The sequence below is a fragment of the Zooshikella sp. RANM57 genome (genome assembly GCF_050749885.1).
Taxonomy (GTDB): domain Bacteria; phylum Pseudomonadota; class Gammaproteobacteria; order Pseudomonadales; family Zooshikellaceae; genus Zooshikella.
The window spans coordinates 346,029-403,699 of the sequence record NZ_JBOIUB010000004.1 but is presented as its reverse complement, the minus strand read 5'-3'; the positions used below and the strand labels follow the sequence as shown (position 1 = coordinate 403,699).

The window sequence follows — 57,671 nt, the reverse complement described above, 5'->3', positions numbered from 1 at the left end:
TTTAATTTCAAGACACTTGATATCGATACCACGCTTAACCATACGGGTTTGCAGTAAGTCAATCATTTGCTGTAATTGAAAGTCGGCATCGGCAGTAAGAGATACTGTCTCATCCTGCAACTTATATGATGCTTCAACACCTCTAAAGTCATAGCGTTTATCCAGTTCTCGATTAGCTTGATCTACTGCATTGTTAAGTTCATGCAAATCTACCTCAGATACAATATCAAACGAAGGCATTAACTATTTCTCCATTCACCAAATAAAAGTAAGGTCTACACCTATTTATAAACCAACAGTCGTTCTAAAATTTTTTACTACTGCTCAAAGATATTCTATGAATCTGCTCAACAATTCACGACAGGAACCCGTTAAACAACAGACAGCACAACATTTACAAAGTGCTATCTGGCCTATAATGCACACATAATACAAACCTAGCTTTTACACAACGAGAACAAAATAAAAGCAAAAATAGCTCCACCAATTAGCAGTAAATTGGCTAAACTTAGAGCCAATACAATAATTTGACAGATATCACGGCCTGTTATTATATCTTAATAATCAGCTTTTCTGTCGAATTTCAGCAGTTTATGCTGCCTCTTAAGCTATTGTAAAACGAATGCTCAAGCGTTTTCTAAAGTAAACAACAATAAAGCGGTACATAAGAAGTATATTATGGCGAATCTGAATACCCCTATTCTTGTGGTCGATGATGCAAAGTTCAGTAGCATTATGATAGGACGCGCCTTAACGGCTGCCGGTTTCAAAGATATTCGTTTTGCCAGCAGTGCTAACGAAGCCTTAAAACAACTTGAAAAACGAGCCGCCAATATTTTGATTGCTGACTGGCTAATGCCTGAAATGGATGGGCTTGAACTTACGGATCAAGTGCGCATACTCGACAGTAATCTACATCACTTTACGTATGTCATGCTGCTTACAGCGAAGGAAGGTGTCAGTGCATTAAAAGAAGCATTTGACCGAGGAGTTGATGATTTCATCAATAAGTCCGTCATGAATGACCAGTTACTACCCAGAATTTACGCAGCTGACCGCATTTCCTCCATGCAAAACCGCTTATTAGAAGAAAATAAGCTGCTGACTGACAATATGAATGTGCTGGAAAAACGCAATCTGGTTGACCCTCTGACGGGGCTGGGTAATCTGCGTTACTGCCTGCAACGGTTGAGTGATGCCCTACGACATGTGGAGTCTCGTGAAGCAGCTTGCTGCTTACTCGTAGTCGCACTGCAAAACGGTAAAGACATTCAAGAAAAATATGGCTTAGCGATTTATCAAGAAATTATCCGTGGTATGGCACGCCGATTACACCAGCTGATCCGTCCAATGGATATTTTATCGCGAACAGGAGAAGAACAGTTTGCAGTCATTACAACGCATGATGATCTGGAAGCATTTAATGTCAAAGGTTTTAGGCGACTTCATGCGGGACTAAACCTGAAAGCATTTAAAACATCTGTCGGCTATTTGTCTATCAAAGTAGGCATCAGTATTTGTATAGCCGATAACAAACAGAAATTACCTACTCATGAACAAATTCTGGTTATTGCACGTAGCCAGTTAGCAAAGTCATTTGAAACCGGTATGATTACAGTTACACATTGGAAACCAGAGCTAATAGCCAATAAATCCTCTGGTACGTAATGACCAAAACAAATGTCCCCTCCTCCCCTGAGCATTTCCAGACTGCCCCTTGGTTTATATTAGGAGGTGGCGCTATGGGGTGCTTATGGGCCTATGACCTTGCACCAAACAGTATTATTCTGGTTAAGCCTGAGCGCTACCTTCAATATACAAATGACCCAAGTACTGCCCTAACAGCCACCAAACTCTCTTATCAAAAAACCTCCCAGAATATTCCCTGCATTCGTGAATGTCGACTCGCGAATATTCGAAGTTACTCATCACCTATTCTCAAGCTAATCGTCACCACAAAAGCACAAGATACATTAAGCGCCTTAACAGCTATTCAACACACCCTCCACCCTCAAGCTCATATATTACTGTTACAAAATGGCATGGGTAGCCAGCAGGCTGTAAAAGAGCAGTTCCCTATGCATACACTCTGGTGTGGCTCAACCACTCAAGGAGCTTATACTACAGACTTCCTGCATGTGGTTCATGCAGGGTTAGGCCAGACCACAATTGGTCCCTGGCATACCTCATCTGATACTCACCCGCATTTTTCTGCTATTTTTCAACAGCAATTAATAACATATGGTCAGCAAGTAACATTTATTAATGAAATTCAGCCTCTTCTATGGCAAAAACTTGCAATCAATGCTTGTATCAACGGCTTAACTGTTTTATTTGAATGTAAAAATGGCGAATTACTTACCAGCCCCAATCGACTAAAATGGGTAGAAAAACTTTGCCAAGAAACAGAGCAATTTTTAGATAACAAGCAAATAGCACTAACAACACCACTCTTTCAACATGTTTGCCATGTACTAAAACAAACTGCTGAAAATTACTCATCAACGTATATGGACGCTACCCACCAACGTCCAACAGAACTGATGTATATCAATGGTTTTATCCTATCAGAAGCAAAGCAGCTTGGGTTATTATTACCCTCACATACAGCATTAATGGTGCAGCTGGCACAAAAAGGCATCTTTTAAGACGTGAATTCAGCTAATAGGGACAAAAAAATTATCCATAGCAAAAGGCATTGCATATTTGAGCAACTATCCTACCTTGAAAAGCATCTTATGCGTTTTATGTTGTAAAATATCACAGTATACAAAAGCTGTTCATCGTAAATACATTAATAGTAAACAGCGCCTTTATATGGCAATAATGGTCTATTTTTCTAGGTATTTTTCATTTATGGCTAGTTTTCGCCGATACTTAGCAAATGACTCAATCAGCGGCAAGTTGCTCATGCTGCTGATTTCTGTAACGACCTCGTTAGTGCTTATTGCCTGTGGCGCACTGACCATCACCACCTATTTGATTTCACGAGAATACAACATCACCCAACCGTTACACCAAATTGAAGCATTATTTGGTAATCCTGTTTTAGTTGCATACCTCTTAGACTCTCCTCAGACAAGTCAAAGCTTTCTTGCCAATCTCAGCTCTCTCACTTCGTTACAATCAATCAATATACTTGACTCAAATAAACAGTTATTACTTTCGTTTCAAAATACGGAGAGCCAGCCAGAACTCAGTACCGAAAAAAGTCAGTTTATGGTTCATCTTCCTCAAAAACAACAAACAGTTACCCTGATACTTACCGCCAAGCCTTCACTATCCAATGTATTAGTACTTGCAATTCATATTGCCATTCTAGCGATAATAGCCACTGCCGGACTGGTTTGTATTTTAGCAATACGTCGAGTGAAGCATATAATTATTCACCCAATCCTCCATTTAATTGAGCAAGCCCATACTATCTCAGACTTTGAAAACTACAATGTACGAGCAACTAAGTTTAATAATGACGAACTTGGTATCTTAGCTACGGCATTCAATAAAATGCTCAACAAAATTCAAGCCCGAGATCAACAATTGATCAATGCCCGAGATCAAGCAGAAAAAGCCCGTCAGCAAGCACAGACCCTTGCCCTGGAAACCCAGCGCACAAATAAAAAACTGGCACTAGAAGTACAAGTACGCACACATATTGAGCAAAAACTGACAGACTTAAGAAAATATTTAAGTGATATTATCGACTCAATGCCTTCAGCACTGATCGCTATTGAACAATCCCAACATATTCAACAATGGAACAAACAAGCCTGTTTGCTCTTTGGTATTAGTGCAAATGATGCCTATGGTAAGTCGGTTTACCAGGTCATTACCTTTTTAGAAAAGTATCAGGATACGATTAACAAGGCTCTAGCTGTTAATCAAACACAAACTATTGAAAAAGTCGCTATAACACAACCCAGCCAGGAAATTCATTATTTCGATATTGTTGTTTACCCTCTTACCAGTTCACCAGAGATCAATGCCTCTTCGAAAAAAGGGGCTGTTATTCGGTTGGATGACATTACTCAACGACTGTTTATTGAAGAAGCCATAGTACAAAATGAAAAAATGATATCTGTTGGGGGACTCGCCGCAGGGATGGCTCATGAAATCAATAATCCTCTGGGTGGCATAGTGCACAGTGCGCAGAATATTCAACGACGCCTCTCCCCTAATTTAATAAAAAACCAAGCGCTAGCTGAAAAGTTACACATTGATATACAGTCGTTAAACCAGTATCTGGAAGAAAGAGGCATATCTCGCTTTTTGAGTAATATACAAGATGCCGGACAACGCGCATCAAAAATAGTCAATAATATGTTACAGTTCAGTCGAAGAAGTAACCGTGAGCTGCAACCTACTCAATTACACGCACTCATTACACGGACCCTTGAAATTGCTCATAGTGACTTGGCAATTAAACAAAGTATTGAGCTCAACACTATAAAAATCAGAACTTACTTTGACCCACAGTTGGATAAGATACCTTGTATTAGCAATGAAATTGAGCAAGTTTTATTAAACTTAATTAAAAATGCTGCCTATGCTATACACCAGCGCTCTCATCCGCTCACAGATGGATTGATAAACATAAAAACAGAACGAAAAGACCAGCAAGCACTCATTATCGTAGAAGATAACGGTGTGGGGATGACCGCCGATGTGAGAACCCGCATTTTTGAACCTTTTTTCACTACAAAAGAAGTGGGTTCAGGAACAGGTTTAGGATTATCAGTTTCCTATTTTATTATCACGAATAATCACAAAGGCAAAATGCAAGTTAGATCTACCCCCACTGAAGGCACACGGTTTACCATTAGCTTGCCTTTGGCAACATCAATTGCAGCATAAATTAATTTAGAACCTTCATTATTTTGATAGTCATGTTGATAAGCTAAAGTGCCAGCCTATGACAATAATCGCCAACCCAGTCCCCCACACCACCAGCGTCCTCATCAAAAGCTCCCGAATAGCCATAAGCTCTTCTACAGCAAGTTGTTGCTGTTCCTGCCACTCATTCAACTCTAAAAACTCCTCCAGATTCAGCGGTAAAGACAATGCTTGGAGTCCACATCGGGCTACAAATTCTCCTGGCTTTTCAGTCCAATGTGTCCAAATATGTCTTAACTCATGGTATGCACCTGCGAAATTTCCTGAAAGCGTAAATGAGGCTGCTAGCAGCCTGGCGGGTAACCACTCCAATAGATAAAGACAGTCCCAAGCAATTGAAGCTCGCGCCAAGGCAGGATTATGCTTTTCCATGTAGTCGATATACAGTGCATTAAGTCTATATAATAATGCAGCCCAAGGGCCAAGTAATACAAACCAAAAGACAACGGTTATTAACTGCTGAAGCGCATCATAAAACAGTTGACGCCTTAATAAGATGTATTGATTTTCTAGCCCAGTAATTTTTTGTTGCGCAAACTCTGGAAAAATTTGTTCGGTCCGAATAAAAAGTGTCTCAGGGTTAACCGTACGCATAATGGCTAACACGCGATCAAGCCGCTTAACAAATCCTTGCCGACCAAAACTATAAAGTAAAATCAGAACATTTAATAAAACTAAAGGGCCATTCCATAAAATATCTTCAAGCAGCCACGTTAAAGCCGCTAATAGGAGTAATGGAATACTCCAGGCAAGACACCAAATGCGAACATCAGGCACCAGCTTTACCTTAAGCCATCGCGTCAAAAAGCTTAACCAGAGAAAATACCAATGGTCATGATGGATAGACTCACGCCATCGTTTTAATTGACAACACCCAAAGGCAATAAATATTTCCAAGAAAAGCATCGTCGCCTCGCCAGTTTTATCATTCGTTTTTTTTCAGCAAGTGTTTATAAAACTTCCAGTCAAACGCAGGTCCAGGGTCCGTTTTCCGTGCTGGAGCAATGTCACTATGCCCAACTATTCTATCCAGAGAAATCGCAGGATAATAATTCATTAATACCTGTGTTATTTTAGCTAACTGCTGATACTGAATAATCTCATAAGGTTGATGATCTGTACCCTCTAGTTCAATACCTATCGAAAAATCATTACAGTTTTGTTGTCCCAAAAATGCAGACTCACCTGCATGCCATGCTCTTTTATTAAAACTAACAAATTGAAGTACTTCACCTTGTCGACTAATCAACAGATGAGCGGATACTTTTAAACCGGCGATTTGAGCAAAATAAGGGTGATCATTAGGATCAAGCTGATTAGTAAAGAATTGGTGGATATAGCCATTATTATACTGACCTGGCGGTAATGAAATATTATGAATAACAAGTAAGTCAATAATGACTGAGGCAGGACGGTTGTTATAGTTTGGGCTAGGACAAAACGTTGCGCCGTCAATTAACCCACTTTCAATTGTTTCAAACACAACAAAGCCACCACACATGATTAGACATCATGTGTTAGGCTATCATAAGCGAAACGAAGATTCTCTCAAATAAAACCGAAAAATATACACAACGTGTTTACTTCTAGCACCGTAACACGTTGTTACGCTTTCATTTTACGTAGGTTACCAATAACTGACTGAAGCGCGCGATCAAATAACAGATCATCATCTAGCAAGGTAATATTGCCGTTTTCAATATCTAAAGCCAAATCCAAGTGAGTCTTTTCAGCCACTTTGACTCCCGTACGGTTAACAAAAATATACTTACCATTAGGCTTGATATAAGCGGCTAACTTAGCACGATACCGGTTCTCGGTTGATTGACCAAACTCGACCCAACTACCCACTTTCAATCTTTCGAGTTTAGCTAAGCTTGCATCACTGACCAAAGGTTTTTGTTTATCCTGTAGTTTATTGTCTTCCTCCTTGATTTCCATGGCCGTCATATTGGCTGTTTGCACTTGCTCAAGTGACTGCCCACTTTCTACTGACGTCATTGCTTGCCCCTTTTCATTATTATCTTGAGCTTTTTCAGCTTCTTGCCTTGGGGACTCAGGCGCAGTGGGTAACTGTTTGGGAGCCTCTGAAACTGTAGGTTGTTTAGGCTGAGACGGGTCAGAGGTTACCGGACTTACTTCAGTTTCTTGCGTTGGTCGAGGAGTCCTCAGGCTTTTAATTTGCAAATTTCTAATCTGCACAAAAAGCTCTTTCATGTTGAAAGGATCATACGCAATACTGGTCAAACCTTCCTTGATCTTTTTCATTAAAGGAGGGACAAGTCTCAATAATTCTTTACGCTCTTCTACACGCTGATGTGGCGTAATACTCCATAACAATTGATCCATGGTCTTGATTGCATCCTGCCAAGTCTCTGACTTTTCACCTTCTTTAAGGTAAGCCAGAAACATAACCTTGCTCCAAGCATCATTCAGTAAGCTTGCCACAACCTCTGGAACATTTTCTTTAATCAATCGAGCTTGTATTGTCTTATCAACAGTATCTCTAGCAACTTCAGATCTTGCCTTACCTTCTTCAGCATCTTTTGTACGCTGCTCAAGAATGCCTGCACGATGACGCTCTTTTTCAAGAAAAAGATTAAAGTCATCAAGCAGTTCTTGAAAAAGATCCACATTATCAGTGAAGTCGTTAAGTACCCGCTGAACAATTTCGTCTGTTTTATTATAAAGTGCCTGCTGGGCCTGATCATCACGTTCATCGCACCCTAACGCGGCTGCAGCCATTTCATTCAGTAATTTTCTAGCCGGATGAGCCCCTTTACAAAATACGGCCTTATCAATGATTGCTACTTTCAGAATAGGAATTTGTAAGCGTCCAATGAGTGCCTTAAATTTCTCAGGTAAATTCCGGTCATCAAGGATGTACTCAAATACCAAAGATACCAGGTTAATCACATCCTCATTAACTTCGCCAAGTGACTTATGAGCTTGCTGCTGAACAAGCCCTCTCACCTGAACAGCAAGATCTGTATTCTGCATGTCATCCAAGCGACCAACCTGAAAAATAGGTTGATGTTGCAGCTGTGAAAGTGCAGACATAAGTTGCGCATGGTCGATTACAGGCTGATCAGATGAAGCCGCTGGCTGAGGATGATAGTGGCCTAATAATCCACGTAACTCACTGAAGAACTCCTGAGCAAGCTGGTACTCTGTTCCTCCATCCACCTCTGAGGCAGCAAAATCTGAACCTGCCCCACCTGTCGTTTCACTCCCTTGGGGCTGTGTCCTTCTAGAAGATGATAATGATGGCCGTTGACCAGTAGGTCGACGAACTGCATTTGCTGCAGTCAGGTGAGGCATGACCCCAGAGGTTTTCAATAAATTATTCGCATCACTGTAATACTTGTCTAGCTCACCAAGCACATACTTTTCAAAAAGCTTAAATATGACGAGCTTAATTTTAATTTCAGCATCAACCGATTTACACGCATGAACAAAAGCTGTGCAAAGGCTGTGAGGTCCTAACGGATTACTCTTATCATTTATAGTTTGTTGGGGGACTAAACTGTCAAGACGGAGTGTTAAGTGCATCAAGTTCATGCTGACATCATGATTGAGCACCTTAGAAACCATTGTTTCAACCGCAACAGCTTCTTCTAAATCATCATTTTGTACTAAGGAAAGTGCATCAGCACTAAAGCTATCATAAGCCAGAGTGGCAGACTGATCTTTTGTTTTGGCAAGTTGCGAGAAGTTACGTTTATACTCATCGTGAAATGTTGAAATGATAGAGGTACGCTTTAAACGTATTTCACGCATAGCTTCGAAAAATGCGTTTTGCTCTGCATTGCTCTCTGCTCGGTCAGCACGCTCAAATAACACATCATCAACATTTTCAAATAAGTTGCCTAATGCGCCACGAAGATGATTATTAAAGCTTTCAGCAAGCTGATTGAGAAGCGGTGAAAGTCTTGCATTCAATGCAGTTGAACCACCCTGATTAGAAATCTTACTTATCGGTACAACTTTAGACTCATGGTTCATATTCTGCATCTCCGTACTAAACCAAGCACTACTTTGAAATGATGCGTTGCTTACAGATTTGTTTCACTACATAAGCAAGTATACGTTATTAGCGCCACATTCCTTGAAGTATCCCATTCCCAACAAAGCAGGCTCATACCCTCCCGATAGATTCATTTCCCGGACTAATTAGGAGAAAAAAGTAAACTGCCTAGTCAATTATAGCGTTAATATTGTCGCAAAAAGATCACAAAAAGAAAATATTGGTGAATCAGTCACACTTTAATAGGTTTAGTGTCATTTTTATGTCTTTACTTATTTCTTATAAATCATCAAAATAAAACGTTTATTTTGATTTGCTATAACATTGTTTGATGAAAGGCTGAATGGAACAGATAAGAGCTCATTTAGCCTATAGATGACTCAAAAAAGAAAACACACAGATTCGCCCACTCAACAATATGACTCATTCATTACCACACATTTTTAATGCAATAAGCTATAAATAGATTAAATTATATTTCAACTTTATATACTGCGTTACTTGCCTTCCCTTATTACTCACCTCACCTAACCAGCCATAATCCCTTTTTTCTACTGATCTCACCAGCCAAAGATGACACTTCAACTGTAACTTCCGAGCCTCTGACCAGCGCATTTCATACTTACCTTCTTTTGTAATACTATAGAGTTCGTTTTTGAGGTGACACGAGAGCTTTTTGATGCAAACCAATCCCCATAGCAAGCTAGGCAAAGGCATGATGATTGCGGGCTGGACAATCGCTTTACTGGTATTGACATCTATCTTTGCCAGGTTTGAGTCGTCACAAAACAACCCAAACCAACAACTTGAAGTCACTCACGCCCCAAGTGGTGAAATACAAGTTTTCTTAAAACGAAATCGATATGGTCACTACGTGTTGTCTGGCAAGATAAATCAAAAAGATGTCACTTTTTTGGTTGACACTGGAGCCACGAACGTATCAGTCCCTGAAGCGATAGCAGATCAACTTGGCATGATCAAACAAGGCCAAGGCTATGTTCATACCGCAAATGGAAGGGCAAAAGTTTACTACTCAACCATTCAACAACTCACTATTGGCGATATTGAGCTTTATGATGTTCCTGCCAATATCAACCCGCATATGGATGATGAAGAAGTTCTACTGGGCATGAGTGCTCTTAAACACGTAGAATTTACTCAACAAGGCAACACCTTAATACTAAAAACGTCTTCATAAAGACATCATGTTTTTAGCTCGTTATACTTTTGCCCATACTTTCTACCCTTAACTAAATACCCTCAATTGGCTATGTACTCCAACCAACAATTGCAAGACAGTATTGACCAAATCACCACACTTGCCCTTGCTGAAGATATAGGCAATGGCGATATTACCGCTAGTCTCATTCCTGCCGATGAACATGCCACAGCCTCTATCATTTCACGTGAAAATGCTGTCATTTGTGGACGTCCATGGGTTGATGCTACATTTCAAAAAGTTGACTCGGCCATTAACATCCATTGGCAAGTGTGTGAGGGTGACCATGTTACGCCTAATCAGCAACTGCTTACTATAACGGGTCCCGCACGCAGCTTACTTACCGCAGAACGTACAGCGCTCAATTTTTTACAAACACTCTCTGGGACATCAACACGCTGCAACCACTATGCAAAACTGGTAGCTCACACTGAGGTGAAACTACTTGATACTCGAAAGACGCTTCCTGGCTTACGACTGGCACAAAAATATGCCGTAACCCAAGGTGGTTGCTTTAACCACCGCATAGGTTTGTACGATGCATTTCTTATAAAAGAAAACCACATTGCAGCCTGCGGCAGCATTACTGCAGCAATCAATAATGCACGCACTCTAAACTTAGGTAAAAACATTGAAATTGAAGTGGAAAACCTGGATGAGTTACATGAAGCGTTAGCTGCTCAAGCAGATATCATCATGCTGGATAACTTTTCAATTGATGACCTGAAACAAGCCGTATCAATCAATCAAAAGCAAGCGAAGCTTGAAGCCTCAGGAAATGTCAGCAAAGAAACCATTGTCAGCATTGCAGAAACAGGTGTTGACTATATATCCATCGGCGATCTGACCAAAAACTGCCAAGCTGTTGACCTATCTATGCGCTTTCAATGAGCTTCACAGACGACTAAACCCAACCCTCGTTGGGTTTAGCAAATGAACTATCCCAAATTTGAATATTTTCAATACCATCATTATTAGCGCTATTACTAATACTTGAGAAGTTCATTACTCTATACTCTTTCTAAAACCTTTTAATCATTTGTAAAGATAATGTTGGTATCACTCACTATTGGTTTAAATATAAAACGTTTCTTATGAAAAAAATTCTTGTTACTGGTGGCGCAGGATATATAGGCAGCCACACTTGTGTAGAGCTACTCAATGCAGACTATGATGTTGTCGTTGTCGATAATTTATGCAACAGTAGCAGTGAAGCACTTAATCGTGTTCAAAAAATTTGTAATAAAGAACTCACTTTTATCAAAGCAGATATTCGTGATAAAGAAAGTATGGAAAGAATCTTTAAAGAACACTCTTTCTATGCAGTGATACATTTCGCTGGCTTAAAAGCGGTAGGTGAATCAACTCAAATACCACTGACCTACTATGAAAACAACATCACTGGTACGCTGAATCTTATCCAGGTGATGCAAAAACATAAAGTTCATAACTTTGTTTTCAGTTCATCTGCAACAGTTTACGGTGATCCTGCAAGCCTTCCCATTACTGAAAACTTCCCCCTTTCAGCGACAAATCCCTATGGTCGCTCAAAACTCATGATTGAAGAAATTCTAAGAGATCTTTATCAAGCAGAGCGTCATTGGAATTTAATAATACTACGCTACTTTAACCCAGTGGGTGCACATAAGTCAGGGCTCATAGGGGAAGATCCACAAGGTATACCCAACAACTTAATGCCTTTTATTTCTCAAGTTGCTATTGGTAAGCGTGAAAAACTCCATGTCTTTGGCAATGACTATGACACTAAAGATGGCACAGGGGTAAGAGACTATATACATGTGGTCGACTTAGCCAGAGGCCATGTTAAGGCAATAGAAAAAATTCAGGAAAACCCTGGCTGCAAAGCCTATAATTTAGGCGTAGGCACAGGCTATAGTGTACTGGAAATGGTAAATGCATTTGCAAAAGCCAGCGGTAGGCCTGTCCCATACGATATTGTTGCAAGAAGACCTGGAGACATCGCAGCCTGTTACGCCAACCCCGACTTATCAGCCAAAGAATTGAACTGGAAAGCCGAGTTAGAATTGAAAGATATGGTAGAAGACACTTGGCGTTGGCAGGATAGGAATCCAGAAGGTTATTAAAAACATAAAAATCTTAGGTATTATCTATTGATATATGTCGGGTTTGTTACTACATCCTACCCATTATCAGAAAAGAGCAACAGCGGTATTTTTACCAAAAAATTAGCTGATGCTCTTATAAAACAAGGCTGTAGTGTAACAATTGTTACTCCAGCAGATTCTTCTACAAACCCGAAACAACTCCCAAAAAATATACTACTTATAAAATACGCACCTTCATTCCTTAGAAAATTGTGCCACAATCCAGGAGGGATTCCTGCAGCCCTTAAACAAAACAAGTTTAATTATTTATTACTTCCCTTTCTAATAGCAGGCATTTTTTTCTCGTCAATTAAAGTTGCAAAGCAGGTAGATATCATACATGCTAACTGGGCAATTAATGGATTTTTATGTGGTATTTCCGCCTTTATTTTAAGGAAGCCTTGTATTACAACAGTACGAGGCGAAGACGTCAATCAAATAACTGAGTCAAAAATTCATTATTTAATCGTACTATTATGCTTATTACTCAGCAGCAAGGTTGTATGTATTAGCAAAAATTTATTAAGAAAAATAGAAAATAGTTATCCCAAATATAACAAAAAACTAGTTTGCATTCAGAATGGTATTGATAACAGTTTTTTTCAACCAATAAAACTCATAGATACTAGCAAAAAAATTCAGCTACTCACAGTTTCTAGTTTAACTACTTTAAAACAAGTTAATATTATACTTGAAGCTGTTAGTCTTACAAGAAATGATATCTTTTTAACTATAGTTGGTAGTGGTCCTGAGGAAGATAATCTAAAAAAACTTAGCAAACGACTAAATATTGAGAGTAAAGTCAAATTTGAAGGTGTTATTAACCATGACCAACTAGCTAGCTTTTACAAAAAAGCAGATATATTTATTCTAGCAAGTAAGCGTGAAGGCAGACCAAATGTAATTATTGAAGCGCTTGCATCAGGGAAAGTCGTAATTGCGAACCAAATAGAAGGGATAGAAGATATAATAACAAATGATCAAAATGGGATTCTTTTCAAGTATAATAGTGTCGAAGATTTAAATAATAAAATTGATTTTATTATTTCAAACAAAAAACTTGCTCATACTTTACAAAAGAATGCCGTAAGTAATCTTAAGAAAAAAAGACTAAATTGGGCAAATACCGCAGATCAATACATAAGTTTATATAGACAATTATGTGCGGTATAATTTTTGCCTATAACCCTAACGAAAGCAATTATGACCTAAAATATCGCGTTCAGTCCTCTCTACGCCAACTGCATCACCGAGGCCCTGATGAACAGAATATTATTCATGCTGATGCTTTCCTAGGACATACAAGACTTTCAATTATTGACTTAAGTGATAGCCACCAGCCTATGGTCGATCCCCATAACAGGTTTTTCCTAACTTATAATGGAGAAATATATAATTATAAAGCCCTAAGAAAGTACCTTGAAAGTGACTGGATATTTAAAACGCAAGGAGATACCGAAGTTTTACTTGCTGGGCTAGTAACTCATGGAGAAAAGTTCATTAACCAACTTGAGGGTATGTGGGCTTTCATATTATGGGACTCATTAGAAAAAAAAGTTCTTTTATCTCGTGATAGAATCGGAAAGAAACCACTCTACTATTTTGCTGAGCAAAATAAAATTTTCGCCACATCAGAGCTACCAGCACTTCTAAAATTAATAGACTTCACTCCTCAAGAAGATATGGAGTGTACAATTGACTACTTCAAATATGGTTACTACCTTCCTGGATACACTACCTATAAAAATATCTTCGAGATACTACCAGGTCATTATGCTATATGGTATCCCCAAAAGGAAATAGTAAAAAATCAGTATTGGAGTATTAACTACTCAACTATAGAAAAAAAACAAACCTATGATAATACTAGTAAGCTTAAATCTCTTTTAACTGAGTCTGTAAGAAAAAGAATGATCTCTGATGTACCTATTGGAGCTTTTCTATCTGGTGGATTAGACTCATCTATTATTTGCTCAATCATCACAAACTATCTCAAGAAAGATTTAAAGACTTTTTCAATTGGTTTTAAAGAAAAGTCGTTCGACGAAAGAAAGTATTCTACGCTAGTAAGTAATTACTTAAACACTGAACACCATTTAAAAGTAATCAAGTCATTAAATCATGAAAGTATTAAGATACTAATTAACGAACATATAGGTCAGCCCTTCTTTGACGCATCAATAATACCAACAGCTGAAGTATCGAAACTTGCAGCCTCTCAGGTGAAGGTGATTCTTAGTGGTGATGGTGCTGATGAACTTTTTTCAGGTTACCAACGATACCAGGCAAGAGTTATATTACAATGGTATAGCTGTTTACCTCCTTACCTTAAAAGAAACACAGAAAAAGTAATAGCGTTATTACCATCACCATTAGCACACCATAGTAGAAGTATTATAAAAAAAACCAAGCTATTTATTGAAACACTAAATCGCCAAAATGATGAAACACCGTATATTGGCTCAAGACTTTTCACAAACCTAGAAATCAAACACTTACTAGGTACAAAAAATTTAGATAGTAAAGATAAATACTTTTTCAACTTCTCATGCGGTTATGATGATATACATACCATGATGTTTATGGACTCTCTAGTCTACCTACCACAAGATATTCTTCTTAAGGTCGACCGAGCAACAATGGCTAATTCAATTGAAGCAAGATGTCCATTTTTAGATCACACGATTATTGATTTTGCATTCAGAACACATATAAAATCACATAGATCCTTACTCTCAGGAAAAAAAATCCTCAAATCAAATTTCAAACATGATTTACCACAAGCTATCTTTACTAGAAGAAAGCAAGGTTTTGGCTCTCCAGTTAGCTATTGGTTTAAATCAAGCCTAGGATCTGAATTAAGTAAAATGTTACAAACAAATAGTGTTATTAATAGTCAATTTGCTGACCAAATGATAAATAGGCATAAATTAGGTCAAGTAGACTATGGCATAAGACTCTGGGCAATCTACACTTACTTATTATGGAAAAATTTTCATTTTTAACTAGCTACTATAAGCCAAAGCCTGGAGGACTTTGCAAAAGGTATTTTAGAGCAATCAACGCCCTTCTTGATAGAGGGCATACTGTGCATTATATTTCAACTGAACCCTTTCCAATATCACACTGCAACTTATTTTTCCATAAGATACCATATAAGTTCAACACTAGTGGTTTTTTATTTTGGGTCTATTTCACTATTAATACTGTCGCATATTCAATAATTATAACTAACAAGTACTCAATTAATAAATTTTTATCATTCCATTATTACTATACATTACTATTTAAACCAGCCACCAATCTATTCAAAAAAGAAAGTCATTTATTTATAAGGGCCGACTCAATAACAAATAATAGAATACTTAACAAATCTAAACTATTAATTTATTTTGAAAAGTTATTAGAAGGTCTATCTATTCACAATTCATTCATATACCCTGTATCTAAAACACTTGAAAAAAATATAATCAACAGACACAAAATTTTAAAGCCTTTATACTCACAAGTACTTTATAATGAAATCAAAGCACCTTGTTATCAAAGCAAAGTACTCAGTAACACTATAAGGTTTTGTTTTGTTGGCATATTAGAACCTAGAAAGCAACCATTAATGCTTATCGATATATTTAACACTTTACAAAAAGAAAACTGTATTCTCAACATCTATGGAAAAGGTCCCTTAGAAAGTCTTGTTAAATTATCCATCAAAAATACGAAAATAATTTTTCATGGCTGGGTAAACTCTAATAATATTTGGCTGAATAACGACATCCTTCTTCATCCATCACTCCATGAAGGGTGTCCTAATTCCGTACTTGAAGCAATATCAAATAATACATTAGTCATCGCTTCAGATATTGAAGAACACAGGGAAATCCTCCCTAAAGAACAACTCATACCAAATCAAAGTTTTTTTTGGAAAAAAGTTATTTTACAACTAACAAATAACAGGTTAAATATTTCACAACAAACTAAAAAATCTTCCTTCCTTAACTTTGACTGGGAATACACTATCTCCTCAATCCTCACGGAGAATCAAAATGTTTGACTTTGGAGAAAACTGGCAAAACTTTTCAAAAAATACTAATCCAGTCAGAATTAAAAACGCAGAAAATTCACTAAAACAAAAATTAAATCTAGGCAATATGAGTGGCCTGACATTTTTAGATATTGGGTGTGGTAGTGGCATTTTTAGCTTAGCAGCCTATAATCTAGGAGCAACAGTCACTTCAATAGACATCAATAAAAAGTGTATTGAGTGCACAAAAATTTTAAAGGAAAAATACTCTAATAAAAACCAAAATTGGGTTATAAAGCAAGCAGACTTTACTAATAGTGAAGTCGTCAAACTTATTACTCCACACGATATCATATACTGTTGGGGTGTATTACATCATACGGGTAAAATGTGGGAGTGTTTTGAGAAGCTATTTTCATTAGCTAAAAATGATAGTCTGCTATATATAGCTATCTATAACGACCAAGGATTTATCTCCAACATATGGAAAAAAATAAAAATCGCTTACAATAGCAACACTTTTTCAAAATACACAATAATTTTCACATTGCTTCCAATTCAAGCTATTTTACTAATAGCAAAAGGATCTTTGAAACACTTTAGTCCTTTTTACTATATTAAGGATTCAAACAATCCAAGAGGAATGAATTTTTACTATGATTTTATTGATTGGGTTGGTGGTTTCCCCTTTGAAGTAGCAACCCCAAAAGAAGTATTACTTTTTAGTAAAAAAAATATGTTTGAGATAACTAACCAGTATCTCACTAATGGATCTGGATGCAATGAGTATATATTAAAAAAAATTATGAGGAACTAGTAATTCAATAAAAATTTTGCCAGCTTTTCGCCATAAATTTTATTTAACTCAGCAGATGGATGTCCATCAAGAATATTAACAGCTAAATTTTTATTATTTAAATTATTTATAATTTCCTCTTCATGATTATACACTATAAAACCCATTTTTTTTGCTAATTCCTCCGCTTGACGGTACCATTTTAAGAACAATTGAAGATCATTGTTTGGTGATGCATAGTTTGTTGGCTTGTCCGTGTATGTACCTTGATTTAGGATAGCAAAGACTGGAGGAGGCAAGCTTAATGAGTCTGAAATATTTTTTATATCAATAAGTGATTTTTCAAAAAGAGTCCACTCTTGAGATGTTATATTATATGTTCTATCAAGAGCATCTTGCCAATTTGGAATTATCCCGAACTTCTCTGCAGATTTGTAAAATAATTTTTTAAATATCTCACCGATATACCTTAAACCATATTTTCTTAGCTTATTAGAAAATGAATGTACTAAATACCCCCATTTTTTGTATAGCTCATGCCTTTCTTGACTAAAATTCTGGCTTCTAGGTTGAGTATCATTCAAACAAAAACCGACTACTATCAAATTAGGATCAACAACTTTATGAAACTTGTTTAGAATGTTTCTTTCATGAAAAGTTGAAGCACTCGATAGTCCAAAGTTTAGTATTTCATATTTTTTATTATTATTATTTTTTATATTTATAATTCTTTGTGCTACTTCTGTGTATCTTTCATTTTCTGAAAGCCCTGCCCCCCACGTTAAAGAATCACCTAAAACCATCACTCTAATAGTTCCTTTAGATTTAGGTATATTAAAGTTATCATCTCTAAATCCAAATTTATTTATTTTCACTTTATGACCCCATGTATAATAACCATCTTCATAAAATCCATTTTTTGGCAAGTCTGAATAAGGACTCAGCAATAACTCAAAACAATATAAAACCAAAACAATCCCAAAAAAATTTACTAGAATTATAACAGCAATCTTTTTTACTTTTTTAAAAAACATTTAGAGCTACACTCCTATTAGTCCTTCCCCCTTACCAAACACATTTTTTTTACTTTTGCAGAACCAACAATAGGTCTTTTTCAAAATATTTTCTTTTTATTCTGTAAGCCCCAGAAATATAAAAAATGGAAGCTAGCAACCCTAACTCTTCTAATAAATGAAAATTTGTTTTTATCTTTTTAACTACTTTAAAACTTTCATATCGTTGTATTATAGATAATATTTCTTTATCATTATAGGATACTTGATGCCCAAACCTATGAAATCTTGATCCACAGCTAGGACAAATACAAATACTATCCATAAGGCGCTCATTATAAGGTATATTTATAATCCAAAAACCTCCCTGTTTTAAACACTCACTTACACAACAAACCATTTTACCAAAATCATCTTTACTAAGGTGTTCAACTATGTCAAGGGAAAGAACAGTATCAAATTTATGATCAAATTTAAAGCATGTGGCATCACCTTTAATTATATTGCACTCAGGATTTTCAACCAAATCCAAACCAATAGCATCCTTACCTTTTTCATTTAAAATACGTAAAAAAGCTCCACTTCCAGCACCAACATCAAGAGTTTTCGCGCCAATATATTTCCTTACCTTTTTATAAACTGAAAAAGAAACAATATCACCTTTATAAACTATTCTACTGGCATTTTCAAAAAAAAAATTATTCATTCTAAGCTGACCAATCCATAACAAAAAAATTTAATCAGAAACTTTTATTCCCTTAATAAAGAAACCACCACCACAATTTAAAGAAATCATTTTTTCTATTTTGTCGGCCAAATAATCATCTATAGCTTTTGTGGCGCCAGGACATTTAGATATCCCATAATCATCACATACTAAGACCCCCCCTTTATTAAGCCTACTATAGAAAAAATCAATACTATCATATGTTGGCTGATATAGATCAACATCTATGTGTACAAATGAAAAAGTCTCTTTCTCTAAAGAATAAAATTTATCAGGAATCCATGACTTAAATATTTTATAGTTTTCAAATTCATTCAGAGAAGTCATGAGTTTATTCTCTTCAGAGCAAAGATCACCTTCTTGCCAATAAACTCCATCTTCAATACCAGGCTCTGATAAGCCTTCAAATGAGTCAAATATATAATGAGTCTTATCAATACATCTACTCTTATTAAATTTACATACTAAATATGAAGAAGCTCCTTTATAGGCTCCACACTCTACAGTATTACCTGGAATACTTACAGTTAATCGTAACAATTCACTCAACATCCATCGTCTATCTGTATTATTCTTTTTTCTCTCTCCAAATTTATCAAGATAATCGTTAAACTCTTCATTTTCCCACCAATATAATTGAGGCCACATAAACCTATATTTAGGAAAAACTATTTTTGCTATCACCTTAAGAAGCTCAAATCTAATTTCTTCTAGTGTATACCTTGTTAATAATACTTTAATCTTTTCTATCACTATTACTCCTATCTTTCTATCGTTTCCGATACATCATTGAAGTAATTTGCTCAGAAACCAACCCAACCAGAAATATTAAAACCCCATTACCAATTAACAATAATCCCATATTAGTGAATGCATTTTGGGTCCAGAAGGTATACAAATAATACATTAAACCTAACATTATATGAGCAATACTTAGTGGAAAAAAAATTTTTAGCGGTGAGTATAATGTACATATTTTGAATATAATTAACAAGAATTTAACACCATCTTGGTATATCTTTATATGACTTTTACCATTTCTTTGTTTAACTTTAACATACTCATAACCAACAGAATAACCAGCTCTAAAAAATGCAATTGTAGCCGTTGTTGGGTAAGAAAAACCATTAGGATACAGGTCGATAAATTCTTTCATTTTTTCTGTATTTGCAACCCTAAACCCCGATGTCAAATCTTTAATTTTATGACCTACAATCCATGAACTGAGTTTATTATACAAAGAATTAGCTAACCGCCTAAAAATTGTTGCATGATCTTTTGAAGATCTAGCACCAACAACCATGTCATAACCTTGTTCTATTTTATTTATTAGTTTATTTATCTCTTCTGGGTCATGCTGACCATCAGCATCCATTAATATTACATGCTTAGTTTTGACCAACCTTAGACCTGATTTTATCGAAGCTCCATTACCTTTTGTGTATGCATGAACAACCTCTTTCACTTGATTCTCTTTACATATTTCTGAGGTTTTATCTATAGATGCATCATTTATAACAATAATTTCATTTGTTATATTTTTTATTCTTGGCAGAAGTTTAGCTAGTGAATTCCCTTCATTTTTACATGGCAATATAACAGTTAAATTCATTACCACCTCTACTCAAAAAAGATTATATCTATCATACGCCTTTACCTTCATTTTATAATACTGTGCTTTATCGATATCACCATACTCATACAAATATTTATGCAAGTGAAGATATGCATTTATATTTTGCACATCCAACTCACTTGCTTTTAAAGAAACAGCTATTGCCATATCTATTTTATTTTCTGAATAATATTTTTTCGACAACCTCAATAGAAGCTCACTTTTTTTTGTATTATTCAAACTTTGATTGCTATATAAAGCATCAAATATTTGTTTATATTTACCATCTTCTATAACACATTCAACCTTAACAATACATTCAGTCAAATTATAGAACGAATTAATTGATGACTGATCTATTTTATTTAATGTTGCGATACCCATTATTTTTTCAAAACTTTCATCAAAAAAATATTTTTTCGATCTAGACTCAAAAATAATCTGATCAAAATAAGGTGACAACCCTGAATTATACGATTTTTTTGCTCTATTAAAAAAATATCTTACTAAGTCTGCGTATTTTTCTTTAACCACTCCTTCAGCTTGATCATATTCCGCCACATAAATATGTGCCGCATACATATTTTGCCTTAAGGAATTATCTTTTCTGTAAGCTTTTTTTAAAATAGCTTCAATCTCCCCCCCCCAATATTTGCTGTATGAATAAGTTGACATTGATAAAAATACAATATATGAAGAAATTACAATTAGCCTACCACTTAAACTTGCTTTTTTATATAAAGCCATAAATGAGATAACTATGCCAACTGAAGGGAAATAATTTCTGTGTTCAAAAGCTAATTCTAGTGGCAAAATAGTTGACTCTATCGAGTGACCTAACAAAAACCAAGCCACACCAAAGCTAACTAACGTTTTATTTTTAATTAGACAGAATAAAAATACCACCAATAAAACTAATAACGAAACTAGTGTTGTCAATGGTCTAAAAATACTTTCGGAAGGTACTACATCATCATGATATAGTGAGAGCTCATTATAGTCAGGAATAATTATACTTTTTAAGTATAAAAAAATTATTCTTGACTGAGTTATAATTCTTTCATATGGGGTGTATACTCTTGCATCATAACCTGAAAAAAAATACTCGTAATTTATAATGAATAAAATTGACACTACTAAAAACAATACGAGCATAGCTTTATAAAGATCACCTTTAAAAACCCAGTCATAAAAAAAAATAACGGCAAGAGCGACCAGCGAATTTTCTTTACACAAAAAACCTAAAAAAACACAGAAAAACATTAAAAATATACGCCAAACACCTCGACGTTCATTATAATTAAAATATATTAGTATTGACAAAATAGAGAAAAAGAAACTTAACAATGTCATTCTTTGCACAATATAGGCTACAGCAGAAACATTAATGGGCAGTATCCCCCATATCAAAGACATTATTACTAGCTCACAACTATTCAAGTTTAACAAATAAACAGTTGAAATTTTCTTTAAAACCAAATAAACCAATACCATGTTTATCAGATGGATGAGTAAATTTATCACTCTTTGGACTGTTGAGTCTCCACCTGAAAGCTTGTAATCTAAATATAGTGACGCCATTGCTAAAGGACGGTTAAAATCCATATAAAAATTACTGAATGCAGCTTTGCGAATAGACTCAATGGTTATAATACTATTGTGATTGAAGAATGGATTTTTTGTGATATTTGCATAATCATCAAATAAATAACCACCTTTAAAGGAAGGAGAATAAGAAAGCACTATTATAGTAAAGGCAACTATAACTGCTCCTACAGTTTTTAAATTATAACTCTGAATTATACTCATTTTGCTTATTTTCTAACGGCCTTTTGGCCGTTAGAAAATTTTAATGATCTACGAGTCACGGCATGAAGCTGGCAAATATTTTGGATCTACACCACCCGAACTAAGTGACTTACAATCCCATTGCACTTTTGCACTACTTCCAGTACCTTCAAGTACAAAGGACTGATCATCTGCTGTATCCCCCCCCATAGCTTTAATATCTACTGTAATAGTAACTTTAGAGACACTATTCCAAGTCATAGCAATATCACTTACATAATCACTATCTATAGTAGTTGTAAATCCAGCAGCTGCTGCAGTACGAGGCATAGATCCTTGAGACAAATAGAATTCAGAAACTGACATTTTTGCTGGTGTCAAAGCCAACACAGCTTCAGACATTTTTGCTCTAACCGTATAATCCTGATAGGCAGGTATAGCTACCGCCGCCAAAATACCAATGATCGCAACAACGATCATCAATTCAATTAACGTAAAACCTTGTTGCATTTTTTTCATGTGAAGCTCCTCCGATCAAATCCTATTCACTTGAATAGTCATAGTACGGATGTGAGAGCAATGCCAATGCCAATTTGTTTAGTTAGTATGCACTCACTTAATTAGCATTAATATACTGTATCTTTCTGAAAACTTAACACGATAACTAATACAGATTGATGTCAGGATCAATTTTAAACAGTTACCTTTATCACCACTTAGTGACAAAATTTGTCACATACTTTATGTTAATTATATCTCTTTTATAGATTGCTACTTTTCAATCTATACTTTGCGTATCCTTCATCAACTAGACACAGTAGTAACTATTTCATGTCCAGAATCATGCTCACCGGTCTTGCCAAAAGACTTGTTGATGACAAACTGCTTGACGAAGAAACAGCACGAAATGCTTACCAAGAAGCTTCAAAGCAGAAAATTCCTTTTGTGACCCATTTGGTTCAATCTGATTTTGTCAAACCATTGGATGTTGCACGATTGGCTTCTGAGGAGTTTGGCTCCCCCCTGATGGATTTGAATAGCTTTGACTTTGAGCTTGCGCCAAAAGATGTTGTTGATGAAAAACTCATTCGTAAACACCATACGATTCCTCTATACAAACGAGGAACAAGACTTTTTATTGCCGTATCAGATCCTACGAATTTAGCGGCTCTTGATGAAATTCGCTTTAACACAGGTCTCAACATCGATTCAGTGTTGGTTGAAGAAGATAAGCTTAATACCGCTATCGAGAAGTTTCTTGATACCACAGATGATGGCTTATCCGATCTTGATGATGAAGGTTTAGAAGACCTTGATATTAGTGCAGTTGATGAAGACAAGGAAGAAGGTGGCCCTGTCGCCAGCGAAGCTGATGATGCTCCTGTTGTGAAATTTGTAAACAAGATGCTGCTGTCAGCCATTAAAGGGGGATCATCAGATTTACACTTTGAACCTTATGAAAAAACGTATCGGGTACGTTTTCGTACTGATGGTGTGCTACATGAAGCGGCTAGACCCCCTATCAGCTTAGCCCCACGGATATCTTCACGCTTAAAAATAATGTCCTCAATGGATATTTCTGAGCGCCGTAAACCTCAAGATGGTCGTATCAAAATGCGGCTATCCAAGACCAAGTCCATAGATTTCAGAGTGAATACCTGTCCAACCCTATGGGGTGAAAAAATAGTATTGCGTATCCTTGACCCAACCAGTGCGCAAATGGGGATTGACAGCCTTGGTTATGAGGAAGCGCAGAAAGAGCTTTATATGGCTGCCCTGATGCAACCTCAAGGTATGATTTTGGTCACGGGACCCACAGGTAGTGGTAAAACAGTATCACTGTATACTGGTCTTAACATTCTCAATACCGTAGAGCGCAACATCTCCACAGCAGAGGACCCTGTAGAAATCAACCTTGAAGGTATCAACCAGGTTAATGTCAATCCCAAACAAGGTATGGACTTTGCCCAAGCGTTGCGTGCCTTCTTACGTCAAGACCCAGATATTATCATGGTGGGAGAGATCCGGGATATTGAAACAGCTTCTATCGCAATAAAAGCGGCTCAAACAGGTCACATGGTAATGTCTACACTACACACTAACAGTGCAGCCGAAACCTTAACCCGTTTACTTAATATGGGGGTTCCCGCTTTTAACCTTGCCACGACGGTTAACTTAATCATTGCACAACGTCTTGCCAGAAGACTGTGCAGTAACTGTAAACAGACTGTTGAAGTGCCTGAAAAAACTCTTCTTGAAGAGGGGTTTACGCCAGAACAGGCTAAATCTGCCGTGCTTTATGGCCCCAAAGGCTGTGAAAAGTGTAATAAAGGTTATAAAGGGCGTGTCGGTATTTACGAGGTGGTAAAAATTACTCCAGCCTTATCAAGAATCATTATGGAAGAAGGTAATTCCATACAAATTGCGGAAGTTGCCGATAAAGAAGGCTTTAGCAATCTGCGTAAATCTGGACTCGTAAAAGCACTACAAGGTGTTACCAGCCTGGAAGAGGTCAACCGAGTTACTAAAGATTAAACAATCTATCAATAAAAACATGAAATAGTTGGCATTAACAAGTATTTGGCCACGTTATTAGTATTCGCAATAATGATAAATAAGCTACACTAATTATGCGAACTATTTTTCATGAGAAGTGTTTTATATTGATCATATTGTCTAAGAGATAGCGCAAACAAGTATGAAGGTTAAGTCCTTTATAATGTGTAGATATAAATCTGTGACCGTTGTACTTGAGTTCATATAATATTGTTACATTCATGTTATGAATTAAAAATAAACTTTTGCACTTCCGTCGTTATCGCCCAATACTTTTTATAATTCTTACTCTTCGGGTCATTGGCGTAGACTCAGCCCAAGGAACAGATCATCATGGCAACCAAAGCAGTAAAAGTAGCTTCCTTTACTTGGGAAGGAAAAGACAAAAAAGGCCGTAAGACTAAAGGCGAAATACAGGGTGCCAACCTAGCCACCGTTAAAGCCGAGTTACGAAAACAAGGCATCGTCCCAACCAAAGTTCGCAAAAAGGGGATGTCTATAGGTGGTAAGGGCAAAAAAATTAAGCCTTTGGATATTGCTGTCTTTACCCGACAACTGGCAACAATGTTACGTGCAGGTGTTCCTTTAATACAGTCTTTTGAAATTACGGCAGAAGGTGCAGAAAATCCTAATTTAAGAGACCTGCTCAATAATATTAAAAATGAAGTTGCAGGCGGTAATACACTGGCAGACTCTCTCCGAAAACACCCCAAGTATTTTGACGATTTATACTGCAACTTAGTTGCTTCAGGTGAACAGTCGGGTAGCCTTGAGTCCTTATTAGCACGGATAGCAACCTATAAAGAAAAAACCGAGTCTCTGAAGATGAAGGTTAAGAAAGCTATTCGCTACCCAATCGCGGTTGTCGTAATTGCTATCATAGTTACCGCTATCTTACTTGTAAAAGTAGTTCCTCAGTTCCAAGAAGTCTTCCAAGGTTTTGGTGCTGACTTACCTGCTTTCACCCTGATGGTGATAGGCATGTCTGAGTTTATGCAGGCCTACTGGTATTACATCCTTATTGGAATCATTGCATTTGTCTTAGCAACAAGTAAAGCTCTAGAAAAAAATAAAGGGCTTAGAGATGCCCGAGACAGAATGGTGCTTAAGTTACCTATCATGGGTGATATTTTACACAAATCAGCAATGGCCCGTTTTGCACGAACTCTCTCTACCACTTTTGCTGCTGGTGTACCGTTAGTTGATGCCCTGGACTCTGTTGCAGGTGCTGCAGGTAATGTGGTGTTTTATGATGCAACAAAACAAATTAAAGAGGATGTATCCTCAGGTATGCAGCTACAGTTCGCAATGAAAAATACGGCTATTTTCAGCAACATGGCGGTACAGATGGTCTCTATTGGTGAAGAGTCAGGAGCTTTGGACGAAATGCTGGATAAAGTGGCCAGCTATTATGAAGAAGAAGTTGATAATGCCGTAGATGGCTTAACCAGTTTGATGGAACCTCTGATTATGTCTGTACTTGGTGTACTCATTGGTGGACTAATCGTAGCCATGTACTTGCCTATATTCCAGTTAGGCTCTGTTGTATAGCAGTCACTTTTAATACACTCACTGTAGTGACCACTAAGGGCAGCTTCGCTGCCCTTTTTCCTGTTAATAAGCCTATCTTGCTCCTGTAGGAAAATAAATGAGCATTATTGAATATTTAGCTTATAGCCCAACAGCATTCTTAATTACTTTGTTAGTTTTTGGGCTAATCGTAGGTAGTTTTTTGAATGTTGTGATTTTACGTTACCCAATCATTCTACAACGGCTATATGAGTGTGAGTGTCGAGACCTGCTCAAGCTACCGCAGGAAAACAATCAAGAAAAATTTAACTTAATTTTTCCCCACTCTCACTGCCCTTCTTGTAAAACCCCTATAAAACCCTGGCAAAATATTCCTGTTATAAGCTACTTACTGCTAAAAGGAAAATGCGCCAATTGTAGTATGTCAATCAGTATTCGTTATCCACTAATTGAGCTAATAGCAGGTTTACTTGCACTTTTGAGTGGCTGGTACTTTGGTTTTTCATTAAACACAATTACTGCTTGCTTATTACTGTGGGCATTATTGACCTTAACGATGATTGACTTCGACCATCAAATACTACCTGATGATATTACATTACCTTTGCTCTGGGTTGGTCTGCTTATCAACTTTCAATGGCAACTCTTTACTACCATTGATCAAGCACTATGGGGAGTGATTGCTGGCTATTTAACCTTATGGAGTGTTTATTGGCTGTTCAAACTTCTCACCCAAAAAGAAGGTATGGGCTATGGTGATTTCAAACTACTTGCAATGTTAGGTGCATGGCTTGGCTGGAAAATGTTGCCCTTAATTATCTTATTATCCTCTTTTATTGGTGCCATTGTTGGCGGTTTACTCATTCTTTTTAGAGGCCACGACCATCAAATTCCTATCCCTTTTGGACCTTATCTAGCAGGAGCAGGAGCGGTAGCGCTGTTTTGGGGAGAAACAATTGTTCAACAATATTTTCAGCTAGCAGGTTTTTAATAATGTTTATTGTGGGACTCACTGGAGGAATAGGTAGCGGTAAAAGTGCTGCCACAGCGTTTTTCAAACAACAAGGCATTCATATTGAAGATGCCGATCAGGTGAGTCGAATGCTTGTTGAAAAGGGCTCTCCTGCACTTTCGCAAATTGTGGCACACTTTGGTAAAAGTATTTTAAATGATGATCAAAGCTTAAATCGTCGTAAATTAAGAGAAATTATTTTCCAGAATCAGCAACAACGGCAATGGCTAGAACAGTTACTTCACCCTTTGATTAATATGAAAATGTTAGGCGACTTAAACAGTGCATCTTCCCCCTATGCGATTATGGTTTCTCCATTACTATTAGAGACAGAACAACATAAGTTAGTAAACCGTGTATTGGTCATTGACACAACTGAAGACATCCAGATTCAGCGTGTTTGTAACCGGGATCAACAGGATGCAGATCAGGTTGAAGCAATAATTGCCTCACAACTGCCTCGAACGAAACGACTAGCGATGGCTGACGATATTATTGATAATAGTGGTAATCTTGATCAACTTTACACAAAGCTAGCGAGTATTCATCAAACCTACTTATCAATGGTGACAACATGACGCTCAAGGTCAACTGCCCTACATGCCAAAAAACAGTTGCGTGGACAATGATTAATCCTCATCGCCCTTTTTGCAGTGACCGCTGTAAACTCATCGACCTAGGGTGTTGGGCTGCAGAAGAACATAAGATTCCTGGTAACCCTGTTTATGCAGATACTTTATCTGAAAATATAGATGAAACTTCAGCAGATCTGAGTAACGTTCACCCGTTATTCTCAAACCTTCACCAATGAGCACGAATACTGGCTATACCCTGAGCCCCCAGAGACCATGCCAAAGAAAGCTGATCTTGGCTCATACCTCCTAGCCAGTATACCGGTATAGTTGCTTTTTGTGTCAGTAAGTCACGCTCTGCATCAGATAAAGGCTGCAGGGTAGGATGACTTTGTGTATGTTTGATTGGAGATAACGTTATCAGGTCAACTCCAAGTTGCTCCGCTAGCCTTATTTCTGCTTCATTATGACAGGATGCCGCCAGTAAATAATTTGGTTGTTTAAATGGCTCAAGATCAGTGGCAGAAACCAACTTTAATTGTTGAGCTGTCAGGTGTAACCCCTTTCCTCCCAACTGATAAACGGATTGTGGACTTCCTTTAAGCATCAAGCGACATCCTGCAGCTTCACAAAAAAGGAGCAATTCAGAAGCAATAGCCAGATAATCCTGCTCACTAAGTTGTGGTGCTCTAAACTGAATTAACTTATGTCCATGCCCTATTATTCTTTTTACTTTAATGAACAGTTCATCATAATCAGTAAAGTCTCCAGTAATGACGTATTCAGAGGGCAGTTGTATTGCACGAATGATAGGCTTATTTGCAGAAGGGAAGGTATAAGACCAAAGCGTATCTGTTGAAACCCAGCGAATTGGCTGTCCTTCTAACCCAACAGGCTGTCCTGATAGGTGATCTACATACCACACATCAAGCATAACGCATTTATCACCATAATCATGTGTAATTGCAATCAGCCTTCTTGAGGGTTTAACGGTTATATTCAGCTCCTCCTTGCACTCTCTAACCAGAGCATCAGTGACCTCTTCACCTAATTCAACCTTGCCTCCAGGAAATTCCCACTTATCTCCTTGGTGTTGATGAGAGGCTCGCTTGGCAATAAGTACTTCACCTGATGTATTAACAATTACGGCAACGGCAACATGAACAGACTTACTAACCATATTAACTTCTATACTCCGCGTTAATTCGTACATACTCATGAGATAAATCAGTTGTCCACACCGTTTCACAAGCTTCACCTCGACCTAAAACAACTTTTATGGTGATTTCTTGATCCTGCATCACTTGTTGTCCTAGGTACTCTTGATAATTTGGTGACCTTGCTCCCTTTTCGACAATACAAATATCACTTAAATAAATATTAATCTTACTTATCACTAAATCTGGAATATCAGCTTTACCTATAGCCGCTAGAATTCTTCCCCAATTTGCGTCCTCTGCAAAAAATGCTGTTTTTACTAATGGCGAGTGAGCAATACTATAAGCAATAGCCAGAGCTTCTTTTGATGTTTTTGCCTGAGAAATCTCTACAGCAATAAACTTTGTTGCTCCTTCTCCATCTCTAACAATCTGCTTTGCTAAAGATATACAACAGTCATTAAGTGCTTTAGTGAAAAGTACATAGTCTGCATGAGATTCGTCACTTATTGATAAATGCTTAGCTTTTCCTGATGCAACAATTGCACAAGCATCATTAGTTGAAGTATCACCATCAACCGTTATACGGTTAAATGACTGATCAACGCTAGAGGTCAACGCTTTTTGCAATAATGGTTGGCTTATATTGGCGTCTGTTCCAATAAAGGCAAGCATTGTCGCCATATTTGGCTTAATCATTCCTGAGCCTTTCGCTATACCCGTCAAGGTAACTGTGCCCGTTGTTAACTTAACACTTTTGCTAAAAAGCTTTACTTTCGTGTCAGTCGTCATAATAGCTTTTGCAGCAGCCAACCAACTTGTTGAGGACTCTTGTAGCACTAATGTCCGCATCACTTTAATAATCTTATCTACAGGTAACAACTCACCAATAACGCCTGTAGAAAAAGGCAACACTTGTTCCAATTCTAAATTACTCTTAACTTCAGCAAGCGTCTGGCAGCTTATTTTTGCTGCTGTCATCCCGACCTCGCCAGTACCCGCATTAGCATTACCTGCATTAATTAACCAAGCGAGAGGACTGTGCAACATATGTCGTTTCGCAATAATTACCGGTGCGGCACAAAAGGCATTTTTTGTAAAAACAGCTGCCATCACTGCTGTAGAATCTGCGATCATAACAGCAACATCTTCGCCTGATTTTTTGATTCCAGCAGAAGCTGTTGCCCATTTAATGCCGGGTACAGGTAATACACGTAGCTCTGACACATCAGACCTCAACTTATTGAGCAAAAGTAAAACATAAAAAAAGGCGACATAATGTCGCCTTTTTTTAACTTTCCGTCAACTAGCCTAGTCGGCCATGACATTGCTTATACTTTTTACCCGATCCACATGGACATGGGGAATTTCGACCCACTTTCTTGCCCTCTCGAGTATAAGGCTTATTAGATTCAACATCCTCAACCCCAGCCTCAGCAAGTGCTCCACCTTCTTCATGCTCGTAACGCATACGTTGAGCTATGGCTTCACGACGCTGCCTTTCTACCTCTTCAGTATTATCATCTTGACGGACTTGTACATGTGTCAGAATTTTGATGGTTTCATGCGCAATATCCTGCAACATTTGCTTAAACAGCTCAAATGCCTCTCTCTTATACTCTTGCTCAGGATTCTTCTGAGCATAACCTCTTAAGTGAATTCCCTGACGCAAGAAGTCCATTGTTGATAAATGCTCTTTCCACTTGTCATCCAGAACCCGTAACAGCATTTGTTTTTCAAACATGCGTAATACTTCTGGACCCGTTAAAGCTTCTTTAGCTTTGTACTCATCAATCAATGTTTGCGCAATTTTTTGACGAAGGGGTTCTTCGTGAAGGGTTTTATCCTCACCCAACCACTGTTGTATGGGGAGTTTGACATTAAATTCAGATGCCAAGTGTTCTTCTAAGCCCTCAATATCCCATTGCTCAATTAAACTTTGTGGAGGAATAAACTGATCTATTACAGAGGTTAACACTTCGTGACGATATTCATCGATGATATCTGTTACATCATCAACTTCAAGCACCCGATCTCTTAAACCATAAATGTAACGACGTTGCTCATTGGCTACATCATCGTATTTCAACAAGGCTTTACGGATATCAAAGTTTCTGCCTTCAACTTTACGCTGAGCCTTTTCAATCGCATTGGTTACCATTCTGTGTTCAATGGCTTCACCTTTCTCCATACCCAATGCTTTCATAAACCCTTTAACACGATCCGAAGCAAAGATACGCATTAAATTATCTTCAAGAGAAAGATAAAAACGAGAAGACCCTGGGTCGCCTTGACGACCTGAGCGACCTCTAAGCTGATTATCTATTCGACGGGATTCATGACGCTCAGTCGCGATAATATGTAAGCCACCAGCTTCAAGTACTTGTTTATGTCTTTCTTGCCATTCTGCTTTGACTTTTTCTATATCCTGTTCTGAAGGGTTTTCTAATTGGGCAACTTCCGCCTCCCAATTTCCTCCAAGCATAATATCCGTTCCACGCCCCGCCATGTTGGTGGCTATAGTTACTGCTCCTGGCTTACCTGCCTGAGAAATAATCTCTGCTTCTCTGGCATGGAACTTAGCGTTCAGTACTTCATGAGGAATCTTAGCTTTTGTTAAAGCTTGAGAAACTCTTTCTGAAGATTCAATTGATGCAGTACCTACTAAAATAGGTCTTTTATTGGCTACACACTCTTTGATATCGGCAATGATTGCGCTGTATTTTTCTTCAATGGTCAAATACACCAAATCATTATGATCTTTTCGAATCATTGGTTTATGTGTAGGAATTACAATAACATCCAAGCCGTAGATCTGCCGAAACTCGAAGGCTTCTGTATCTGCAGTACCTGTCATACCTGACAGTGTTTGATACAAACGGAAATAATTCTGAAAAGTTGTTGATGCCAGCGTTTGGCTTTCACTTTGAACATGTAGATTTTCTTTTGCTTCTAAAGCCTGATGTAAGCCTTCAGATAATCGTCGACCTGGCATTGTTCGACCAGTATGCTCATCAACAAGCAAGACCTGATTTTCTTGAACAATGTAATCTACATTTTTATGGAAGATGGTGTGAGCTTTTAATGCTGCATATACGTGATGCAGTAAATTCAGGTTTTGAGCCGCATAGAGGTTATCACCTTCGGCTAACAAGTTAGCCTGTACTAGTAGTTCCTCAACATACTGATGACCTTCCTCAGTCAACTCTACTTGACGCGTTTTTTCATCAAGTGTGAAGTGTCCTTCCACCGCCTCTTCTTGACGAGTTAACTTTGGTGCCAATTTATTAATAGCAATATAAAGTTCGGAGCTTTCCTCTGCCGCACCAGAAATAATGAGTGGTGTTCGTGCTTCATCAATTAAAATGGAGTCTACTTCATCGACAATGGCAAAATTTAGCCCCCGCTGAAACTTATCTTCAATACTGAAAGCCATATTGTCACGAAGATAATCAAAGCCAAACTCATTGTTGGTACCATAGGTGATATCGTCTTGATACGCTGCTCGCTTTTCTTCAGGTGTTTGACCTGGAACCACCGCCCCCACAGAAAGCCCCAAGAACTCATAAAGCGGTTGCATCCAGCCAGCATCACGACGGGCAAGATATTCATTTACAGTCACAACATGAACACCTTTTCCAGATAAAGCATTTAGATAAGCTGGCAATGTTGCAACTAACGTTTTACCTTCACCTGTACGCATTTCAGCAATACACCCTTCATGCAGTGTAATTCCACCAATCATCTGCACATCGAAGTGACGCATTCCCATAACACGCTTACTTGCTTCACGTACCACCGCAAAGGCTTCAGGCAACAGTTTATCCAGTGTTTCGCCTTGCTCTATTCGCTGCTTAAAATCAGCTGTTTTTTGCTGCAGCTGCTCATCAGACAGCTTTTGTAAGCCCTCCTCCTGGGCATTTATGGTTTTAACAATTTTTCTCATACGCCGTAACTGGCGATCATTTTTACTACCAAAAACTTTTCGGACTAAGGGGGCTAACATAATGCTCAGCTATATAAAAAAGGTTGGACACATTTCCCAAGGTGGGGATTCCATAGAGATAATAAAAGGGTAATGTTACCGCTAAATCTGTACTATTCGAAACTCAGCACTAACGGTGAGCTAAATAGCTCACTTTCTGGTCAGCATGTTTCTATCTATGTAGCCAGAGGGGTTAACCCTACGCCCACCTTTAAACACTTCAAAATGAACATGAGGGCCTGTAGAACGACCAGTACTACCCACAAGAGCTATGGACTGACCTTTCTCAACTATGTCTCCAACATCGACCAGTAGGGCACTGTTATGAGCATAAAGCGTGACTAAACCTGCACCATGGTTCACTTCCACTACATTTCCATATCCATTCTTACGGCCAGAAAAAGTAACTACGCCAGAAGCAACAACAAGCACATTTTCACCATGCTTTGCAGCAAAATCAATTCCTCCATGAAATGACCGACGCCCTGTAATAGGATCAGTACGATAACCAAAGCGAGAGGAAATAAAACCTTTAAGGACAGGGACACCTTTTACTAAAAACTCTTCTGAGAGTTTTCGATTGGCTAAAAGGTCTTCAAGAATTTCTAATTGAGTTTCTCGGCTTTCAATCTTACCAATGAGTTGATCCATTAACTCAATAAAATCTGGAGCAGTATAAGATTGATCTAAATCTTGAGAGGAGGGGCCACCTACAGCAGGAGGCTCAGAAAAGTCAAACTCACCATCATTAAGCTGCGCCATAGATGTTAGACGCTCACCCAGAGCATCTAGCCGAACTATACGGCTTTGCAGCTCAGACACTCGTAATGCTAGCGAATCAAGCTGGACATTTGCTTGCTTTTTTAAATGTTCAATTTCTTGCTTTTGAAGCGCAATTTGATGTTGCCACTGTTTAGCTGTTTTAGCTGTTACAACAACCTGTGAGCCCATCTGCATGACACAATAAGTTATCCATGCGCTGAGCACCACTAACGATGCTAAAAACAGAATGCTGGCAACAAGAATCGTTGAAAACCGCACATTGACCGTTTTCGACTGTCCATGACTGCGCCTAACGACGATAATATTCATTATGTTTTGCGTTCTACCTGGATCTTAGCGGTCTTGAAGTCTCAATCCTATAACGACCAAGTTATTACCTGACGTATTTTCTAACTCCCTTAATTGACCACTTTCCAATAATTGAAAACTAAGTATAGTTGTTTTCACACATTATGTAGCCAAAAACTATACATAAAGTAACAGTTTAGCTGACGAATTTAACACTTGACTGTAATTCATTCAACTATTGACCTGAAAGAAATACAGAATTTTCTGTTTATTTACTTTCAAAAGCCTACTTTTGAAAACTCTTTAACTCTCTGTTAACACTCAACATAAATGTGCTTTTATTTACCTGAAAGCACTGACACCAAAATACTTGAATCATGTTTTTGGTGCAAAAAGTCTTAGATTAGTCTGTGAATAACTCGAAAATTTCAAGTATATCCATGTAAGGACAATACAAATTTTATTCCGCACCGACTAGGTAATATCCACAAAAAAACAAGTAAATATACTTAACTAGCAATATATAACGACTTTTTTCAAGCCATTACACAGCGGCTACAGGACGCATATAAGATATAGGAGCTGTTGATGGGTCATCAAACGTAACCATTTCCCAAGCATCTTGCTGAGAAATAAGTTTTCTCAATACTTGGTTATTTAATGCGTGACCTGATTTATACGCACGGAATTCTCCAATAAGGCTATAGCCAAGAAGATATAAATCACCAATTGCATCAAGCATTTTGTGTTTAACGAATTCATCTTCGTAGCGCAGACCATCTTCATTAAGAATTCGATAATCGTCCACTACAATTGCATTATCAACACTTCCACCAAGAATAAGATTCTTTGATCGAAGATATTCAATGTCACGCATAAAGCCAAAAGTACGAGCTCTTGCTACTTCTTTTACAAAAGAAGTACTAGAAAAATCAATACTGGCTTTCTGAGTTCTACTCCGAAATACCGGGTGATCAAAATCAATCTCATAAGATACTTTAAAGCCATCAAAAGGCAGAAAAGTTGCTACTTTGTCATTATCTTTAATGGTAACTTCACGCTTGATTCTAATGAACTTCTTAGGGGCATTCTGTTCCATGATTCCTGCAGATTGCAACAGAAACACAAATGGACCAGCACTACCATCCATAATAGGGACTTCATGAGCACTAACCTCAACATAGGCATTATCTATTCCAAGCCCAGCCATGGCAGAAAGTAGATGCTCAACAGTGTCAACACGAATTCCATCAGCATTTATCAAAGAAGTACAAAGTGTTGTATCACCAACATTCTTTGCTTTTGCTGAAATTTCCACCACAGGATCTAAGTCAGTGCGACAAAAAACAATTCCTGTGTCAACGGGTGCAGGTTTTAATGTTAAATAAACTTTCTCTCCAGAATGAAGGCCAACACCTGTTGCTCGGATTATATTTTTTAACGTTCTTTGTCTGATCATAATTAACGCCGCTTTGTCAAAATCCTGCATAGAGTTACACAGAGCCGGCGATTGTATCAAAGTTGTTCTTCATCACCAACTTTTCGCGAACAACGCCGTACTAATCTGCTTGTCTTCTCAAAAAAGCAGGAATATCTAAGTAATCCATATTATCCGAGTTACGAGCTGCGTCAGGCTTAACAGCCTTTGTTGATGTGCTCTCTGCAGCAGCCTGCTTACGCATGACCGTAGGCTTATCCAGTTTATTGTAGTCTAACGTACCATCACTTTTCGTATTATCTACAACTTTAACTGGTTTTTCTGAACTTACATTCTCACCTAAGCCAGTTGCTACAACGGTGACTCGTAACTCATCAGACATATCGGGGTCTATCACAGTACCAACTACTACGGTAGCATTTTCAGATGCAAACTGCTCTACAGTATTACCCACTTCTGAGAACTCACCCAAAGAAAGATCGAGACCTGCTGTAATATTTACTAAAATTCCTCGAGCCCCATGTAAATTGACATCTTCCAACAAAGGACTTCGAATTGCTGCTTCTGCAGCCTCAACAGCTCGATTGGACCCCGTAGCAGAGCCTGTCCCCATCATAGCCATACCCATTTCAGACATGACGGTACGAACATCGGCAAAGTCAACGTTAATCATACCTGGACGGATAATTAAGTCAGCAATACCCTGTACAGCTCCCAGTAATACATCATTTGCAGCACTAAAAGCAGAAAGTAAACTAGCATCTTTACCAAGAACAGGTAGTAACTTTTCGTTAGGAATAGTGATTAATGAGTCAACACTCTCAGCCAACTCAATCATTCCTTCATTAGCAATAGCCATACGCTTTTTGCCTTCAAAAGGAAAAGGCTTCGTAACAACAGCTACTGTCAGAATCCCTAGCTCTCTGGCAACTTGCGCAACTACAGGGGCAGCACCTGTTCCAGTTCCTCCACCCATACCTGCGGTTATAAAGACCATATCAGCCCCAGAAAGTACTTCGGCAATCCGGTCTCTATCTTCTATAGCAGCATTGCGGCCAACTTCAGGGTTAGCGCCTGCACCAAGTCCTTTGGTGATTGCCGTACCTAGCTGTAATAAAGTTTTCGCATGTAAATGCTTTAGTGCTTGGGCATCGGTATTTGCACAGATAAAATCTACCCCGTCCACATGTTTACTTAACATGTGATTTACGGCATTACCACCTCCGCCACCAACACCGATGACTTTAATGACCGCGTTTTGCGGCACATTATCGACCAACTCAAACATAACCCTCTCCTTTCTATCGCTTCACATCAGTTTTGCGTAAGGTTGTAGTCCACACCCCAGGCTCTCGTCATTATCAAAAGTTACCCTGAAACCACTGCTTCATCCGCATTAAGATCCCATCTTGTGATTCCCGAATAGGCACACTCAACTGGCCTTCCTTTTGATGTTTAATGCCATACATTAATAATCCGACACCTGTTGAATAGATCGGGTTCTGTACAACATCAGCCAAACCTTTCACATTTTGTGGAACACCCAATCGAACTGGCATATGAAATATTTCTTCAGCCAATTCAACGGCCCCTTCCATTTTTGCGGTACCTCCTGTTAAAACAATACCTGCGGCAACAAGGTCTTCAAACCCACTACGACGAAGCTCAGCCTGCACTAAAGTAAACAACTCATCGTAACGAGGCTCCACTACCTCAGCTAATGCCTGACGAGATAAGTCTCTCGGTGGCCTATCCCCTACACTTGGTACCTTTATCATTTCTTCAGCACCCGCCAACTGTGTTAATGCACAGGCATACTTAATTTTTATTTCTTCAGCATGCTGTGTAGGGGTTCTCAAAGCCATGGCAATGTCATTAGTAACTTGATCACCAGCAATAGGAATAACCGCAGTGTGCCTAATAGAACCCTCAGTAAAAATGGCAATATCTGTCGTCCCCCCACCGATATCAACCAAACACACACCGAGCTCTTTTTCATCATCAGTCAAAACGGCATAACTTGATGCCAACTGTTCAAGGATTATGTCTTCTACATCCAGACCACAACGCCGAACACACTTATCGATGTTTTGTGCTGAATTTACCGCACATGTCACAAGATGCACCTTTGCTTCCAAACGCACCCCAGACATTCCTAATGGTTCTTTTACACCTTCCTGAGTATCAACAACATACTCTTGAGGCAGTATATGCAGTATTTTTTGATCCGCCGGAATAGCTACAGCCTGTGCGGCATCAATAACCCGAGCAATATCTGCTGTTGTTACTTCTCTATCACGAATAGCAACAATACCATGAGAATTAAGGCTACGAATGTGGCTGCCTGCTATACCTGCATACACAGAGTGAATTTGACACCCTGCCATGAGTTCTGCTTCTTCAATAGCACGCTGGATGGACTGTACGGTAGACTCAATATTAACCACCACACCCTTTTTAAGTCCTCGAGAGGGGTGTGCGCCAATACCTATTATTTCCAGTGAACCTTCATCATTCAGCTCACCAACAATGGCTACTACCTTGGAAGTGCCAATGTCTAGTCCCACAATCATTTTTCCGCCAGTTGCAGCAGCCATTCAATCAGACCTTCTTACGCCAACTATTTTCATACTTTCATATTCTTTAAATACGACGTTTAACCACGTTGTTCTCGCCAAGCAACTGCAACACCATTTGAGTAACGTACATCAACAGACTTAATTCGTTGCTTTTGCGTTTGCAACTCCGCTTTATAAATCAGCGCAAAACGTTGCATTTTTTCTAAAAGATCATCTCTCCCCAGCAAAATCTTTAAACCATTTACTTTTAACGTCCAACTGCCCCGTTCACTTTGCTGTAGCGACACAATGGATAAATTTAAAGGCCTCAACTGTTGACTGATGGAATGGTATTGCTTCATCATTTCTAATTGAGTACCTTTAGGTCCTACCAAATGTGGTAATCCCTCAAATCCATTAACATCTTCCGGGGTAAAGCTTTCTCCATTAGCGTTTAATAACGAACGCTTATTCCATTGAGCTACAGGAATTTGCTCAATTATATGGACCGCAAGCTGATCAGGCCATAATCGTCGTATAACGACAGTTTCAACCCAAGGCAGCCGTTCCAGTGCTATCTGTAGCTTTTTTATCTTTAAACTAAAAAAACGTTGCTCAAGAAAAGGTTCTATCGTCTGCTGGACATGCTGCTCTTTTAACGCAGCAAATTTCCCTTGAACCTTTACTCTAGCTATAGGTTGATTTACTTTTTTTTCAATATAGGGCCAAGTATACCCCCCTATAAAAATAATACCGCATAATGCCAATAGTTTCCCGACGATTTTTAGATAAAAAACAAACGCACTGCTTCCTTTTTTATTCGAAGTATTGCGGCTTGCTCCGCGTGTTTTTTTTCGTTTACCTCTCACATTGACATCACTATAACCATACACGTCAAGCATTATCGCTTTACCCAAACTGTTTGGCAAATAATCAACTTTTGGAAGTCGCTAAAATAGACACCACCAGCTGGTTAAAATCGATTCCCCCGGCTTTAGCCGCCTTAGGAACCAAACTGTGTGTTGTCATACCAGGTATTGTATTGACCTCTAACAACCAAAAATTGTTCGATTTATCTTGCATGATATCGACACGCCCCCACCCTTTACAGCCAAGAGCAGAAAATGCATCTAATGCTAGTTGTGTAAGTTGTTTACGTTCCTCACTTTGAAGCTCACATGGACAAATATACTGGGTATCATTTGTAGTATATTTTGCCTCATAGTCATAAAACTCACGTGGTGTTTTCAACTCAATGATAGGTAATGCCTCACCCTGTAAAATTGTTACGGTAAATTCTCGTCCTGTAACCCAGGATTCTGCTAATACCTGTTCATCAAACTGATAGGCTTTCTTTAACGCATTTTGCAATTCATCAAGACTATTTACTTTTGTCATGCCAATACTAGAACCCTCATGTACGGGCTTTAATATGCAAGGCAAGTTTATTGTTAAAGACTGTAACTCACCACGTCGAAATAATTGATAAGGCGGTGTTGGTAAACCCAGTCCTTGCCATAATAATTTTGATCGAAACTTATCCATTGCCAGCGCACTGGCTAACACCCCTGATCCAGTGTAGGGAATATTAAACATTTCAAGCAATCCCTGAATGGTACCATCTTCGCCAAAGCGACCATGCAAGGCGATAAAAGCCCGGTCAAAGGTTTTATTTGATAATTGATCACGTAGGTTTTGCTCATTCACATCAAGCAAAAAAGCATCGAATCCTTGTTGAACCAGTGCCTCATAAATGGCTTGGCCAGTGAGTAATGAAATCTCCCGCTCTGCCGCTTGCCCTCCATAAAGAACAACAATACGGCCAGCTTGTTCTGGTGTTATCACAGCTTTTGCAACATCTATCATCGCCACATTACTCTCTATTTTTTGCCTGTCCAACGAATAAATTTTGCTGTGCTAATTCGCTCGCAAGACCTCCAATATCCCCAGCTCCTTGTGTTATAACAATATCACCTGGCAATAACACATCCTCTAAAATTGAAGTGATATTTTCTCTCTGCTTAACATAAATGGGTTCTACTTTTCCTCGTTGACGAATACTTCGGCATAAGCTTCTACTATCAGCCCCAGGAATTGTTTTTTCACCCGCAGAGTAAACTTCCATTAACAACAAAACGTCAACTTCAGATAAAACGTCAACAAAATCCTCATATAAATCACGCGTTCGAGAAAAACGGTGAGGCTGATAAATCATCACTAGGCGCCTTTCTGGCCACCCATTTCGGATTGCATTAATTGTGGCCAACACTTCTCGAGGATGATGTCCATAATCATCCACCAACATAACTTCACCATCACACACAGGATAATTGCCATATATTTGAAAGCGTCTACCAACCCCCTGAAATTGCATCAGCGCATGACAAATATCTTCATCAGCAATACCTTCATCTTGCGCAATTGCGATGGTTGCTAGCGCATTTAATACATTGTGTCTACCAGGCATATTGAGACAAATATTTAACGACTTTCCAGATGGGCATACCGCAGTAAAGCTCGTTTTTTGTCCCTCTTGTTTTATGTTGACTGCCTGATAATCAGCCCCTTCCGCACAACCATAGGTAATCGTTGGTCGCTTAACCTGTGGTAGAATTTCCTGTACAACAGGATCATCAGTGCACAGTACAGCCAAGCCATAAAATGGCAGGTTATGTAAGAAATCGATAAATGTTTTCTTTAGTTTTTCAAAGTCACCTTCATAGGTTGACATATGGTCTGCATCAATATTTGTGACCACCGCAATCATTGGCTGCAAATGTAAAAAAGATGCATCTGATTCATCAGCTTCTGCAACCAGATAGCGACTTGCACCTAATTGAGCATTGGTACCCGCAGAGTTTAATTTTCCACCAATAATAAAAGTAGGATCCAGCCCTCCCTCAGCAAGTACTGATGCAACTAAGCTGGTTGTAGTTGTTTTACCATGGGTTCCGGCCACCGCAATTCCATGTCGATAACGCATTAATTCTGCAAGCATTTCTGCTCTGGGAACAATTGGAATTCGAGCCTCTTTGGCCGCAACCACTTCGGGGTTATTTGCAGCAACCGCGCTCGAAACAACAACAACATCTGCACTCACAATATTCTTCTGATGGTGACCAATCGCTATTTCAACACCTAACTGTTGTAAGTGCTCTACTGTTGCTGAAGACTTAATATCAGAACCTGAAATTTCGTACCCCTGGTTGAGCAAAACCTCAGCAATACCACACATGCCCACGCCACCAATTCCAACAAAATGAATACGCTTTATTCTGCGCATTTCAGGAATAGCAAACATTGGAACTGGTTTATTTAACGTACTAGCCACCTTTTACAACCTCCAAGCAATGCTCTACCACTTCATTTGTCGCATCCGGCCTGGCTAACGAACAGGCAGCAGTAGCCATTTGAGTCAAACGCTCTTTATTTGTCATGAGCTGTGTTAATAAAAGCTGCACATGTTCTTTAGTAAATGTTTGCTGCATAACTAACTCAGCAGCACCATGATTAACCAAATAATGTGCATTTTTTGTCTGATGATCATCAGCCGCATAAGGAAAAGGAACTAATACTGAGGGAACACCCGCATTCGCCACTTCAGCAATTGTTAATGCCCCAGCACGACATACGACAAGATCAGCCCACTGATAAGCAGCTCCCATATCCTCAATAAATGCTTCAATTTTTCCTGTCACACCATGCTTTTTATATAGTGCCTGAGCTTGTGTTAGATTCTTTTTGCCTGTCTGATGCCAAATTTCAATAGTCATCTTCTGTTGTAGTTCAGCAATGACAGATGGCATAACATCATTAATGGCAACAGCCCCTAAACTGCCACCCAATATCAGTAGCCTAAAAGGACGCTCATTAACCTCTTTTTCATGTACTTTTTCCAGAGGAACAATATTTTTCCTGACTGGATTACCCGTACAATAAACTTTATGCAAACTTGCAAATGTACCTGGAAATGCTTCCAGTACACGCGTAGCAATTCGTGATAACAAACGGTTTGTAAATCCAGCAATGGCATTTTGCTCGTGGATTACCAGAGGAATGCCTAGTAATTTAGCTGCTACTCCTCCAGGTCCTGCAACGTAGCCCCCCATACCCAAAACACAGTGTGGCTTCAAGTTCTTTAAATGGTATTTCGCCATACAAATAGCTTTGGTGATCATTAGTGGCGCTTTAATCCAACGTTGAATCCCTTTGCCCCGAAGCCCCCCAACATCGATGAGTGTCATGGGAATTTCTTCTTTTGCTATCAAATCAGCTTCCATACTGTTAGGCGTACCAAACCAATGTACACGATGGCCTTGAGTTAATAATTGCCGAGCCGTTGCCAACGCAGGAAATATATGTCCACCAGTACCTCCTGCCATAATCACAAATGTTTTTTGTTCACTCATTGCGTTTACCTCTGTTTTTAGACTTAACAGAGGCTCTAAGCCTTCGTGTTTCAAAATCAATACGCAACAGAAATGCAACGGCCATACAACTCACCAATAAACTACTGCCACCATAACTTAACAACGGTAGCGTTAACCCTTTAGTTGGCAATAACCCTGTATTTACTCCAATATTAATTAATGCCTGCATACCAAGTAGTAAACCTAACCCATACGCAATGTAAGCAGAAAATAAGCTATTCTCTCGCTCTGCTTCTACCCCAATACACAAGGCACGCCATGCAATAAAAACCAGCATAAATACAACAAGTAATGCCCCAATTAAACCAAACTCTTCTGCTAACACCGCAAATACAAAATCGGTATGCGCTTCTGGTAAATAAAACAGTTTTTGAATGCTATTACCTAGCCCTACACCAAACCATTCACCCCGACCAAATGCAATTAATGCCTGAGTTAGCTGATAACCACTATCAAATTGGTGTGCCCATGGATCAATATAGGTTGTTAGTCGTTGCAAGCGATATGCTTGTGAAAATGCCATTAAGGCGACTGCACCACCACATGCCATTATCATTAAAATAAAGTACGACAGTTTCACTCCTGCCAAAAACAGCATGCCTACAACCGCACTAATTAATACCACAGCAGCACCAAAATCAGGTTCTAATAAAAGTAAAAAGACAACTAAAGCCAATAAACACATCGGCTTTAAAAAACCTGACCAACGTTGGCGAACTTCTTCCTGTCGTCGTACTAAATAGCCCGCTAAATAAATAATGATAAATACTTTTGCCAATTCAGAAGGTTGAAAGTTTGCAATACCCAAGCTCACCCAACGCTTACTACCATTAATTTCACGCCCCACCAATAACACGGCAGACAACATTAATAATGAACATAAAAACAATAACCAGCCTTTGCTTTCCCACCAGCTCATGGGCACCATTAAAACAGTTATTACCACCACAAAACTGGCACCCAAATAAAGCAACTGCCTGATACAAAAATAAAAAACATCATCATACTGGCTATAGGCTATTTCTGTAGATGCAGATGTCACCATAACCAGCCCTGTGGCAATCAACATAATCGAGGCTACGACTAGAGGTAAATCATAAGCCATAGCAACATTATTTTTTGATATCCAAGGCCACCAGGATTCAGTCATTCACTAACTCCCTGACCCATTGACAAAACTCATTACCACGAGCCTCATAATTTGCAAACATATCTAAACTGGCACAGGCAGGGGACAATAAAACAACATCACCAGGCTGGGCCATTTCAGCAGCCCGAATTACAGCACTCTGCAGTGAATCATACTCTTCACCAGGAATACCTGCCGACCTCCCCACCGCAAGTAGTGGTTTAGCATCACGCCCTATTGCCACCAAATATCGGCAATATTGATGAAATAAATCACCTAAAATATCAAAATCTGCATTTTTGCCATCACCACCAGCAATAAGTATTATTTTCCCAGTGATTTCTGAACCAATGCCTTCTAATGCCGCTGATGCAGCACCTACATTTGTTGCTTTTGAGTCATTGATAAATACGACTGTATTTTTTTCTGCCACCCACTCACAACGGTGAGGGAGACCTTTATACTCTCTTAATGCCGAGCACATGGCTTCTACGGGTAAACCAACTTGGAAACCAAGGGCAAATGCCGCAAGTGCATTCGCATAATTATGATGCCCTACAACCTTTAACTCTCGCGTATCCAACAAGCGTTCTTGTCCCTTTGCTAAAAATGCTCCCTCATCAGTACTGTCTTCAATAATCCCAAATTCTTTTAAATCAGGTTCATGCAGAGTAAACGAGACATGTGGTATATGCTGTGGAAGTAGAGGCTGGGTTAAAGCATCATCTTTATTACTTACTGCAGCTTTGCAATGACGATAGATTTTTTGTTTTGCTTGGTGATAAGCCATCAATGAAGGATAACGGTCCATATGATCTGGACTGATATTTAAAATAGTGCTGACTGCAGGTGAAAACGTATCAACGGTTTCTAACTGAAAGCTTGACAGTTCTAGGACATAAATATCGAAATCATCAGCTAAAAGCGATAGCGCAGGAACGCCTAAATTTCCTCCAACGCCAGTTTTTAAGCCCGCAGCTTTACACATATCACCCACCATTGTGGTGACGGTACTCTTTCCATTAGAACCTGTTATCGCAATAATTGGTTTATCACAGTAATAACCGAATAATTCGATATCACCAATAACCCGAACACCTTTTGCTTTAGCATTAGCGATCGCAGGTTCAGTAAGTGGTACACCAGGACTAACGATTAATTCTGCTGCCCGCGATAAAACCTCTTCTGGAATTCCACCAAGATACACTTGTATTAAAGGAAACTCTGCTCTAAATACAGCTAACTCAGGTGGCGACTCTCGACTATCAACAACAATAAATTTAATACCTTGTTGCTGCAAAAAACGAGCACACGCCAACCCGGTTTTTCCTAAACCGACAATGACACGAAGCTGATCAGAAGCTATTAAGCTCTGCTGTTTTTTCATGCTCATATTACCGCAGTTTCAAAGTAGCTAAACCAATTAACACTAAAATCAACGTGATAATCCAAAAGCGAACAATAACACGAGGTTCAGGCCAGCCTTTTAATTCAAAATGATGGTGCAAGGGTGCCATTCGGAAAATTCTTCGTCCCGTCAATTTATAGGAACCTACTTGCAAAATGACGGAAACAGTCTCCATGACAAAGACCCCCCCCATAATAAATAATACGATTTCCTGACGAACAATGACTGCAATAACCCCAAGTGCTGCGCCTAATGAAAGTGCACCTACATCCCCCATAAAAACCTGAGCAGGATAGGTGTTAAACCATAAAAAACCTAACCCAGCCCCTACTAATGCAGAACAAAAAACAACGAGTTCACCTGCACCAGCGATATAAGGAATATGTAAATAATCAGCAAAACCAATATGGCCACTTAAATAGGCAAATATACCTAAAGCACTACCAACCATAACGGTGGGCATAATCGCCAGTCCATCTAATCCATCTGTAAGGTTCACCGCATTACTACTGCCAACAATTACAAAATACGTCAGTACGATATAAAAAATGCCAATATCCAAAGCCACTTCTTTAAAAAATGGCACAATCAACTCAATTTCTGCTGTTGAAGGCGCCGTCTTAAATAAAAAAATCGCAGCCCCAAGACCACCCACTGACTGCCAAAAATATTTCCAGCGAGCCGGTAGTCCTCGTGAATTTTTTTCAATGACTTTCCGGTAATCATCAACCCAGCCAACCGCACCAAAAATTAATGTGACGCCTAATACCACCCACACATAACGATTATCCAGATCCCCCCATAACAATGTACTGATAGCAATTGCAACAAGAATTAAAGCCCCTCCCATTGTTGGGGTTCCAGCCTTACTCAAGTGTGACTGAGGTCCATCATCTCTGACAGCCTGGCCAATTTGATAATGTGTCAGTTGTTTAATCAATTTTGGTCCCAACCAAAGCGCTAACCCCAAAGATGTCAACACCCCTAAAATGGCCCTAAATGTTAAATACTGAAAAACGGTAAAACTGCTTTCATACTGCGCTAGAAATTCCGCCAACCACAACAGCATTTATTAATTACTCCCATCATTCCTATCCAAACAGGCCATAACAACATCTTCCATTTTTGCACTGCGAGACCCTTTAACTAAAACAGTGGTTTCATCTGTTAATAGTCCCTGCAGTTCATCAATAAGATTTTGTTTATCCGTATAGCCATGCCCACATTCGCCAAAACTAGCCACCGTATGTTGGCTTAAAGAGCCAACCGTTAACAATTGGTCAATGCCCATTTTTCGAGCATAATCACCTAATTCTGCATGAATAGCTTCAGCATCTTGGCCTAACTCAGCTAAATCCCCTAACACCAAAATACGCTCACCAGGTTGTAGTGAAAGCAAATCAATTGCAGCCTTTACAGAACCTGGGTTGGCATTATATGTATCATCAATTAATACGGCTCCTTTTCTTCCAGGTAGCCGGTTTCCTCGGCCTTGGACAGGTTGAACCTCTGCCAAGGCACTAATAATGATTGGAATCGCAACACCTAGAGCAATGGCCCCAGCAATAGCCGCTAATGCATTCGCGACTTGATGCCTGCCTCCAAGCTTAAGCTCAACAGGAAACACTTGTGCCTGGTAACGCAAGTTAAAGTGGATACCGCCATTAGGCAAAGGTTCAATGGCCGTTGCTTCCAGGTCTGCAGCACAATCATCAATCGCAAAAGACAAAACATGACATGATGAAGCTTGCGCTTGCCAGTAGTCAAAAAACGCATCATTTTTATTGAGTACTGCAACCCCATTGGCAGATAAGACGTGCAAAATTTCTGCTTTTGCTTGAGCTATTTTTTCAACAGAGCCAAATCCACCTAAATGCGCACGCGTCACATTAGTAATAATGCTAACGTCAGGCTGGGCTAAATCTGCCGTATAAGCAATTTCACCCACTTCACTGGCACCAAGTTCAATAACGGCAAATTGATGATCCCCAGTCAGCTGTAAAAGTGTTAGTGGTGCACCAATCGCATTATTTAAATTACCTTTAGTCGCCAGCACATTACCTTGCTTACGCAAAATAGCCGAGAGCATTTCCTTAACAGTGGTTTTTCCACTATTTCCAGTGACAGCAACTAATTTTCCGGCATAGTGTTGACGATTCAGTGCAGCTAACTTACCCAGCGCCTGGAGTGTATCTTTTACACATAGTTGAGGAATGGGCACACTTTCTTGAACCTCACTCACAATGGCTGCGCTAGCTCCTTGTTCATAAGCAGCTGCTACAAAGTGATTGCCATTAAAGTTTGGCCCGTGCAAAGCAATGAAAATATCCCCTGGTTGCAACTGCCGGGTATCAGTAGAAACATTACCTACCTCAGCATCCTGGCCATGCAGTTGGGCATCTAATTTGGGGAGTATATCTGACAGGAGCAAGTGCTTAATCATAAGCATACTCCTTCAGTATTTTTGCCACTTGAACAAGGTCACTGTAAGGATAACGCTGACCATCAACCTCCTGATAATCTTCATGGCCTTTGCCTGCCACAACAACAATATCGTCAGGTTTTGCGGTTAAAATAGCCTCTTGAATGGCTTTGGCTCGATCAGCTTCTGTATGAACCTGAACCGAAGAACTTTTAAATCCTGGCATGATGTCAGCAATAATGGCATCAGGATTTTCACTTCGAGGATTATCACTGGTCACCACACACTCATCCGCATACTGAGCAACGGCTTCCGCCATCAGTGGTCGTTTCCCTTTATCTCTATCACCGCCACAGCCAAACACACACACTACTTTGCCACGAGAATGTAAGCGCACCGCTTTCAGCAAATGTATAAGTGCATCGGGAGTATGGGCATAATCTACGACAACCGTTGGCAGTTGCTCTTCGCCAAAATATTCCATTCGGCCTGGTACGGTTTTAAGCGTTGATAATGCATCAACAATCCGCTCAATGGGCTGTCCATGGCAACCAAGTGCAGCAACTGCTGCCAGTACATTTTGCAGGCTAAAATGCCCCAATAGAGGAACATCAGCTAAAGAACTCCCCCAAGGCGTATGTAACCAACATTGAATACCATGAGGTAAATACTGAATCTGACTTGCATAAACATCCGCAGAGGTATTATTTAAGCTGTAAGTGACTAACTCTGTTGTTTCAGCCACAAAGTGCTTTATAAAAGCAGCGTAATCATCATCCAAATTAATAATGGCATGCTTAAGGCCTGGCCATGCAAAAAGCTTGGCTTTGCTTTGTGCATAAGCCTCCATCGTGCCATGAAAATCTAAGTGGTCCCGACTAAGATTGGTAAAGATCATGGTTTCAAACTCACAACCTACCAGCCGGCCTTGCTCCACCCCATGAGATGAAGCCTCCATCGCTAAATAGGCTACTTTTTTTGCTGCTAACTCTGCGAGGTGAGATTGAATAACTAAACTGCTTGGCGTGGTATTTACACTCGCATTAAGTGCATCAAGCATACCGTAGCCCAGAGTACCCATGACCCCAGCAGAAATATTTAAAGCACCAAACAGTTGAGCAATAAAGTGCGAGGTTGATGTTTTGCCATTAGTGCCTGTAATACCAATAATCTGGATATGTTCACTGGGATTATGAAAATAACGACCAATAATATTGCCTGCTTGTACACTTAAATTCTGCATCCACAAAACTGGGACAGAAAATGCGTTCTGATCATGCACTTCTGAACTATTTGGCTCTGCTAATACAGCAACAGCACCTTGTTGTACTGCTTGAGCAATAAATTGATGGCCATTCACACGAGTACCCGGCAACGCTATAAATAAATCACCAGGTTTAACTTGTCGGCTATCCAGCGCAATACCTGTTATTGTGATATGCGCATCAACAACCACATCAAAGCCTGATAGCAGTGCCTGTAACGACCATGTTTTTTGATCTATTTGCTGCGTATTCATATACTTTTACGACTTATCTTTAATCCCTGGTTTAGCTTCTTGTCTGGCAACAGCAGGCATATTGTCAGGTGGAACACCTAGCATTCTCAAAGCACCTGCTGTTACATTGGAAAAAATAGGGGCCGCAACGGCTCCACCGTAATATTTTCCGGCTTTGGGGTTGTTAATCATTACCACAGTCACCACACGCGGATTTGACGCTGGAGCCATACCCGCAAAAATCGACATATACTTTTTATCCTCATAACCATGCGCACCCACTTTATGTACAGTGCCTGTTTTTCCTGCCACGGTATAACTATCTACTTTGGCCCGGGTTCCTGTGCCTCCCCGCTCAATGACGGTGGTTAACATACCCACTACTTGCTTTGCCACTTTCTTAGGTAATACTTGTTTTGCTTCGACACTGGAAGGATCATCTACTTTTAGTAGTGATATGGGACGCTTAATACCACCTGAGGCAAGCACCATATAGGCTTGAGCGACTTGAAGTGGTGTTGAAGAGAGGCCATAGCCATAAGACAATGTGGCAATTTCTACTGGACGCCATTTTCTATGAACAGGTAAAGTGCCACTGCGCTCACCTGGAAAACCAACGCCTGTAGTCTCCCCAAACCCAATACGGCTGAGTAAAGACCATATCCGCTCAACACCAATATCCTGAGCGATTTTTGTGGTTCCCACATTACTTGATTTAGTCAGTACCGTCGTTAAATCAATGACACCATAATTTCGGTGGTCTTTCACTGCTTTGCGGCCAACCATGATATAGCCAGGACGTACATCAATTTTGGTATCAGGTGTATATTTGCCAGTTTCTAAGGCTGCAGCAACCGTAAATGCTTTCATCGTTGAGCCTGGCTCGAATACATCTGTCACTGCACGGTTTCGTAGTGCAGAAACTTTCACACCTTTTCGATTATTGGGGTTATACGATGGGTTATTGACCATCGCCAATACCTCACCTGTCGTCACATCTAATACGACAACTGAGCCACTATCTGCTTCATTTTCTTTTATAGCCTCTTGAAGAGCCCGAAAAGCATAATACTGAATACGCATATCAATGCTTAGCATTAACTCTTTCCCAGGCTCAGCACTTTTAATTGATTGCGCTTGCTCAATAAGACGGCCACGACGATCCTTCAGTAAGCGAACCTTTCCTGGTTTGCCATCAAGCCATTCACTATACGCTAGCTCTATACCTTCTTGTCCTTGACCATCAATGTTAGTGAACCCTATAAGGTGAGCAACAACTTCACTGGCAGGATAATAGCGACGAAACTCATCCATAACATAGACACCTGGAATATCCAGTGCTACGACCTTATCTCCCTGTTTAGGTGTTAAATGTCGGCGGAGATAAATAAACTCCTTGTCTGCACTGCGTAAGATTCGCTTGGCCAGGGTTTTACGCTTAATACCTAATGTGTCTGCCAGCTTTGGCCAGCGCTCTTTATGTTCCACAAGCTCTTTTGGATTTCCCCAAAAGGACTTAACAGGCGTGCTGACGGCTAATGGCTCTCCATTTCGGTCAAAGATAATGCCTCGCGTTGCAGCTATCTCGGTATAACGTACGGTACGTTTGTCGCCCTGATCCTGCAGAAACTGGCGATCGATGACATGTAAATCAACAATACGCCAGGTAATGACGCCCATCACCAGCATCAAACAAGTCACGACAATGCGAAAGCGCCACAGGTAAGGCCCTGTTTGCTTGACCTTGCTCATGGCACCACCATTTTTATCTGATCGGGATTTGGTGCTTCCATCTCCAGCTTCTCTGTTGCAATCCTTTCAACACGCTTCGGTGTAGTGAGTGTGCTGTGTTGTAAAAGCAACTGTCCCCACTCAACTTGTGCCGCATTTTTGACCACAAGCTGGCGCTGCAAATCGTTAAATGCGCGACGATTCATGTGAGCAACATAAGTAATGGCTACTGAAGAGATAACAATCATCACCATCAGTAAAAAAAACACCACTACTTGCTTTTGCTTCAGCTGCGCTACTACATGAGTCATAGGGACCCTCTTACTAATTAACGCTAACGCAATTTAGTGGCCACCCGCATAATTGAGCTTCTAGCACGGGGGTTTTGTTGAACTTCTTCTTCACTTGGACGAACCGGCTTTCTCTCACCACGAAGACGCTGTGTACTAGCCACCATATCGGCTGTCACAGGCACACCTGGTGGATACTCAGTGCCTTTTTCATGCTTTCGTATAAAACGCTTTACAATACGATCTTCAAGTGAATGAAAGCTGATCACAACCAGCCGACCACTGACGTGTAAACACTGGAGCGCATCATCCAATCCTTGTTGCAAATCATCCAGCTCTCTGTTCACAAAAATGCGAATTGCTTGAAATGAACGTGTTGCTGGGTGCTTATGCTTTTCCCATGAGGGATTCGCTTGCGCCACAATCTCTGCTAACTGTTTTGTTGTTGTGATCTCTACTTCCTCTCGAGCCCGCACAATGGCACCCGCTATCCGGCGCGCAAAGCGCTCTTCACCATATTCTTTCAAAACAGTCGCAATATCTCGTGCCTCTGCTTTTGCCAACCAATCTGCGGCACTCACACCATGGTCAGGATTCATTCGCATATCCAGAGGGCCATCTTGCAGAAAACTAAACCCTCGTTGGGCATCATCAAGCTGGGGGGAGGACACCCCCAAGTCCAGTAAAATACCATCTACCCGCCCCAGCCAGTGATGCTGTTTCACCCACTCCTTTAACTGTGCAAATGAACCATGGGCAACACTTACCCTTGAATCCTCCTCCGCCAACTGATTAGCCATCGCTATCGCTGTAGGATCTTTATCAATAACCAAAAGTTTCCCCTCAGCCCCCAGCTGAGACAAAATCCTCCGGCTATGTCCACCACGACCAAATGTGCCATCAATATAAATTCCATCAGCAACAATATTCAGTTGCTGAACAGCTTCATCCAGCAGCACAGTGGTATGTTTCAGTTCTTCAGTCATAAGCTCACTACAACGACAAGGACTGCAGCTCATCTGGCATTTCACTTCCTTGACTGGCTTCCGCCAGGTAGGCATCGCGACGCTCGTTCCAGCGCAGTTCACTCCAAAGTTCGAATTTTTTGCCTTGGCCCAGTAAGATCACTTTCTTCTCAAGGCCCGCATAATCTCTAAGCAGTGGTGGGATTAACACCCTGCCACTGCCATCTATTTCTAAATCAGTAGCATGCCCAATCAGCAGCCGCTGTATACGTCTGGCAACAGGGTTGAAGCTTGGTAATGCTTCAATTTTTGCCTGAATGTCTTCCCACTCATCAATGGGGTAAATCAACAAGCAAGGTTCTTCTGTATCAATCGTGGCCACTAAAGCCCCATTACAATGGGCATTTAGTACTTCTCGGTAACGGCTTGGGATAGCAAGCCGCCCTTTGGCATCCAGACTGATTGCATTAACTCCGCGGAACACAACTATACACTCTCGCCACTTTTACCCCAAAAAAATCCACTTTCACCCACTTTGTACCACTTTCAGACACTATAGGAATGGCCCTGAGTTCCGTCAAGGCAACCCCAAATGCCAACCACCACAAAAATGTGATGCAGTTGACAAAAACGCACGAATACGGGTTATTACATAACCGATTGCCTGGAGTATTTATCAAGAGGATTCAGCGAGTTAACTGAATTGTTGAATTGAAGTGACGTAAGGATTAATTATTTCTGTAAAACACCTAATTGAGGGAAAAGTATTGAAGTGCAACTTAGTTGTTGAACATTTTGCAGAGCACTGTGTTTTCAGATGTTACCCCCATCAATATCAACTTGCCCAAATTAAAAAAGCAGACAGCAAAGGGGGAAAAGAAATGAGTTGGCCGATAAGCCGGGTTCTGTCGAGGACAGTCATTCATCTGGGATGTATATCACTATACACCTCAAGCAACCTACCCGAATTCGGTGCGGGCCGCACCTATGAATTCCTATTTGGTCTTGCTCCAAGCGGGGTTTACCATGCCGTGACGTGTTACCACTCACGCGGTGCGCTCTTACCGCACCGTTTCACCCTTACCGGCAAAGTGAATCACTTTGCTTAGGCGGTCTACTCTCTGTTGCACTTTCCGTAGGCTCACACCCCCCAGGCGTTACCTGGCGCTTTGCCCTATGGAGCCCGGACTTTCCTCCATAATGCAAATGCATTACAGCGACTGTCTGGCCAACTCAGCCGCGAAGCTTAGCGACCTTTATTTGAAAGTGCAACTTTGTATAACAGGTTTTTCTTTAACCCAGAAATTTTCGCAGTCAAACTTGCAGCCTGCTTAATGGGAAGCTCTGCTTGCAACGTTTGTAAGATATGTAAAACATCATCAGGGATTTCATTTTCACTACAAACAGATTCAGCCTTCCCTTCAACAAGCACAACAAACTCACCTTTTTGCTGGACAGGTTCTTGTTGTAAGCGCTCAAGTAGCTCACTAGCTGAGCCTGACAAAACGGTTTCAAACTGTTTGGTAAGCTCTCGCGCAATAACAACCTGCGTCCCTACTTGCAACACTTGTTGCATATCCGCCAAACAATCAATAATGCGATGTGTTGACTCATACACAACCCATGTTGCCTGTAATTGTGCCAACTCCAGAATACGTTGCTTTCGCTGTGTTGCTTTAGAAGGTAAAAAGCCTTCAAACCAAAACCGGTCTGTTGGTAAGCCCGCCACAGAAAGTGCTGACATAATGGCACTGGGCCCTGGAATTGGGCTTACTTGAATACCTGCATTCCTTGCTTCTCTCACGATAACAAAGCCAGGATCTGAAATAAGAGGTGTTCCAGCATCAGAAATCAAGGCAATCGTTTGTCCCTGCTGCAGCTTCGCCAATAACTGCTCTGTTCGCTGAGACTCATTATGTTCATGGTATGAAACCATGGATGTAGTTATCCCAAAGTGAGATAAAAGCCGCGAAGAATGACGAGTGTCTTCAGCTGCAATTAAATCTACTTGCTGTAAAATTCTTTGTGCACGAGGACTAAAATCATCCAAATGGCCTATAGGCGTTGCAACAATATATAAAACACCCGATGTCATTATAAATAAAGCCTTTCCCACCAAGTTAACCAAATGACTGATTTACTTTTTAGTGAAGCCAGTCATTATGAATCTTATAAAAAAAGTGTAATTTTCAGATAAAATAGAATAACGAAAACGATTTGTTTTACAGTGAAATTCTGCAAAACCGTAAACGTTAGGTGTTAATCAATCAATAATGTTGCACTTCACTTTACACGTTGCCAGCAGACTGTAAAGCCAAACAGACAAATAAACGCTAGCAAGTGCACCTATACCTATAGTGAACGGTATAAGTATCAGGATTTAGATCCTCTGTAACTTGTTAACGTTAGTTATGTTGAGTCTGGGTATTAAAGTGAATGTCATTTGTGGTAATAGCCTATCATAATGGTTAGAGATGCTGTTTCCTGGTAATAGCAGTTTTTAAGTTTTAGTTGTATAGGTATAACGCTTTTGCACCACTATTGTTAATCCCTAAAGTAAAGCTCACCATGTTAAAATCAATAAAAGTTATTTTGACCCGCATAAACCAACGCAACAGGAATCGCATTCAAGCATGACAAGCACGATAAAGATCAAAACCCCACTCAAGAAAGCCATTAAGTCGCTCGTCTCGGTTTGCCTCATCAGTGGTCTACTTGCGGGCTGTGGCAACTCATTTTTAAATCGATCTGGAAACACGCAAAGTGACCCATTGGCTACACAGTCAATGGCTAAAGTACAACAACTGCTCTCCAGTGCAGAACAAAGTACAGGGGAAGAACAAGATGCGCTACGACTTGATGCTGTAAGTATTTTATTAGAACAGCAGAAAACAGAGGAAGCTAAAAATATTTTGCAGCAGCTGTCGCCTAACGCTCAAACAGGTTCTAACCAAGGCCGTTATGCTGTTGTTCAAGCTCAGCTTGCGCTGGCTGATATGAATGCGATGAAAGCTTTTGACTGGCTTGACTCACCCGCGGTTATTAATAACTCAGACAGCCAAGTAGGGATGCGCGCTTATGCCGTTCGCGCGGAAGCCTATGCACTGAATAAAGAATATCGTGCTGCAATTGATGAAATCATGTTGGCTATTCCTTTGCAAACGGAAAGAGAAAAACAGTTATCTTATCAAAAGCTATGGCGCTACTTACTCAATGTTGATAGCCCTACACTGGATGCCATGGCTGCGAATACCTCTGATACTTTACTGACAGGCTATATTCAACTTGCTAATATCGTTAAAGCGTCAGATAACATTGAAACTCAGTTGCAAGCTTTTGCCAATTGGCAACAACAGTGGCCTAATCACCCCGGTCATCAGCAACTCCCACAAACACAACAACTATTGAGTAAAGCATCTCAGGAGCGCCCACGAAAAGTTGCACTGTTGCTTCCTCGAAATGGGGCATTAAAAGTTGCAGGTAATGCAATAGAAAAAGGCTTTTTTACAGCTTACTTCCATGCCCAACGAAGCGGTGCCCAGGTACCAGAAATTACCCCCTATGACACAACATCTGTTGACCCACTAGCAATTCTTAACCAGGCTGCAGCAGAAGGCGCTCAGTTGGCAATTGGCCCTCTCCGTAAAGAGGCCGTTCAACAACTGCAAAATAATGCCGCACTCCCCATTCCAATAATGGCTTTAAATTATGCAAATCGGGGTCAAGCAGCAGGCAATCGTCCATTTTACCAGTTTGGTTTGTCAGCAGATGATGAAGCACGTCAAGCCGCTCGACAAGCCATACATGATGGCCATCGCTTTGCTGTGGTGGTCACGCCTGAGAGTGACTGGGCAATACGGGCCAGCGAAGCCTTTCAACAAGAACTACAGTCGCTTGGTGGTGAAGTTGTAGGCATTGGACGCTTTAATGAAGCAAACAATAATTACAAAGCCGTCATTGGCCGTCTAATGAATGTCAATGCAAGCAATGCAAGAGCATTAGAAATTCAACGCCTTGCAGGAAAAGACGTTCAATTTAGTGGACGCCGGCGCCAAGATGTCGACTTTGTATTTTTAGCCGCTAGTGCAACTCAGTCACGACTGGTTAAGCCTTTTCTGGCCTACTACTTTGCGGGAGATCTACCCGTTTATGCGACAGCTAATGTGTTTTCAGGTGTAGTTAATCCTCAGATTGACCACGACCTCAACAATATTCGCTTTACGGGTATGCCCTGGCTTAATGACGACTTCAATGACCCACTAAAAGACCAAATTATCGAAGCTCGTCGAAAAAACGGTACCTCATATGCACAGCTCTATGTATTAGGTATTGATGCATTCCGCTTATACGACCGCTTGAGCCAGCTTGCTTCTTTAAGTGGTACTCAAATCAGTGGTGCATCAGGCTCTCTGACAATGAACCAGTATCAAGAAATTGAGCGCACTCAGCCCTGGTATATTTTTAAAGCAGGTGAACCTCAGCGTTTGCCTTCAATGACTATCAACCAGCGCAGCGCTCAATAAGTATTAAGTATGTTTTGGCGCCTTTCTCACCGGCACCGAGGAAGCCAGCACGAAGACTTAGCGCTGGCTTTCCTAAAACAGCAGGGATTAACACTGGTTCAACGGAATTACGCGTGGAAAGGCGGCGAAATAGATCTCATCATGCTTGATGACACTACACTTGTTTTTATTGAAGTTCGCTATCGAAAAAATGCTACTTTTGGGGCAGCGACTGAATCGTTAACCAGAAGTAAGCAGCTTAAGCTCATAAACACCGCTAAGCATTTTCTACTGACACAGGCAAAACACAATCCAGCCTGTCGTTTTGATCTGCTTGCCATAACAGGACAAACATCCAGTGAACAAATAGATTGGCTTAAAAATATAATTCAACTGGATTACTAGCCCTACTACTCGCTCAATTTATCGAAAGTATTAACTGCTGTATTTTTGTTTTTTATCTGTCATCATCCCTGTCCTGATATTATTGATTCAGGTTACAATAGCGTCTTCAACCACCAGCTAAGCGTATTACCGTTGCCAAACTGTCAAAATGATAGCTTATTAGCACGCTGTATTTATCGTTAGCTGCAACCACTTTATTTCTTCAACTGCTGTCTTTATCCTCAGCAATTAAACAATGAAAGGCTGTTTAACCAATGCATGAACGCATAACACGCCATTTTGCCGAAAGTATTGATGCAGTGGCCCATGCAGCTGAAATTCTCAGCCCCCTTATTGGTCAAGCCAGCGAACTAATGGTCAATGCATTACTCAATGAGGGAAAAATTCTGGCTTGTGGAAATGGCAATTCAGCCAGCAGTGCTGCCTACTTTACAGCTAAATTACTAAATCGCTTTGAGCGAGAACGCCCTGCATTACCCGCTGTCGCCTTATCCGCTGATGCAGCAACACTGACCGCGATTGCCAATGACTATAGCTTTCATGAAATATACTCTAAACAAGTACGAGCACTCGGCCAACCAAATGATATTTTATTCGTCATTTCAGCCAGTGGTCGTTCAACAAATATTGTTCAGGCAATTCAGGCTGCTCACGATAGAGAAATGTTCGTAGTTGCCTTAACCGGTGGTGATGGTGGTGATATTTCTGCTTTATTGGATGCAGAAGATGTAGAAATTAGAGTACCCGAAATTAATACTCAGCGCATTCAAGAGGTTCAACTGCTCAC

General features: G+C 39.7%; 49 protein-coding genes and 1 other RNA gene (2 of these 50 cut by a window edge). 18 read left to right on the top strand and 32 right to left on the bottom strand.

Features of this window, described 5'->3' with window-relative positions; translation table 11 throughout:
• On the bottom strand, nt 1-240 hold the 5' portion of the coding sequence (locus tag ACQ96U_RS11420) for a YajQ family cyclic di-GMP-binding protein (protein WP_431721375.1). Its footprint begins 243 nt before the window's first position; only the first 240 of its 483 coding nucleotides appear in the window; its start codon is at nt 238-240; its stop codon lies off the left edge, out of view.
• A gap of 438 nt (nt 241-678) precedes the next feature.
• Here ACQ96U_RS11420 and ACQ96U_RS11415 point away from each other — a divergent pair, with 438 nt between their 5' ends.
• The 3 genes from ACQ96U_RS11415 to ACQ96U_RS11405 all read left to right on the top strand — a co-directional run bounded on the left by ACQ96U_RS11415 (nt 679) and on the right by ACQ96U_RS11405 (nt 4,854).
• Nucleotides 679-1,668, top strand: coding sequence for a response regulator (locus tag ACQ96U_RS11415; protein WP_431721374.1), 990 nt, complete (start codon nt 679-681; stop codon nt 1,666-1,668).
• On the top strand, nt 1,668-2,648 hold the full coding sequence (locus ACQ96U_RS11410) for a ketopantoate reductase family protein (RefSeq protein WP_431721373.1): 981 nt from the start codon (nt 1,668-1,670) through the stop codon (nt 2,646-2,648). The genes ACQ96U_RS11415 and ACQ96U_RS11410 overlap by 1 nt, the downstream gene beginning before the upstream one ends.
• A 208-nt stretch (nt 2,649-2,856) precedes the next feature.
• Complete coding sequence (locus tag ACQ96U_RS11405) at nt 2,857-4,854, top strand: ATP-binding protein (protein ID WP_431721372.1); 1,998 nt, start codon at nt 2,857-2,859, stop codon at nt 4,852-4,854.
• Nucleotides 4,855-4,884: 30 nt separating this feature from the next.
• Here the strand turns inward: ACQ96U_RS11405 and ACQ96U_RS11400 are convergent, their stop codons facing one another.
• The 3 genes from ACQ96U_RS11400 to ACQ96U_RS11390 form a co-directional block, all read right to left on the bottom strand.
• On the bottom strand, nt 4,885-5,799 hold the full coding sequence (locus tag ACQ96U_RS11400) for a hypothetical protein (RefSeq protein ID WP_431721371.1): 915 nt from the start codon (nt 5,797-5,799) through the stop codon (nt 4,885-4,887).
• A gap of 19 nt (nt 5,800-5,818) precedes the next feature.
• Nucleotides 5,819-6,376 carry a 1,6-anhydro-N-acetylmuramyl-L-alanine amidase AmpD gene (ampD, locus tag ACQ96U_RS11395; protein ID WP_431721370.1) on the bottom strand — a complete coding sequence of 186 codons (558 nt, stop codon included), beginning with the start codon at nt 6,374-6,376 and terminating at the stop codon, nt 5,819-5,821.
• A gap of 122 nt (nt 6,377-6,498) precedes the next feature.
• A complete protein-coding gene (locus tag ACQ96U_RS11390) occupies nt 6,499-8,898 on the bottom strand; it encodes a DUF1631 domain-containing protein (RefSeq protein ID WP_431721369.1) in 2,400 nt (799 codons plus the stop codon).
• Between the two features lie 701 nt (nt 8,899-9,599).
• On the opposite strand from ACQ96U_RS11390, the gene ACQ96U_RS11385 reads away from it, so the two are divergent.
• The 7 genes from ACQ96U_RS11385 (at nt 9,600) to ACQ96U_RS11355 (ending at nt 17,103) form a co-directional block, all read left to right on the top strand.
• Entirely contained in the window at nt 9,600-10,118 is a 519-nt protein-coding gene (locus ACQ96U_RS11385; RefSeq protein ID WP_431721368.1) for a retropepsin-like aspartic protease family protein, read from the top strand.
• A gap of 72 nt (nt 10,119-10,190) precedes the next feature.
• Entirely contained in the window at nt 10,191-11,030 is an 840-nt protein-coding gene (gene nadC / locus ACQ96U_RS11380) for a carboxylating nicotinate-nucleotide diphosphorylase (RefSeq protein ID WP_431721463.1), read from the top strand.
• A 203-nt stretch (nt 11,031-11,233) separates the two neighbouring features.
• On the top strand, nt 11,234-12,244 hold the full coding sequence (gene galE, locus ACQ96U_RS11375) for a UDP-glucose 4-epimerase GalE (protein WP_431721367.1): 1,011 nt from the start codon (nt 11,234-11,236) through the stop codon (nt 12,242-12,244).
• A 27-nt stretch (nt 12,245-12,271) separates the two neighbouring features.
• Nucleotides 12,272-13,438, top strand: a complete 1,167-nt coding sequence (locus tag ACQ96U_RS11370) for a glycosyltransferase family 4 protein (protein ID WP_431721366.1) — start codon at nt 12,272-12,274, stop codon at nt 13,436-13,438.
• Complete coding sequence (gene asnB, locus ACQ96U_RS11365; RefSeq protein WP_431721365.1) at nt 13,426-15,270, top strand: asparagine synthase (glutamine-hydrolyzing); 1,845 nt, start codon at nt 13,426-13,428, stop codon at nt 15,268-15,270. The genes ACQ96U_RS11370 and asnB overlap by 13 nt, the downstream gene beginning before the upstream one ends.
• A complete protein-coding gene (locus ACQ96U_RS11360; RefSeq protein ID WP_431721364.1) occupies nt 15,249-16,316 on the top strand; it encodes a glycosyltransferase family 4 protein in 1,068 nt (355 codons plus the stop codon). Before asnB ends, ACQ96U_RS11360 begins: the two co-directional genes overlap by 22 nt.
• On the top strand, nt 16,309-17,103 hold the full coding sequence (locus tag ACQ96U_RS11355; RefSeq protein ID WP_431721363.1) for a class I SAM-dependent methyltransferase: 795 nt from the start codon (nt 16,309-16,311) through the stop codon (nt 17,101-17,103). The genes ACQ96U_RS11360 and ACQ96U_RS11355 overlap by 8 nt, the downstream gene beginning before the upstream one ends.
• Here ACQ96U_RS11355 and ACQ96U_RS11350 read toward each other — a convergent pair.
• The 6 genes from ACQ96U_RS11350 to ACQ96U_RS11325 are packed head-to-tail and all read right to left on the bottom strand — an operon-like array spanning nt 17,100 to nt 22,744.
• On the bottom strand, nt 17,100-18,116 hold the full coding sequence (locus ACQ96U_RS11350; protein ID WP_431721362.1) for an SGNH/GDSL hydrolase family protein: 1,017 nt from the start codon (nt 18,114-18,116) through the stop codon (nt 17,100-17,102). The two genes, ACQ96U_RS11355 and ACQ96U_RS11350, sit on opposite strands and share 4 nt — an antisense overlap.
• A 49-nt stretch (nt 18,117-18,165) precedes the next feature.
• On the bottom strand, nt 18,166-18,801 hold the full coding sequence (locus tag ACQ96U_RS11345) for a class I SAM-dependent methyltransferase (protein ID WP_431721361.1): 636 nt from the start codon (nt 18,799-18,801) through the stop codon (nt 18,166-18,168).
• Between the two features lie 30 nt (nt 18,802-18,831).
• Entirely contained in the window at nt 18,832-19,575 is a 744-nt protein-coding gene (locus ACQ96U_RS11340; protein WP_431721360.1) for a TylF/MycF/NovP-related O-methyltransferase, read from the bottom strand.
• Nucleotides 19,576-19,591: 16 nt separating this feature from the next.
• Nucleotides 19,592-20,434 carry a glycosyltransferase family 2 protein gene (locus ACQ96U_RS11335; protein WP_431721359.1) on the bottom strand — a complete coding sequence of 281 codons (843 nt, stop codon included), beginning with the start codon at nt 20,432-20,434 and terminating at the stop codon, nt 19,592-19,594.
• 12 nt (nt 20,435-20,446) lie between these two features.
• Complete coding sequence (locus ACQ96U_RS11330) at nt 20,447-22,246, bottom strand: hypothetical protein (RefSeq protein WP_431721358.1); 1,800 nt, start codon at nt 22,244-22,246, stop codon at nt 20,447-20,449.
• Nucleotides 22,247-22,294: 48 nt separating this feature from the next.
• Nucleotides 22,295-22,744: a pilin gene (locus ACQ96U_RS11325; RefSeq protein ID WP_431721357.1), complete on the bottom strand. Its 450-nt coding sequence runs from the start codon at nt 22,742-22,744 to the stop codon at nt 22,295-22,297.
• Nucleotides 22,745-23,056: 312 nt separating this feature from the next.
• Between ACQ96U_RS11325 and pilB the strand changes: the two genes are divergently transcribed.
• From pilB to yacG, 5 genes are all read left to right on the top strand, one after another.
• Nucleotides 23,057-24,760, top strand: a complete 1,704-nt coding sequence (pilB, locus tag ACQ96U_RS11320) for a type IV-A pilus assembly ATPase PilB (protein ID WP_431721356.1) — start codon at nt 23,057-23,059, stop codon at nt 24,758-24,760.
• Nucleotides 24,761-25,114: 354 nt separating this feature from the next.
• Entirely contained in the window at nt 25,115-26,332 is a 1,218-nt protein-coding gene (locus ACQ96U_RS11315) for a type II secretion system F family protein (protein ID WP_431721355.1), read from the top strand.
• 97 nt (nt 26,333-26,429) lie between these two features.
• Nucleotides 26,430-27,302, top strand: a complete 873-nt coding sequence (locus ACQ96U_RS11310; protein ID WP_431721354.1) for a prepilin peptidase — start codon at nt 26,430-26,432, stop codon at nt 27,300-27,302.
• A 2-nt stretch (nt 27,303-27,304) separates the two neighbouring features.
• Nucleotides 27,305-27,901 carry a dephospho-CoA kinase gene (gene coaE / locus ACQ96U_RS11305; RefSeq protein ID WP_431721353.1) on the top strand — a complete coding sequence of 199 codons (597 nt, stop codon included), beginning with the start codon at nt 27,305-27,307 and terminating at the stop codon, nt 27,899-27,901.
• Nucleotides 27,898-28,134: a DNA gyrase inhibitor YacG gene (gene yacG, locus ACQ96U_RS11300; RefSeq protein WP_431721352.1), complete on the top strand. Its 237-nt coding sequence runs from the start codon at nt 27,898-27,900 to the stop codon at nt 28,132-28,134. The genes coaE and yacG overlap by 4 nt, the downstream gene beginning before the upstream one ends.
• Here yacG and ACQ96U_RS11295 read toward each other — a convergent pair.
• From ACQ96U_RS11295 to rsmI, 22 genes are all read right to left on the bottom strand, one after another.
• Entirely contained in the window at nt 28,125-29,075 is a 951-nt protein-coding gene (locus ACQ96U_RS11295) for a Nudix family hydrolase (protein ID WP_431721351.1), read from the bottom strand. The two genes, yacG and ACQ96U_RS11295, sit on opposite strands and share 10 nt — an antisense overlap.
• Before the next feature lies 1 nt (nt 29,076).
• Nucleotides 29,077-30,279 carry a bifunctional glutamate N-acetyltransferase/amino-acid acetyltransferase ArgJ gene (gene argJ, locus ACQ96U_RS11290; RefSeq protein WP_431721350.1) on the bottom strand — a complete coding sequence of 401 codons (1,203 nt, stop codon included), beginning with the start codon at nt 30,277-30,279 and terminating at the stop codon, nt 29,077-29,079.
• A 79-nt stretch (nt 30,280-30,358) separates the two neighbouring features.
• Entirely contained in the window at nt 30,359-33,058 is a 2,700-nt protein-coding gene (gene secA, locus ACQ96U_RS11285) for a preprotein translocase subunit SecA (RefSeq protein ID WP_431721349.1), read from the bottom strand.
• Nucleotides 33,059-33,187: 129 nt separating this feature from the next.
• The gene (locus ACQ96U_RS11280; protein ID WP_431721348.1) at nt 33,188-34,129 is read right to left on the bottom strand and encodes a peptidoglycan DD-metalloendopeptidase family protein; all 942 of its coding nucleotides are present in this window, start codon (nt 34,127-34,129) and stop codon (nt 33,188-33,190) included.
• 523 nt (nt 34,130-34,652) lie between these two features.
• Entirely contained in the window at nt 34,653-35,567 is a 915-nt protein-coding gene (gene lpxC, locus ACQ96U_RS11275; protein ID WP_431721462.1) for a UDP-3-O-acyl-N-acetylglucosamine deacetylase, read from the bottom strand.
• A gap of 100 nt (nt 35,568-35,667) precedes the next feature.
• Entirely contained in the window at nt 35,668-36,834 is a 1,167-nt protein-coding gene (gene ftsZ, locus ACQ96U_RS11270; RefSeq protein ID WP_431721347.1) for a cell division protein FtsZ, read from the bottom strand.
• A gap of 73 nt (nt 36,835-36,907) precedes the next feature.
• Nucleotides 36,908-38,143 carry a cell division protein FtsA gene (ftsA, locus tag ACQ96U_RS11265; protein WP_431721346.1) on the bottom strand — a complete coding sequence of 412 codons (1,236 nt, stop codon included), beginning with the start codon at nt 38,141-38,143 and terminating at the stop codon, nt 36,908-36,910.
• A 59-nt stretch (nt 38,144-38,202) separates the two neighbouring features.
• Nucleotides 38,203-39,006, bottom strand: a complete 804-nt coding sequence (locus ACQ96U_RS11260) for a cell division protein FtsQ/DivIB (RefSeq protein WP_431721345.1) — start codon at nt 39,004-39,006, stop codon at nt 38,203-38,205.
• Nucleotides 39,007-39,037: 31 nt separating this feature from the next.
• Complete coding sequence (locus ACQ96U_RS11255) at nt 39,038-39,970, bottom strand: D-alanine--D-alanine ligase (protein WP_431721461.1); 933 nt, start codon at nt 39,968-39,970, stop codon at nt 39,038-39,040.
• Between the two features lie 7 nt (nt 39,971-39,977).
• Nucleotides 39,978-41,405, bottom strand: a complete 1,428-nt coding sequence (gene murC / locus ACQ96U_RS11250) for a UDP-N-acetylmuramate--L-alanine ligase (RefSeq protein ID WP_431721460.1) — start codon at nt 41,403-41,405, stop codon at nt 39,978-39,980.
• Between the two features lie 22 nt (nt 41,406-41,427).
• Nucleotides 41,428-42,513, bottom strand: coding sequence for an undecaprenyldiphospho-muramoylpentapeptide beta-N-acetylglucosaminyltransferase (murG, locus tag ACQ96U_RS11245; protein ID WP_431721344.1), 1,086 nt, complete (start codon nt 42,511-42,513; stop codon nt 41,428-41,430).
• Entirely contained in the window at nt 42,506-43,684 is a 1,179-nt protein-coding gene (gene ftsW, locus ACQ96U_RS11240; protein WP_431721343.1) for a putative lipid II flippase FtsW, read from the bottom strand. Before ftsW ends, murG begins: the two co-directional genes overlap by 8 nt.
• Nucleotides 43,677-45,050: a UDP-N-acetylmuramoyl-L-alanine--D-glutamate ligase gene (murD, locus tag ACQ96U_RS11235; RefSeq protein WP_431721342.1), complete on the bottom strand. Its 1,374-nt coding sequence runs from the start codon at nt 45,048-45,050 to the stop codon at nt 43,677-43,679. The genes ftsW and murD overlap by 8 nt, the downstream gene beginning before the upstream one ends.
• 7 nt (nt 45,051-45,057) lie before the next feature.
• Complete coding sequence (mraY, locus tag ACQ96U_RS11230) at nt 45,058-46,140, bottom strand: phospho-N-acetylmuramoyl-pentapeptide-transferase (RefSeq protein ID WP_431721341.1); 1,083 nt, start codon at nt 46,138-46,140, stop codon at nt 45,058-45,060.
• Between the two features lie 3 nt (nt 46,141-46,143).
• Nucleotides 46,144-47,514 carry a UDP-N-acetylmuramoyl-tripeptide--D-alanyl-D-alanine ligase gene (locus ACQ96U_RS11225; RefSeq protein ID WP_431721340.1) on the bottom strand — a complete coding sequence of 457 codons (1,371 nt, stop codon included), beginning with the start codon at nt 47,512-47,514 and terminating at the stop codon, nt 46,144-46,146.
• Entirely contained in the window at nt 47,507-49,012 is a 1,506-nt protein-coding gene (locus ACQ96U_RS11220; RefSeq protein ID WP_431721339.1) for a UDP-N-acetylmuramoyl-L-alanyl-D-glutamate--2,6-diaminopimelate ligase, read from the bottom strand. Before ACQ96U_RS11220 ends, ACQ96U_RS11225 begins: the two co-directional genes overlap by 8 nt.
• 6 nt (nt 49,013-49,018) lie before the next feature.
• A complete protein-coding gene (locus ACQ96U_RS11215; RefSeq protein WP_431721338.1) occupies nt 49,019-50,743 on the bottom strand; it encodes a peptidoglycan D,D-transpeptidase FtsI family protein in 1,725 nt (574 codons plus the stop codon).
• On the bottom strand, nt 50,740-51,033 hold the full coding sequence (gene ftsL / locus ACQ96U_RS11210; protein WP_431721337.1) for a cell division protein FtsL: 294 nt from the start codon (nt 51,031-51,033) through the stop codon (nt 50,740-50,742). Before ftsL ends, ACQ96U_RS11215 begins: the two co-directional genes overlap by 4 nt.
• Before the next feature lie 23 nt (nt 51,034-51,056).
• Nucleotides 51,057-52,031, bottom strand: coding sequence for a 16S rRNA (cytosine(1402)-N(4))-methyltransferase RsmH (gene rsmH / locus ACQ96U_RS11205; protein WP_431721336.1), 975 nt, complete (start codon nt 52,029-52,031; stop codon nt 51,057-51,059).
• Nucleotides 52,006-52,461 (bottom strand): division/cell wall cluster transcriptional repressor MraZ, encoded by a 456-nt coding sequence (mraZ, locus tag ACQ96U_RS11200; RefSeq protein ID WP_431721335.1) that lies wholly within the window; start codon nt 52,459-52,461, stop codon nt 52,006-52,008. The genes rsmH and mraZ overlap by 26 nt, the downstream gene beginning before the upstream one ends.
• 394 nt (nt 52,462-52,855) lie before the next feature.
• Nucleotides 52,856-53,213, bottom strand: an RNA gene (gene rnpB, locus ACQ96U_RS11195) — RNase P RNA component class A.
• A gap of 10 nt (nt 53,214-53,223) precedes the next feature.
• Complete coding sequence (rsmI, locus tag ACQ96U_RS11190; RefSeq protein WP_431721334.1) at nt 53,224-54,072, bottom strand: 16S rRNA (cytidine(1402)-2'-O)-methyltransferase; 849 nt, start codon at nt 54,070-54,072, stop codon at nt 53,224-53,226.
• Between the two features lie 538 nt (nt 54,073-54,610).
• On the opposite strand from rsmI, the gene ACQ96U_RS11185 reads away from it, so the two are divergent.
• The 3 genes from ACQ96U_RS11185 to ACQ96U_RS11175 form a co-directional block, all read left to right on the top strand.
• Nucleotides 54,611-56,500, top strand: a complete 1,890-nt coding sequence (locus ACQ96U_RS11185) for a penicillin-binding protein activator (RefSeq protein ID WP_431721333.1) — start codon at nt 54,611-54,613, stop codon at nt 56,498-56,500.
• A gap of 9 nt (nt 56,501-56,509) precedes the next feature.
• On the top strand, nt 56,510-56,884 hold the full coding sequence (locus ACQ96U_RS11180) for a YraN family protein (protein WP_431721332.1): 375 nt from the start codon (nt 56,510-56,512) through the stop codon (nt 56,882-56,884).
• 254 nt (nt 56,885-57,138) lie between these two features.
• Nucleotides 57,139-57,671: the 5' portion of a phosphoheptose isomerase gene (locus ACQ96U_RS11175; protein WP_431721331.1), read on the top strand. Its footprint extends 52 nt past the window's final position; only the first 533 of its 585 coding nucleotides appear in the window; it begins with the start codon at nt 57,139-57,141; its stop codon lies off the right edge, out of view.

Excerpts from the sequence above, each read along its gene's own strand:
- ACQ96U_RS11415 (WP_431721374.1), top strand. The coding sequence starts at position 679 with ATGGCGAATCTGAATACCCCTATTCTTGTGGTCGATGATGCAAAGTTC.
- ACQ96U_RS11410 (WP_431721373.1), top strand. The coding sequence starts at position 1,668 with ATGACCAAAACAAATGTCCCCTCCTCCCCTGAGCATTTCCAGACTGCC.
- ACQ96U_RS11405 (WP_431721372.1), top strand. The coding sequence starts at position 2,857 with ATGGCTAGTTTTCGCCGATACTTAGCAAATGACTCAATCAGCGGCAAG.
- ACQ96U_RS11400 (WP_431721371.1), bottom strand. The coding sequence starts at position 5,799 with ATGCTTTTCTTGGAAATATTTATTGCCTTTGGGTGTTGTCAATTAAAA.
- ACQ96U_RS11390 (WP_431721369.1), bottom strand. The coding sequence starts at position 8,898 with ATGAACCATGAGTCTAAAGTTGTACCGATAAGTAAGATTTCTAATCAG.
- ACQ96U_RS11385 (WP_431721368.1), top strand. The coding sequence starts at position 9,600 with ATGCAAACCAATCCCCATAGCAAGCTAGGCAAAGGCATGATGATTGCG.
- nadC (WP_431721463.1), top strand. The coding sequence starts at position 10,191 with ATGTACTCCAACCAACAATTGCAAGACAGTATTGACCAAATCACCACA.
- galE (WP_431721367.1), top strand. The coding sequence starts at position 11,234 with ATGAAAAAAATTCTTGTTACTGGTGGCGCAGGATATATAGGCAGCCAC.
- asnB (WP_431721365.1), top strand. The coding sequence starts at position 13,426 with ATGTGCGGTATAATTTTTGCCTATAACCCTAACGAAAGCAATTATGAC.
- ACQ96U_RS11360 (WP_431721364.1), top strand. The coding sequence starts at position 15,249 with ATGGAAAAATTTTCATTTTTAACTAGCTACTATAAGCCAAAGCCTGGA.
- ACQ96U_RS11355 (WP_431721363.1), top strand. The coding sequence starts at position 16,309 with ATGTTTGACTTTGGAGAAAACTGGCAAAACTTTTCAAAAAATACTAAT.
- ACQ96U_RS11350 (WP_431721362.1), bottom strand. The coding sequence starts at position 18,116 with ATGTTTTTTAAAAAAGTAAAAAAGATTGCTGTTATAATTCTAGTAAAT.
- ACQ96U_RS11345 (WP_431721361.1), bottom strand. The coding sequence starts at position 18,801 with ATGAATAATTTTTTTTTTGAAAATGCCAGTAGAATAGTTTATAAAGGT.
- ACQ96U_RS11335 (WP_431721359.1), bottom strand. The coding sequence starts at position 20,434 with ATGAATTTAACTGTTATATTGCCATGTAAAAATGAAGGGAATTCACTA.
- ACQ96U_RS11330 (WP_431721358.1), bottom strand. The coding sequence starts at position 22,246 with ATGAGTATAATTCAGAGTTATAATTTAAAAACTGTAGGAGCAGTTATA.
- ACQ96U_RS11325 (WP_431721357.1), bottom strand. The coding sequence starts at position 22,744 with ATGAAAAAAATGCAACAAGGTTTTACGTTAATTGAATTGATGATCGTT.
- pilB (WP_431721356.1), top strand. The coding sequence starts at position 23,057 with ATGTCCAGAATCATGCTCACCGGTCTTGCCAAAAGACTTGTTGATGAC.
- ACQ96U_RS11315 (WP_431721355.1), top strand. The coding sequence starts at position 25,115 with ATGGCAACCAAAGCAGTAAAAGTAGCTTCCTTTACTTGGGAAGGAAAA.
- ACQ96U_RS11310 (WP_431721354.1), top strand. The coding sequence starts at position 26,430 with ATGAGCATTATTGAATATTTAGCTTATAGCCCAACAGCATTCTTAATT.
- coaE (WP_431721353.1), top strand. The coding sequence starts at position 27,305 with ATGTTTATTGTGGGACTCACTGGAGGAATAGGTAGCGGTAAAAGTGCT.
- yacG (WP_431721352.1), top strand. The coding sequence starts at position 27,898 with ATGACGCTCAAGGTCAACTGCCCTACATGCCAAAAAACAGTTGCGTGG.
- ACQ96U_RS11295 (WP_431721351.1), bottom strand. The coding sequence starts at position 29,075 with ATGGTTAGTAAGTCTGTTCATGTTGCCGTTGCCGTAATTGTTAATACA.
- secA (WP_431721349.1), bottom strand. The coding sequence starts at position 33,058 with ATGTTAGCCCCCTTAGTCCGAAAAGTTTTTGGTAGTAAAAATGATCGC.
- ACQ96U_RS11280 (WP_431721348.1), bottom strand. The coding sequence starts at position 34,129 with ATGAATATTATCGTCGTTAGGCGCAGTCATGGACAGTCGAAAACGGTC.
- lpxC (WP_431721462.1), bottom strand. The coding sequence starts at position 35,567 with ATGATCAGACAAAGAACGTTAAAAAATATAATCCGAGCAACAGGTGTT.
- ftsZ (WP_431721347.1), bottom strand. The coding sequence starts at position 36,834 with ATGTTTGAGTTGGTCGATAATGTGCCGCAAAACGCGGTCATTAAAGTC.
- ftsA (WP_431721346.1), bottom strand. The coding sequence starts at position 38,143 with ATGGCTGCTGCAACTGGCGGAAAAATGATTGTGGGACTAGACATTGGC.
- ACQ96U_RS11260 (WP_431721345.1), bottom strand. The coding sequence starts at position 39,006 with ATGCTTGACGTGTATGGTTATAGTGATGTCAATGTGAGAGGTAAACGA.
- ACQ96U_RS11255 (WP_431721461.1), bottom strand. The coding sequence starts at position 39,970 with ATGATAGATGTTGCAAAAGCTGTGATAACACCAGAACAAGCTGGCCGT.
- murC (WP_431721460.1), bottom strand. The coding sequence starts at position 41,405 with ATGTTTGCTATTCCTGAAATGCGCAGAATAAAGCGTATTCATTTTGTT.
- murG (WP_431721344.1), bottom strand. The coding sequence starts at position 42,513 with ATGAGTGAACAAAAAACATTTGTGATTATGGCAGGAGGTACTGGTGGA.
- ftsW (WP_431721343.1), bottom strand. The coding sequence starts at position 43,684 with ATGACTGAATCCTGGTGGCCTTGGATATCAAAAAATAATGTTGCTATG.
- murD (WP_431721342.1), bottom strand. The coding sequence starts at position 45,050 with ATGAAAAAACAGCAGAGCTTAATAGCTTCTGATCAGCTTCGTGTCATT.
- mraY (WP_431721341.1), bottom strand. The coding sequence starts at position 46,140 with ATGCTGTTGTGGTTGGCGGAATTTCTAGCGCAGTATGAAAGCAGTTTT.
- ACQ96U_RS11225 (WP_431721340.1), bottom strand. The coding sequence starts at position 47,514 with ATGATTAAGCACTTGCTCCTGTCAGATATACTCCCCAAATTAGATGCC.
- ACQ96U_RS11220 (WP_431721339.1), bottom strand. The coding sequence starts at position 49,012 with ATGAATACGCAGCAAATAGATCAAAAAACATGGTCGTTACAGGCACTG.
- ACQ96U_RS11215 (WP_431721338.1), bottom strand. The coding sequence starts at position 50,743 with ATGAGCAAGGTCAAGCAAACAGGGCCTTACCTGTGGCGCTTTCGCATT.
- ftsL (WP_431721337.1), bottom strand. The coding sequence starts at position 51,033 with ATGACTCATGTAGTAGCGCAGCTGAAGCAAAAGCAAGTAGTGGTGTTT.
- rsmH (WP_431721336.1), bottom strand. The coding sequence starts at position 52,031 with ATGAGCTGCAGTCCTTGTCGTTGTAGTGAGCTTATGACTGAAGAACTG.
- rsmI (WP_431721334.1), bottom strand. The coding sequence starts at position 54,072 with ATGACATCGGGTGTTTTATATATTGTTGCAACGCCTATAGGCCATTTG.
- ACQ96U_RS11185 (WP_431721333.1), top strand. The coding sequence starts at position 54,611 with ATGACAAGCACGATAAAGATCAAAACCCCACTCAAGAAAGCCATTAAG.
- ACQ96U_RS11180 (WP_431721332.1), top strand. The coding sequence starts at position 56,510 with ATGTTTTGGCGCCTTTCTCACCGGCACCGAGGAAGCCAGCACGAAGAC.